The sequence below is a fragment of the Streptococcus oralis genome (genome assembly GCF_001579175.1).
Taxonomy (GTDB): domain Bacteria; phylum Bacillota; class Bacilli; order Lactobacillales; family Streptococcaceae; genus Streptococcus; species Streptococcus oralis_O.
In genome coordinates, this window is sequence record NZ_KQ970763.1 from 1 (window position 1) to 40,544 (window position 40,544).

At 41.2% G+C, this 40,544-nt stretch carries 41 protein-coding genes, 2 tRNA genes and 1 pseudogene; 2 read left to right on the forward strand and 42 right to left on the reverse strand.

Translation table 11 applies throughout. From position 1 onward, the window contains the following. Positions 1-110: 110 nt before the first annotated feature. The 6 genes from SORDD24_RS10260 to pbp2a all read right to left on the reverse strand — a co-directional run bounded on the left by SORDD24_RS10260 (position 111) and on the right by pbp2a (position 4,021). Positions 111-182, reverse strand: a tRNA-Glu gene (locus SORDD24_RS10260). A 64-nt stretch (positions 183-246) separates the two neighbouring features. Then, positions 247-720: a hypothetical protein gene (locus SORDD24_RS10265; protein WP_061410123.1), complete on the reverse strand. Its 474-nt coding sequence runs from the start codon at positions 718-720 to the stop codon at positions 247-249. A 120-nt stretch (positions 721-840) separates the two neighbouring features. Next, positions 841-1,377: a transcription termination/antitermination protein NusG gene (gene nusG / locus SORDD24_RS10270; RefSeq protein WP_000376732.1), complete on the reverse strand. Its 537-nt coding sequence runs from the start codon at positions 1,375-1,377 to the stop codon at positions 841-843. 57 nt (positions 1,378-1,434) lie between these two features. Continuing rightward, the gene (gene secE / locus SORDD24_RS10275) at positions 1,435-1,611 is read right to left on the reverse strand and encodes a preprotein translocase subunit SecE (RefSeq protein ID WP_000505776.1); all 177 of its coding nucleotides are present in this window, start codon (positions 1,609-1,611) and stop codon (positions 1,435-1,437) included. Positions 1,612-1,620: 9 nt separating this feature from the next. Then, a complete protein-coding gene (gene rpmG / locus SORDD24_RS10280) occupies positions 1,621-1,773 on the reverse strand; it encodes a 50S ribosomal protein L33 (protein WP_001809375.1) in 153 nt (50 codons plus the stop codon). A gap of 52 nt (positions 1,774-1,825) precedes the next feature. After that, positions 1,826-4,021: a penicillin-binding protein PBP2A gene (pbp2a, locus tag SORDD24_RS10285; protein WP_061410125.1), complete on the reverse strand. Its 2,196-nt coding sequence runs from the start codon at positions 4,019-4,021 to the stop codon at positions 1,826-1,828. Between the two features lie 86 nt (positions 4,022-4,107). Here pbp2a and SORDD24_RS10290 point away from each other — a divergent pair, with 86 nt between their 5' ends. Continuing rightward, the gene (locus tag SORDD24_RS10290) at positions 4,108-4,983 is read left to right on the forward strand and encodes an RluA family pseudouridine synthase (RefSeq protein ID WP_081103590.1); all 876 of its coding nucleotides are present in this window, start codon (positions 4,108-4,110) and stop codon (positions 4,981-4,983) included. A gap of 78 nt (positions 4,984-5,061) precedes the next feature. Here SORDD24_RS10290 and gap read toward each other — a convergent pair whose 3' ends face one another. From gap to tgt, 30 genes and pseudogenes are all read right to left on the reverse strand, one after another. After that, positions 5,062-6,069, reverse strand: coding sequence for a type I glyceraldehyde-3-phosphate dehydrogenase (gap, locus tag SORDD24_RS10295; RefSeq protein WP_000260681.1), 1,008 nt, complete (start codon positions 6,067-6,069; stop codon positions 5,062-5,064). 177 nt (positions 6,070-6,246) lie between these two features. Beyond that, positions 6,247-7,548, reverse strand: coding sequence for an ABC transporter permease (locus tag SORDD24_RS10300; protein WP_196757298.1), 1,302 nt, complete (start codon positions 7,546-7,548; stop codon positions 6,247-6,249). Next, positions 7,517-8,200, reverse strand: a complete 684-nt coding sequence (locus tag SORDD24_RS10305) for an ABC transporter ATP-binding protein (RefSeq protein WP_061410128.1) — start codon at positions 8,198-8,200, stop codon at positions 7,517-7,519. The genes SORDD24_RS10300 and SORDD24_RS10305 overlap by 32 nt, the downstream gene beginning before the upstream one ends. Before the next feature lie 384 nt (positions 8,201-8,584). Then, positions 8,585-9,388 carry a hypothetical protein gene (locus tag SORDD24_RS10310; RefSeq protein ID WP_061410130.1) on the reverse strand — a complete coding sequence of 268 codons (804 nt, stop codon included), beginning with the start codon at positions 9,386-9,388 and terminating at the stop codon, positions 8,585-8,587. A gap of 11 nt (positions 9,389-9,399) precedes the next feature. Further along, positions 9,400-9,984 (reverse strand): ABC transporter ATP-binding protein, encoded by a 585-nt coding sequence (locus SORDD24_RS11065; protein WP_196757299.1) that lies wholly within the window; start codon positions 9,982-9,984, stop codon positions 9,400-9,402. Between the two features lie 490 nt (positions 9,985-10,474). After that, entirely contained in the window at positions 10,475-10,765 is a 291-nt protein-coding gene (locus SORDD24_RS10320; RefSeq protein ID WP_061410132.1) for a hypothetical protein, read from the reverse strand. Positions 10,766-10,918: 153 nt separating this feature from the next. Further along, a complete protein-coding gene (locus SORDD24_RS10325) occupies positions 10,919-11,839 on the reverse strand; it encodes a helix-turn-helix domain-containing protein (RefSeq protein ID WP_061410134.1) in 921 nt (306 codons plus the stop codon). 124 nt (positions 11,840-11,963) lie between these two features. Further along, positions 11,964-14,615 carry a bifunctional acetaldehyde-CoA/alcohol dehydrogenase gene (gene adhE / locus SORDD24_RS10330; protein WP_061410136.1) on the reverse strand — a complete coding sequence of 884 codons (2,652 nt, stop codon included), beginning with the start codon at positions 14,613-14,615 and terminating at the stop codon, positions 11,964-11,966. Between the two features lie 296 nt (positions 14,616-14,911). Further along, positions 14,912-15,325: an MORN repeat-containing protein gene (locus SORDD24_RS10335; protein ID WP_061410138.1), complete on the reverse strand. Its 414-nt coding sequence runs from the start codon at positions 15,323-15,325 to the stop codon at positions 14,912-14,914. After that, positions 15,312-15,755, reverse strand: coding sequence for a low molecular weight protein-tyrosine-phosphatase (locus SORDD24_RS10340; RefSeq protein ID WP_061410140.1), 444 nt, complete (start codon positions 15,753-15,755; stop codon positions 15,312-15,314). The genes SORDD24_RS10335 and SORDD24_RS10340 overlap by 14 nt, the downstream gene beginning before the upstream one ends. A gap of 48 nt (positions 15,756-15,803) precedes the next feature. Continuing rightward, the gene (gene yajC / locus SORDD24_RS10345; protein WP_025168480.1) at positions 15,804-16,124 is read right to left on the reverse strand and encodes a preprotein translocase subunit YajC; all 321 of its coding nucleotides are present in this window, start codon (positions 16,122-16,124) and stop codon (positions 15,804-15,806) included. Positions 16,125-16,252: 128 nt separating this feature from the next. Beyond that, complete coding sequence (gene tkt / locus SORDD24_RS10350; protein WP_061410143.1) at positions 16,253-18,229, reverse strand: transketolase; 1,977 nt, start codon at positions 18,227-18,229, stop codon at positions 16,253-16,255. A gap of 118 nt (positions 18,230-18,347) precedes the next feature. Continuing rightward, a pseudogene (locus SORDD24_RS10355) lies at positions 18,348-18,971 on the reverse strand (HI_0552 family protein). Positions 18,972-19,022: 51 nt separating this feature from the next. Further along, positions 19,023-20,009, reverse strand: coding sequence for an RNA-binding cell elongation regulator Jag/EloR (gene jag, locus SORDD24_RS10360; protein WP_061410145.1), 987 nt, complete (start codon positions 20,007-20,009; stop codon positions 19,023-19,025). A gap of 14 nt (positions 20,010-20,023) precedes the next feature. Next, positions 20,024-20,851 carry a YidC/Oxa1 family membrane protein insertase gene (locus SORDD24_RS10365; RefSeq protein ID WP_196757300.1) on the reverse strand — a complete coding sequence of 276 codons (828 nt, stop codon included), beginning with the start codon at positions 20,849-20,851 and terminating at the stop codon, positions 20,024-20,026. After that, a complete protein-coding gene (rnpA, locus tag SORDD24_RS10370; protein WP_061410150.1) occupies positions 20,826-21,197 on the reverse strand; it encodes a ribonuclease P protein component in 372 nt (123 codons plus the stop codon). Before rnpA ends, SORDD24_RS10365 begins: the two co-directional genes overlap by 26 nt. 160 nt (positions 21,198-21,357) lie before the next feature. Next, a complete protein-coding gene (locus tag SORDD24_RS10375; RefSeq protein WP_000167798.1) occupies positions 21,358-22,548 on the reverse strand; it encodes an acetate kinase in 1,191 nt (396 codons plus the stop codon). Positions 22,549-22,598: 50 nt separating this feature from the next. After that, positions 22,599-23,552 (reverse strand): class I SAM-dependent methyltransferase, encoded by a 954-nt coding sequence (locus SORDD24_RS10380; RefSeq protein ID WP_061410152.1) that lies wholly within the window; start codon positions 23,550-23,552, stop codon positions 22,599-22,601. Positions 23,553-23,610: 58 nt separating this feature from the next. After that, complete coding sequence (locus SORDD24_RS10385; RefSeq protein WP_061410154.1) at positions 23,611-24,201, reverse strand: class I SAM-dependent methyltransferase; 591 nt, start codon at positions 24,199-24,201, stop codon at positions 23,611-23,613. Positions 24,202-24,233: 32 nt separating this feature from the next. Beyond that, the gene (comGG, locus tag SORDD24_RS10390) at positions 24,234-24,647 is read right to left on the reverse strand and encodes a competence type IV pilus minor pilin ComGG (protein ID WP_061410156.1); all 414 of its coding nucleotides are present in this window, start codon (positions 24,645-24,647) and stop codon (positions 24,234-24,236) included. Then, positions 24,625-25,086: a competence type IV pilus minor pilin ComGF gene (gene comGF / locus SORDD24_RS10395; protein ID WP_061410158.1), complete on the reverse strand. Its 462-nt coding sequence runs from the start codon at positions 25,084-25,086 to the stop codon at positions 24,625-24,627. The genes comGG and comGF overlap by 23 nt, the downstream gene beginning before the upstream one ends. Further along, positions 25,049-25,351 (reverse strand): competence type IV pilus minor pilin ComGE, encoded by a 303-nt coding sequence (gene comGE / locus SORDD24_RS10400; RefSeq protein WP_196757301.1) that lies wholly within the window; start codon positions 25,349-25,351, stop codon positions 25,049-25,051. The genes comGF and comGE overlap by 38 nt, the downstream gene beginning before the upstream one ends. After that, the gene (gene comGD, locus SORDD24_RS10405; protein WP_061410160.1) at positions 25,314-25,748 is read right to left on the reverse strand and encodes a competence type IV pilus minor pilin ComGD; all 435 of its coding nucleotides are present in this window, start codon (positions 25,746-25,748) and stop codon (positions 25,314-25,316) included. Before comGD ends, comGE begins: the two co-directional genes overlap by 38 nt. Then, complete coding sequence (gene comGC, locus SORDD24_RS10410; RefSeq protein ID WP_061410162.1) at positions 25,711-26,034, reverse strand: competence type IV pilus major pilin ComGC; 324 nt, start codon at positions 26,032-26,034, stop codon at positions 25,711-25,713. The genes comGD and comGC overlap by 38 nt, the downstream gene beginning before the upstream one ends. Position 26,035: 1 nt before the next feature. Then, positions 26,036-27,052 carry a competence type IV pilus assembly protein ComGB gene (gene comGB / locus SORDD24_RS10415; RefSeq protein WP_196757302.1) on the reverse strand — a complete coding sequence of 339 codons (1,017 nt, stop codon included), beginning with the start codon at positions 27,050-27,052 and terminating at the stop codon, positions 26,036-26,038. Beyond that, entirely contained in the window at positions 27,000-27,941 is a 942-nt protein-coding gene (gene comGA, locus SORDD24_RS10420) for a competence type IV pilus ATPase ComGA (protein WP_061410164.1), read from the reverse strand. Before comGA ends, comGB begins: the two co-directional genes overlap by 53 nt. Positions 27,942-28,005: 64 nt before the next feature. Beyond that, on the reverse strand, positions 28,006-28,371 hold the full coding sequence (locus SORDD24_RS10425) for a DUF1033 family protein (protein WP_061410165.1): 366 nt from the start codon (positions 28,369-28,371) through the stop codon (positions 28,006-28,008). Positions 28,372-28,522: 151 nt separating this feature from the next. After that, positions 28,523-29,674, reverse strand: a complete 1,152-nt coding sequence (gene nagA, locus SORDD24_RS10430; protein ID WP_061410167.1) for an N-acetylglucosamine-6-phosphate deacetylase — start codon at positions 29,672-29,674, stop codon at positions 28,523-28,525. 140 nt (positions 29,675-29,814) lie between these two features. Continuing rightward, entirely contained in the window at positions 29,815-31,632 is a 1,818-nt protein-coding gene (locus SORDD24_RS10435; protein ID WP_061410169.1) for an acyltransferase family protein, read from the reverse strand. A gap of 101 nt (positions 31,633-31,733) precedes the next feature. Then, positions 31,734-32,876, reverse strand: a complete 1,143-nt coding sequence (gene tgt / locus SORDD24_RS10440) for a tRNA guanosine(34) transglycosylase Tgt (RefSeq protein ID WP_001285249.1) — start codon at positions 32,874-32,876, stop codon at positions 31,734-31,736. Positions 32,877-32,992: 116 nt separating this feature from the next. Here tgt and SORDD24_RS10445 point away from each other — a divergent pair, with 116 nt between their 5' ends. Next, on the forward strand, positions 32,993-33,850 hold the full coding sequence (locus SORDD24_RS10445) for a DUF975 family protein (RefSeq protein WP_061410171.1): 858 nt from the start codon (positions 32,993-32,995) through the stop codon (positions 33,848-33,850). A 178-nt stretch (positions 33,851-34,028) separates the two neighbouring features. Here the strand turns inward: SORDD24_RS10445 and SORDD24_RS10450 are convergent, their stop codons facing one another. The 6 genes from SORDD24_RS10450 to SORDD24_RS10475 form a co-directional block, all read right to left on the reverse strand. Then, positions 34,029-35,240, reverse strand: a complete 1,212-nt coding sequence (locus SORDD24_RS10450; RefSeq protein ID WP_061410173.1) for a LysM peptidoglycan-binding domain-containing protein — start codon at positions 35,238-35,240, stop codon at positions 34,029-34,031. Between the two features lie 165 nt (positions 35,241-35,405). Then, a complete protein-coding gene (locus SORDD24_RS10455) occupies positions 35,406-36,026 on the reverse strand; it encodes an HAD family hydrolase (RefSeq protein WP_061410175.1) in 621 nt (206 codons plus the stop codon). A 3-nt stretch (positions 36,027-36,029) separates the two neighbouring features. Then, entirely contained in the window at positions 36,030-37,310 is a 1,281-nt protein-coding gene (locus SORDD24_RS10460) for an MATE family efflux transporter (protein WP_061410176.1), read from the reverse strand. Positions 37,311-37,370: 60 nt separating this feature from the next. After that, on the reverse strand, positions 37,371-38,855 hold the full coding sequence (thrC, locus tag SORDD24_RS10465; RefSeq protein WP_061410177.1) for a threonine synthase: 1,485 nt from the start codon (positions 38,853-38,855) through the stop codon (positions 37,371-37,373). Between the two features lie 75 nt (positions 38,856-38,930). Continuing rightward, positions 38,931-40,208 carry a glutamate-cysteine ligase family protein gene (locus tag SORDD24_RS10470; RefSeq protein WP_061410178.1) on the reverse strand — a complete coding sequence of 426 codons (1,278 nt, stop codon included), beginning with the start codon at positions 40,206-40,208 and terminating at the stop codon, positions 38,931-38,933. Between the two features lie 180 nt (positions 40,209-40,388). Next, positions 40,389-40,472 (reverse strand) — tRNA-Leu (locus SORDD24_RS10475). Between the last annotated feature and the right edge of the window lie 72 nt (positions 40,473-40,544).

The window sequence follows — 40,544 nt, forward strand, 5'->3', positions numbered from 1 at the left end:
CTTTGTCACTCATTCTCTCAAGCGACAACTATATTAGTATATCACAGCCATCTGTCTCTGTCAACAGATTTTTAAAACTTTTTTCAAGTTTTTTTAACCGCAATACACCATAGTCCGTACGGGATTCGAACCCGTGTTACCGCCGTGAAAAGGCGGTGTCTTAACCCCTTGACCAACGGACCTTGAGTTTTTCAACTCTTTCTATTATACCGACTTTTTTACCTTTGTCAAGGACTTTTTTCATCTTTACCGAAATTCTGAAAAGATAGGGGAAAGTTCTCTTAGTAGAGCTTTACGTCCTCTAAAGACTTCTCCTCCCATGAGACGGTCTATTAACTCTTGTTTTTCCATACTCTGCTTTGATTTGTAATTCTTTAGAAGTTCGTGAAAGAGATAATAATCGTCCAGCCTGAGTCCTTTTTCTCCTAGACGATGGCTAATCTCACTCACCTCTTCATAGGGTTCTTTGTCGAAACGGCGCTTGTGACTTTCCTGTTTACGGATGTAATCTAGGATACGATTTCTAAACTTTGTTTTAAAACAGACATATAGTTGATGACGCTCGCCCTCTAGTAACTCTGGGTTGAGATTCACCAGCTCATACAGACATAACATGCCTTCTTGGTCCCAGTCCTCTTTCTCCCACAGATGCAAATGATAATCTTTGCGACACTTATGGACGATTCCCTTGCTTTCTTCATATAAGTCTTTTAGATTCATAGACCTCTCCTTTCTGCATTTAGTTTAGCAAAATGCGCGAGCTCCTGGGTCTACTTCCTCTATTTTATACTTCTTCCTCCCTCAACAGCACATAAAAAGAGAGGCAAAGCCTCTCTGGGGTTATAATTCTGCAATTTGGTTGAGATTCACTTCTGCAATCGTATCATTACCAAACATAGAGATAATCATCTTCACTTTGTTGTTATCAATTTCAGTAATTTTACCTGTGTAGTCTGCAAAAGCACCATCAATGATGCGGACTGTCTGGCCAACTTCAACGTCAATATCAAACTCTTGAACAGTTTGTCCCATTGAAACCAGAATATCACGGATTTCTTGTTCCAATAGTGGAGTTGGTTTTGATCTGTTACCGTGTGAGCCGACGAATCCTGTTACGTTAGGTGTGTTTCGAACGACGAACCATGCTTCATCGGTCATGACCATTTCTACAAGGACATAACCTGGAAAGCGATTCTCTTCAACTTCCTTTTTCTTTCCATTTTTCTCAACTTGCACGGTTTGTGTTGGAATCTCAACGCGAAGAATATTATCCAACATGTTATATGTTTGCGCACGTTGCAATAGATTTTCTTTTACCTTATTTTCATAGCCAGAATAAGTTTGTAGGACAAACCATCCCTTGTCAAAACTATCCATGATATTTCCTTTCATACATATATAGAAGAAATCTAGCAGAAGTTTTCCACTTTTCTTCTAAAAAATGTTAATAAATCGAATCAAACCTGAAACAATCAACTGGTCAAAAATGTAAATGATGACCACAAAGAAGGCTGTATATTCCATAATAGAGCGAAAATCTCTCCAGCTTTCTTTGCGAGTTGGCCAAGTTGTTTCTTTAAGAAGTTTAAAAATATCCTTAATAAAACCCATCGTTCTCTCCTATCTCGTTTCTCTATGTGTCGTATATTTTCCACAATGTTTACAAAATTTATTTACTTCTAGTCGTGTTGGCTTGGGGTTCCCACTAATTTTGATTGAGTAATTTCTTGAACCGCAAACTGCACATGCTAGGCTTGCTTTTTTTAGTGCCATAACGCCTCCATCTTATCTATTATAACAAGAAACCTAGGCTTTGACAAGCCTATTAGCGAAATAGATTGAGGATTGAGTCCCATATTGTCTGGGCTTTTTCTTTTATCTTGGCTTCTGAAATTGCCCGGCCTGCTTCATCTACAAGATTTTGGGCACGACTACGAATATCTCCTAGCGGATCTTCCGTCTGATTTGTTTCATTTTCAACGACTCGCTGCTTAGTATTTTCTGGTTCAATACCATTTTGCTTATAGGCATTCTCAACCGTAAAGGTGCTGCCAGGAGTGTAAGGCAAGATGGTGTTGGCCATGCTTCTAAAGACATGGGCAGCGCCATTAGAGGTCGAACCTGCTAGATAATGGTTCTCATCTGTTGTTGGGAAGCCGAGCCAGTGGCTAATTACCACATCTGGAGTATAACCAATCACCCACTGGTCACTGGTATATTCCGGATTGAAAACAGCCTCAGTAGTACCTGTCTTCCCTGCCATGACATAATCTGCTGGCGATGAACTAATCCCTGTCCCATTAGTAAATGTTCCTAGCATCATACTAGTCATTTTATCGGCTACCGACTTATCAATCACTCGTTTTTGAGAGTTCTTATGACTCTTAATGACTTGTCCACTGGCATTTTCGATACGAGTGATAAAATGCGCCTCGGGCATCAGACCTTCGTTAGCAAAGGCTGCATAGGCTTGTGCCATTTGGAGAGGATTTGTCTCTACTCCTCCACCTAGGGCAACTCCGAGAACGCGGTCAACTTTCTCCATATTCAGACCAAATCTCGTTCCAGCTTCAAAAGCCTTATTGATCCCCAAATCATTTACAGTCGCAACCGCTGGTAGGTTGAGTGATTCTGCCAAGGCTTGATACATAGGTACTTCAGGAGAAGTCTTAATGCCCGCATAGTTGTCTACTTGATAACTGTCATACTGCATGGTGTGGTTGTCCAGTTGCTTGTTCAGAGCCCATCCAGCTTCCACGGCTGGAGTGTAAACGACCAAAGGCTTAATCGTCGAGCCTGGGCTGCGTTTAGACTGAGTTGCATAGTTAAAATTACGGAAGCCTGATTTGTCATCACCAGCTACGCGACCAACAACTCCACGCACTCCACCCGTTTTAGGCTCTAGAGCAACACTACCTGATTCAGCATGCGTTCCGTCTTCTGCCGTTGGAAATAGCGCAGTGTTTTCGTAAATAACCTGCATGTTTGCTTGATAGTTTTGGTCAAGTTCTGTATAGATTCGATAACCGTTGTTGACAATCTCTTCTTCTGTTAGATTGTACTTAGAGACTGCCTCGTTGACAACCGCGTCAAAATAGGATGGATAACGATAATCAGAAATCTTACCTTCATACTTATCTTGGAGTTGAGAAGCCATATCTACTCCAGCTGCTTCCGTTTCTTGATTTTTATCAATATAGCCTGCCGCAACCATATTTTGTAATACAGTATCCCTGCGGTTAGTTGAATCTTCAATGGAATTCAAAGGATTATACAACTCTGGCCCCTTGAGCATCCCAGCTAGAGTTGCCGCTTGATCAAGGCTTAATTCTACAGCCGATACACCGAAATATTTCTTACTCGCATCCTCTACACCCCAGACGCCATTCCCAAAGTAAGCGTTATTGAGGTACATAGTAAGGATTTGCTCCTTACTGTATTTTTTTGTCAATTCTAAAGCTAGGAAAAACTCCTTGGCCTTCCGTTCAACGGTTTGGTCCTGAGACAGATAGGCGTTTTTCGCCAACTGTTGGGTGATGGTAGAACCGCCTCCAGAACGACCTGCTGTGACAATAGCTAGGAAGAAGCGACCATAGTTAATCCCGTCATTTTTATAGAAGGAACGGTCCTCTGTCGCGACGACGGCATTCTGCAAGTCTTTACTAATATCTGTCAGCTCAACATAAGTTCCCTTTTGACCGGATAGGGCGCCTGCCTCTTTTTCTTCGCGGTCAAAAATCAGAGTTCTTGTTTTCAAGGCATTCTGCAAGTCATTGACATTAGTGGACTTGGCTATGGCAAACAGATAGGTGCCCACCAACAATCCTGTACTCAATCCGATGATAAGAACAATTTTTGTTAAATGATAGCGACGCCAAAATTTCCGAATCGGACCTACATGGCCTAATTTTTTTCTATCGCTCCGTGAACGACGCATACTAGTAGAATCAGACTCTGCTGATTCACTCGTTTCTTTTTTAAAAAGAGAAAGGAACTTCTCAAATAATTTATCTAATTTCATGCGTTTATTTTATCATCTTCACCATAGGAACTCAAGAATTTAGCTATTCCCTATCCAAATAGACCTTTTTTTGTTACAATATCTGTATGCAATTCACATTTACATTACCATCATCCCTGCCTCAAATGACGGTCAAGCAATTCCTAGAGGAACAACTCCTCATTCCTAGAAAGATCCGCCATTTTCTAAGAATCAAGAAGAGCATCTTGATCAATCAAAAACAAGTTCACTGGAACGAGATGGTCAAGCCAGGGGATATTTGCCAATTGACTTTTGACGAGGAGGACTATCCCACAAAGGAAATTCTTTGGGGCAAGCCAGACCTCGTTCAAGAGATTTACCAAGACCAACATCTCATTGTTGTCAACAAACCCGAAGGCATGAAAACTCACGGCAATCAACCAGATGAAATCGCCCTTCTCAACCACGTCTCTGCCTACGTTGGTCAAACTTGCTATGTTGTTCATCGTCTGGATATGGAAACAAGCGGTTTAGTGCTTTTCGCTAAAAATCCTTTTATCCTTCCCATTCTCAATCGTTTGTTGGAGAAAAAGGAAATCGCTCGTGAGTACTGGGCACTCGTAGAGGGGCAAGTAGGGAGTAAAGAACTTATCTTCCGAGATAAAATTGGTCGTGATCGACACGATCGCAGAAAACGAGTGGTAGATTCCAAAAATGGGCAATATGCTGAAACACAGTTAAGTCGATTAAAACAATTTCCTAATAAGACTTCTCTTGTTCGTTGCAAGCTAAAGACAGGTCGAACCCATCAAATCCGTGTTCACCTCTCTCACCATAAACACCCTATCCTAGGCGACCCTCTCTATAATAGTCAATCAAAGACAAGCCGGCTCATGCTCCATGCCTTCCGACTATCCCTTACCCATCCACTCACCTTAGAAAAGTTGAGCTTCACTTCCCTTTCTGATACATTTGAGAGAGAATTAAAAAAGAATGGATGACCGCTAAATCATCCATTTTGTTTTATCTAAAAATAGAAAAAGCAAGACCTATTAGTCTTGCTTTTATCGACTCATGAATTATTTAGCGATTTTTGCAAAGTATTCAAGAGTACGTACAAGTTGTGCAGTGTATGACATTTCGTTGTCGTACCATGATACAACTTTAACCAATTGTTTGCCGTCAACATCAAGAACTTTAGTTTGAGTTGCGTCGAACAATGAACCGTAAGCCATACCTACGATATCTGAAGATACGATTGGATCTTCAGTGTATCCGTATGATTCGTTAGCTGCTGCTTTCATAGCTGCGTTTACTTCATCAACAGTAACGTTCTTTTCAAGAACTGCTACCAATTCAGTAACTGATCCAGTTGGAGTTGGAACGCGTTGTGCAGATCCGTCCAATTTACCGTTCAATTCTGGGATTACAAGACCGATAGCTTTAGCAGCACCAGTTGAGTTAGGAACGATGTTTGCAGCACCAGCACGAGCACGGCGAAGGTCACCACCACGGTGTGGTCCGTCAAGGATCATTTGGTCACCAGTGTAAGCGTGGATAGTAGTCATCAATCCTTCAACAACACCGAAGTTGTCTTGAAGAGCTTTAGCCATTGGAGCCAAGCAGTTTGTAGTACATGAAGCACCTGAGATAACTGTTTCAGTACCGTCAAGAACGTCGTGGTTAGTGTTAAATACAACTGTTTTAACGTCGTTTCCACCAGGAGCAGTGATAACAACTTTCTTAGCTCCACCTTTAAGGTGTTTTTCAGCTGCATCTTTCTTAGCAAAGAAACCAGTTGCTTCAAGAACGATTTCTACACCGTCAGTAGCCCAGTCGATTTGTTCTGGATCACGTTCAGCAGAAACTTTAACGAATTTACCGTTAACTTCGAATCCACCTTCTTTAACTTCTACAGTACCGTCGAAACGACCTTGAGTTGTGTCGTATTTCAACAAGTGAGCAAGCATAACTGGATCTGTAAGGTCGTTGATGCGAGTAACTTCAACACCTTCTACGTTTTGGATACGGCGGAAAGCAAGACGACCGATACGGCCGAAACCGTTAATACCAACTTTAACTACCATTAGTGATTTCCTCCTTATGAAAATCATGAAATTTTTATTGTGAAAAGAGTAACTTGAATCACTACAAATCACCTTTCAACGAACCTATTATATAACTATTTGAGCTTAATTGCAAGTGCTGACCTTGATTTTCTATGTCAGTTTCTTTTTAATAGGATGCCTCTGTAATTTCTTTCTCTACTCATAGCGTAAGGATTCCACTGGATCCATTTTGCTAATCTTACGTGCTGGGAAGAAGGCAGAAATATAGCCAAGAAACAAAGCAAAAATGAAGGTCCCTAAAATAGAGAGAAGATTTAATTCAAAAACTTTAGAGATTGATGGATAGAAATGGTGAACAATAACATTCGCTAGACTGCCTATCCCTTGAGCAATGATGAAAGCTATAAACAAGGCAATTCCTACAATCCAAAGAGCTTCGTAGATAAAGATTCCTTTCACATCTCTATTTTGATAGCCAACAGCCTTCATGACACCGATTTCCTTAGAACGTTGCATAATATTGATATAAATGATGATGCCTATCATAACTGCTGCCACCACAATCGCTTGTGAAGAAAGCACAATCAGTAGTCCTTGGATGACACGAATAAAGGTAATCACAATATCAAGAACAGCCTGTTGAGAGAGAACTGTATACTTCTTATTTTTCTGCAATTCTTCTGTTACTGTTTTCGTACGAGATGGGTCTTTAAGCTCCAAAATAAAATAGGATACGGCCTTTGTGAATTCAGCTTCTTTTAAAATCGTTTCCATCTGCTTGGGAGCCATAAAACTATTACTATCTTCTGTATCATCTTCGTCATTGATGACACGCACAATATGAGTCTGAAAACCTGCCAACTTGCTACCTTCAGCAGCATTTTCTACAATGCTTGCCGAGACTGGTTTGCCAATCACATCACTAGCTGTCAGATTGTTCCCGGTTTGTTCATTCCAATTTTTGAGCAAACTCATCGGAATCGTCAATCCCTCCTCGTTAACATCCGTATAAAGAGAGCCTGCTAGCACTTTTTCTTTTTCATTGCTACTAACAGAAATACTTGTATCTTCATATAAACTCACAACCTGAGCATAAGAAGGCAGGGCTTGGCTAAAATCCACTTCGTGTCCGTCTATGCTGATCTTTGACATGGTCATACCAAAAGGACTCTCTAGATATTTAATATTTTCTTTCCCAATCGTATCTGTGATGTAGTTCTTATCATCTTGGTTTAGAAAACCTCTGCCAGCAACACTGGAATTCAGTGCAATCTGAACTTGGGAAGGAAGCTTGCCACCGTTGGTATTTTCATCAATCATTGAAATCAAGGCATTTCCTAGACCAAAAGAAATCAACACGCCTACAAAACCAATCGAGGTTGCTACTGCAATCAACAAGTTACGCCACTTTCTTTCTAAAAAGTTACTTAAAGAAAGTTTGAATTTGTTTTTAAAGGACAATCCTTTATTTTTTGACTTCTTCAACGACTTCACCATCCTTCATTTTGATAATCACATCTGCGTATTCAGTAACCTCTGGGTTATGAGTAACAATCAGTACTGTTTTCCCAGCTTGGGCCAAACTTTTGAACACTTCCAAAACCATCTCCTGAGATTGAGAATCGAGTGATCCAGTCGGCTCATCAGCTACAATCATATCTGGTTGGTTTACCAGAGCACGTGCAATGGCTACACGTTGCTTTTGCCCACCAGAAAGCTGTTTTACATTCTTAGCCATAAAAGGCTCCATCCCTAGACTATGAAGTTGCTCCTGAGCGATCCTTGTCATTTCTTTATCCGATAAATCTTTGACATAGAGAGGCAACTTGACATTATCCAGAACCGATTGATGGGGGATGAGATTGAAGTTTTGAAAGACAAACCCAATGTTGTCTTTGCGAAATTGAGTCAATTCAATCTCCGATAGTTCTCTGAGAGACTCCCCTTTAAAATCTAAAACTCCCTCGTACTCCCTATCAAGACCACTGATGATATTCAGTAGACTGGTTTTGCCACAGCCTGACGGACCATAAATCGCTGTAATTTTTCCTTCAGAAATCTGCAGGTTAATATTTCTTAGAGCCTGTTCTTTATGTTTGCCGTCCAAAGCGTAAAATTTTGAAATATTTTTCATGGATAAAATGGACATTATAATCTCCTTTAATCACTTGTGTTATCGTGTACCGATACAAACTAAAATAAACAATACCAATATAAATTATATTTAAGAAAATCTGAGTCAAAAAACCGAATATTCTTATTTGGTTAACCAAAAGACAGACTAGGATTGGTAGAAAACGAATAATATACATTGTCACCCTCATCTTTAAAGGGAGCGAAAAAGCTTCTAGCTCTTTCGCATCTCGAAAATGATATTCTCGAAATAGTAATACCTCTATCATTTGTATTCCTTGGCATAAAAAGTATGCTAGAAAGACTCCGAAAAGAAATAGGAAAATATCTATAAAACCGTACCCCAGATAATTTAAAAAGAAATATAGTGAGGTCGCAGGAACTAAGATACTAATAACATTTAAAGACCAAATTCTTTTTTTATAAATTTATTAAGATTGATTCCCACAGCCTTCAGATAAGGGAAATCCTTATTTAAAGTAAGAAAATAAAAATTTATCCCTTTATTGCTAAAAAATACTGTCCCTGAGAATAAAGCTGTATTCAATATCATCACTTTATTCGTGGTATCAATTCCTAAAAAATCTGGTAAAACCAACCACATGAACATAAACATAAAAGTTGAAAACACAGGTATAGTAATCGCTTTAAACATTGTCAAGCCATCAACAACAGATAATAAATAGGACATACTGAACGATTTTTTAAATCTTGGTCTAACATACCTGATTTTCGGTATAAAAAATATATTATTAAGTAAAAAAACAAGTAGGCACGCAAATATTCCTAAAGAAATATTATAGAAAAAAATAATTACTAAGATGGGCAAAACTAGAATTAAATTCTTAAAGAATACTATTTTCCAAAATTCTCTCCCTGTTATATTGAAAAATATCCTCATTGTACTTTCTGTTTTAGTTTTTAAAACATAAATATTTTCATAAAGTATTCCTAATAACAGAATTGCAGGAACCAATATTGTTGCTAATTCAAAGTATGATAAGATTCCCCAAATTTGATTTTCTTTTAATATATTATAAATTTCTGATTTAGCAATCAAAAAAATAAAAACCAAGGCAATAGAAGATAAAAAATATTTGTAAGTCAATTGAATTAGCGATAATTCCTTGACATTATTCGAATCGTTCCAGTATCCTTGCCGTGATAGGAACAACAGAGTAATAGAATAATAAAACTTTTCCATACAATTTCCCTCTACAAAGAAATAATCTGATCAACTGTCGGTAAAATTTCCTGTCTCTCGTGGCTTACAATAATAAAGTGTTTACCTAGATTTATCTTTTGCTCAATCAAATGAATAAGATTTTCAACCGAAATTTGATCTAATCCCGATAAAGGCTCGTCCATAACATACAAATCAGAATCCAATAAAAATGCTGCTATAAGCATTACTTTTTTCTTTTCTCCTAATGACAATGATTGAATTGTTTGCGTCATCAATTTCTCATTCAAATAAAATTGTTCTCGTAATTCTCTTAACCGTTTTTCAAACAAATTTGTTTCAATAAAAAATTGTTTCTGTAAAAATTCGAATAATAAATTAGGAGATAAACCGATGAAATAGTTGTCCGAAGAATCTGGAACATAGCTAACCTTTTCGTCAGAAATCACTGAGCCAGAATATGGTTGAACAATTCCTAGTAATACTTTTAATAATGTTGACTTCCCCGCACCATTTTTCCCAGTAATCAGTGTGAGACCTGAATTTGAAGTATCAAAAGAAATATTATCAAAAAGTATACGACTGTTTACCCGATACGAAATGTTTTCTACTTTCATTTTTTCTCCTTTTATATTATAATTAAAATAGTTGATAGTTATGTCTATAATCTTTTTGAGAATGCCCATTTTCAAACCGAGACATAACTATCAATTATTTTTTTATTCAATTATAATCATTCTAGTAATTTCTAATAGAAATTATTTATCATCTGTTATTAACTAAACCATTGTTTTACCCAGCCCCAAATTGCTCTTAAAATCCAGTCAATAATAATCCATTTAATAATTCTCCATACGAAACGCCACATAACAATTCCTCCTATTTACTAAACCACTGTGCAACCCAAGCCCACATAGCTGTCCACATTAAATTAATTAAAATCCATTTTACAATTTTCCATACCCAACGCCACATAACAATTCCTCCTATTTACTAAACCATTGTTTTACCCAGCCCCAGAGAGCTTCCCATAGTAAATTAATTAAAATCCATCTTACAATTCTCCATACCCAACGCCACATATATTTTTCTCCTTTTCTTTGATTCTTATTTTAATCTTCTAAAAAAATTAAAATTCCTAAATGTCCTGTTATTCTCTAACGTCATATCCAGTCCTACACTTACTTCTTGAACGAGAATAAGTGCATTTTTTTTAATGCCTACTAAAGGATAAATTTTTAACTTTTGGGGTTTTATTGTAATCAGATCCATTAAATAGCCATTAACTCTTATTTCTACTTGAATAAGATTTGATAATGTTTGTCGAATGAGCAGTACATCTCCTACTTCTGACATGCCAGTCAATAAAACATTGTTTATTCTTTCAAATTCTAGCATATCATTCCTCTAAACTCAAGTCCACCACCCACCCGTGATAAATAGAAAAATCAGTATTTTAATCATAGTAAATTCCTTTCTCTTTATTATGAATCCATTTTAACAAAAAAGCGACATTCCTCCAATGACAGAAATGTCACTCCTATAAAGCATTTAAAGATATCTTTCTAGGTCCTCAGCCCATTCATTGTCTAAACTAATGAGTAACTGCTCATTGCCAAACATTCTCGCCATCATTTTTGCTTCTTCATACTTTTGTTTGGCTGTTTCATAATCCATCTGAATATAATATTTCCACTCAAGCATCAAGACAATTGGTTGTTTTTGAAAATCTCGTGTTTTCTGTCCTATTTTATTTAAGGTCTCAACTGCTCTCTTAAAATAATGAAACAGCCCCATAATTTCTATACAAGCTAAAGAAGCTAACAAGGAATCTCTAAGCAAGTCCAAACAATCGAACTCTATCTTATCAACCTGAGAAATTAGTTTGTCATGAAAACAAAGAATGGTTTCATGCTCAGATTCTTTTATCTCGCCCACATTTAAACCATCCATTAACTGACAGTTGAAATACAGTCTCAATTTCAAAAAGTCCTCGGCTTTATATACATCTCTGGACAGTAAGTCTTGAAGACCGCCCTCAATCACACTACTTCCGTATAAGGAATTACTAGTCGCCCTCACCTCATCTATAGCTTGAAGACAATCCACTATCACTTTCTCATCACGTGGCAAATCATCATAAAAACATTCAAAAATCTCATCAAAATATTCTTCCTTTCGTTCCTGCAACTCTTTGTCTCCATAGTCAGGATGATGAAGAAGAAAGTATTTTAATTCTTGGTAACGCTTGGGTAATTCCTTATAGTCTGGCATCAAGACATAGGATGGAATGCCTAGCCTATCTGCAATGTATTCTAGTGTTTTTATCGTAGGACGAAATTCTCCTTTCTCGATGCGGACCAACTGACGAACGGACAACTCTGACTCATCCCCACAAAAAACTGGACGACTAAGACCTTTCTCCTCTCTAAGGATTCGTACCTTCTCTCCTAATTCATTCACTTGTCCCATGTCTTCCTCACAATGCCATAAAAATGTTTGATGTTCAAATAAATATATACGCTTATTATACCATTTTTCAAAAAAATGTACAAAAAAGAGACAGGATTTCTCCTGTCTCTAGGCTGATAAACGATTATTTACGACGTCCTGGACGTTCTGCATAACCATAGTAAGCATCTGCCATGATTTCTTCCATGTCAGCTACCATTGGCAAGCGAGGGTTAGCAGGTGAACATTGGTCTTCATAAGCAAGCAAGGCAATTTCATGCAAGCTGTCTTTCCAAGCTTTTTCATCAATTCCTTGATCCTTGAAGTTCATCTTGATACCTACTGCAACACCAAGTTCGTAAACAGCTTTAGCGTATGCTTCAACTGCTTCTTCTGGAGTTGAGTGAGGCAAGCCAAGCATTTTCGCGATGTCTTGGAATTTCTCATCAGCTTTCCAGTAGTTGTATTTAGGCCATGTAGTCGTCTTAGATGGACGAGTTCCGTTGTAACGGATAACATATGGAAGTAAGATTGCGTTTGTACGTCCGTGAACAGTATGGTGAACACCACCAATCTTGTGGGCCATTGAGTGGCTCATACCAAGAAAGGCATTGGCGAAGGCCATACCAGCCATTGTAGAAGCATTATGCATTTTCTCACGTGCTTCTGGGTCAGCTGTCTTAACAGATTTTTCCAACCATTCAAAGACAAGTTTGATTGTTTGAAGCGCAATACCGTCTGTGTAGTCGTTGGCAAAGTTTGAAGTGTAGGCTTCAGTAGCGTGAGTCAAGACGTCCATACCAGTGTCAGCTGCGATGAAGTCTGGAACTGATTCAACCAAAGCAGGGTCAACAATCGCAATCGTTGGTGTCAATGAGTAGTCAGCCAATGGGTATTTGCGGTTGTTTTTCTTATCAGAGATAACGGCAAATGGTGTTACTTCTGAACCTGTACCTGAAGTTGTTGGGATACCGATGTACTTCGCTTTCTTACCAAGTGATGGGAAGCGGAAGGCACGTTTACGGATATCCATGAATTTTTGAACCAAGTCACGGAAGTCGATTTCTGGTTGTTCGTAGAAGAGCCACATCACTTTCGCTGCGTCCATTGGAGAACCACCACCAAGAGCGATAATTGTATCTGGTTCAAATGCTTTCATCACTTCAGCACCACGTTCTACAGTTGTGATGTCTGGATCTGGTTCAACATCTGAGAAGACTTGAATAGTTACACGGTTGCTACGTGCGTTCAATTGATCAATAACACGTTGAACAAAGCCAAGTTTTTCGATAGATTTGTCTGTAACAATCAGAACGCGCTCAATATCTTCACATGTTTGAAGGTATTGGATAGAATTGCGTTCGAAGTAAATTTTTGAAGGAACTTTAAACCATTGCATATTATTTCTACGTTTCCCTACTTTCTTGATGTTTAGAAGGTTAATAGCGCTCACGTTATCACCAACTGAGTTGCGTCCGTATGAACCACATCCAAGTGTCAATGATGGGATAAAGGCATTGTAAACGTCACCGATACCACCGAAAGTAGATGGAGAGTTCCAGATAATACGCATAGCTTTGATTTCTGTACCAAAGCGTTTAGCAAGCTCTTCGTCTTTTGTATGGATAGCTGCTGAGTGACCAAGTCCGTTAAACTCAACCATTTGACGAGCTTTTGTAAGACCATCTTCTGTGTCTTCAGCTTTTAGGACAGCAATAACTGGTGACAATTTCTCACGAGTCAATGGTTCTTTTGGTCCTACTTCTGCACATTCTGCAGCCAAGATATTTGTTCCTTCTGGAACGCTGAATCCTGCTTGTTCTGCAATCCATGTAGCTGGTTTACCAACGATGTTGGCATTTAGTTTAGCACCAGCACAGTTTTTGCTGTTTGCTTTAACGCCGAAACAGAATTCTTCAAGAAGGGCTTTTTCTTTTTTGTTTACAAAATAAGTGTGGTATGATTTGAATTCTGCTACAAATTCGTCATATACTTCTTTATCAATGATAACCGCTTGCTCTGATGCACAGACCATACCATTATCAAAGGATTTAGACATCACAATGTCATGGGCAGCTTGACGAAGGTCAGCTGATTTCTCGATATAGGCAGGAACGTTTCCGGCACCTACCCCAAGAGCTGGTTTCCCACATGAGTAAGCAGCCTTAACCATGGCATTCCCACCAGTTGCAAGAATAGTCGCAATACCTTCGTGGTTCATAAGCGCTCCAGTTGCTTCCATAGATGGCTCTGTAATCCATTGAACACAGTTTTCAGGAGCTCCAGCTGCGATTGCCGCATCACGAACGATTTGTGCTGCGTGAGCAGAAGATTCTTGAGCTGATGGGTGGAAGGCAAACACGATTGGATTACGTGTTTTCAAAGCAATCAATGATTTGAAAATAGCTGTTGATGTTGGGTTCGTTGTTGGAGTGACACCACACACAACACCGACAGGTTCTGCAATCTTAGTCAATCCTGTAACGGGATCTTCTTCAATAACTCCGACAGTTTTAACTCCGCGCATGTTATTCACAACATGTTCACAGGCAAAAAGGTTTTTTGTAGCCTTATCTTCAAATACACCACGACCAGTTTCTTCAACTGCATGTTGTGCAAGGATACCATGTGCATCAAGAGCTGCAACTGAAGCTTTCGCTACGATATAGTCAACTTGTTCTTGGTTCAACTTGCGCATTTCATCAAGCGCAACCAAAGCTTTTTGTACTAGTCCGTCTACATGCTTTTCAGCAGCGAGTTGTTTTTGCTCAGGTGTTACAGTTTTTTTATCAGCCATATTTTCCTCCATAGCCTTAAAGGATTTAAATCCTTTGTTAATTTTTTCACAAGTTTATTATAACTCTTTTTTCAGACTTTGTAAACAGTTTCATGTAGATTTCACAAAGAAATTTTATTCATTTGTGAATTTATTATCAATATCGCGGTGCTACGGGATTTTACTCTAATGATTGTGAAATTAGAATAAAAATATTTTTATTTCACAAACTTTTTCTACATTGAGGATTCTTCTCTAACAAGTGTTCTGGTAAGCGCTTTCTTTTTCGTCTGTAAGAATACCTCCTAATCAGGAGGTTATTGTTTTTGTTGGAAAACGCCTTGTTTAAAGCTTCCTTCATAGACAACTTCTTGCTCGGTTGTCAATTTCCCTTGACCTTCGGCCTGGCCGTTTACAAAATCGCCTTCGTATTTCCAGCCAGATTTGGACTGGAAGGTTCCTTTACCATTGAAAGCCCCATTATTGAACTCTCCTGTGTATTGGTCCCCGTTTTCAAAAGTCATAGTCCCCTGACCATTCATCTTTCCTCTTACCAAGGTTCCATCATAAACAAGCGCACCATTGTCAAGTGTCAGTACTCCTTTTTTTGGTATGTTTAGTAGAAAAACTGACACGGCACAGATAGCGATTAGCAGAACGGTTGCAATCTCTATACGCGGGCGAGTTAGATATACTCGATATTTTTCGAAGATTTCTTTAAACTTTTCCATTGTCACTCTCATTTTCTAAACGGTCTAACCAGCTTTGGCATCCACTTGTGATGCGCGCATAGGTTTCCTCAAAATCTCCTGTGTACCATGGATCTGGAACACTTTCAGATGCAAAAGCATAAATCTTGTGCTCTTGTCCCTGAGGACACATTTGACGCAAATCTGAAACGTTTGAAGCATCCATACCGATAATATAATCAAACGACTCAAAGTCTTCTCTGCCAATCTGAAGCGATGTTTTGTCTTTGTCATAAGGAATCTGATACTGCTGGAAAATCCCTTGCGTTCCCTTATGAATCGGATTGCCATGTTCCCAAGACGAAGTTGCACGACTCTCAACTTGATAATCACTCGTCATGGACTTCATCACAAACTCTGCCATAGGACTGCGACAGATATTTCCTAAGCACACAAATACTATTTTTTTCATCCCTTTTCCTCTCATATCATAGAAAAACGGGAGTGATAGAATCCCGTTTTATTCTTCGATTGCTCCACTTTCGTCGATAACTGCTCCTTCTGGTGTCACAGCTTCTTTGAGTGGCAACACTGTCTTGATAGCAGCTAATTCAAAAGTCAAATAAACACCATCTACGTCCAGTACGATTGTTCGTTTCTCAGTATCTACTTCATCCACTGTTCCGTAGAGTCCACCGATTGTGATCACTTCATAGCCTTTTTGAAGCTTGTTCAAGCTTTCCATACGCTTTTGAGCTTGTTTCTTTTGAGAACGTTGCATAAAGAACATCAAGGCAAACATACCTACAAGCATGATCACAAATGTTAAATTTGGACTAATATTTTCCATAGTATTTTCTCCTTTGTATTTTACATAGGACTACTATATCAAATTTCAGCTACTTTTACAAGGTTGTACCTTGTTTTTATGGTTATAAAAAATCAGAGTTTTCACTCTGATTTTTGTGATTATTTCAAGTTTTGAACAACTTTGACTAGATTTTCAACAGTAAATCCATACTCTGCCAATACTTTTGGTGCTGGGGCAGATGCTCCAAAGGTATCAATACCGAGAACTGCACCATCAAGACCAACATATTTGTACCAGTTTTGGGTTGCTCCCATTTCGACTGCAACACGACGACGAACTGCATTTGGAAGGATTTCTTCTTTATAAGCTGCGTCTTGTGCGTCAAAGACATCTGTAGATGGCATGCTGACTACACGGACTTTTGCACCTTGACTAGCCAATTCTTTGGCAGCTGCGACAGCGAGATTCACCTCTGAACCTGTTGCAATCAAGATGGTATCAAAGTCTGCTGCACTTTCATAGACAACATAGGCACCTTTAGCAACCTTGCCAAAGTCTGTCCCTTCTTCAACAGTCAAGTTTTGACGTGTCAAGACAAGGGCAGTTGGTGTTTTTTCGCTTGTCACGGCAAGATACCAAGCTGCTTGAGTTTCACGCGCATCTGCTGGACGGAAAACATTGAGATTTGGCATAGCACGAAGACCTGCTAGGTGTTCAACTGGTTCGTGAGTTGGACCATCTTCACCAACCGCAATAGAGTCATGGGTGAAGACATAAGTCACAGGAAGTCCTTGTAAGGCTGACAAACGGACAGCTGCTTTCACATAGTCAGAGAAGACAAAGAAAGTACCACCGTATACACGAAGTCCACCATGAAGGGCCATCCCGTTCAAAATCGTTCCCATTGCAAATTCACGAACACCAAACTGAATGTTGCGGTTCAAGCGATTGGCATCATCTTGAAGTCCATCCGTTTTGATGTAAGTCATGTTTGAGTGAGCGAGGTCAGCTGATCCACCTAGGAAAGTTGGTAACTTGGCAGCTACAACATTCAAAGCATCTTGACTTGAATTACGAGTTGCTTGAGAGAAACCATTTTCTAAGGCTGGGAAGTCTGCTGGAGTTACCTCAACTGGGTCGCGTCCGTCGATAATGGCTTCTACTTCTGCAGCCAGTTCTGGATGAGCTTCTTTATAATCAGCAACTAGTTTTGTCCAAGCTTGATAAGCTGATGCGCCACGATCTGCAACATTTTCTTTGAAATCAGCATAAACTTGTTCTGGAATTTCAAATGGTTCATAGTCCCAACCGAGAGCTTGGCGAGTAGCCGCAGTTTCATCTGCTCCAAGAGGAGCACCGTGTACCGCATTAGTTCCTTGTTTATTTGGAGAACCGTATCCAATAACAGTCTTCACTTCAATCAAAGATGGTTTTCCTGAAGCTTTAGCTGTTTCGATAGCAGCATGGATTGCTTCCAAGTCTGTCCCATCTTCAACCAAGGCTGTATGCCAACCGTAGGCATTGTAACGGTCACGAACACTTTCAGTAAAGGAATCCTTTGTTTCACCATCCAAGTTGATGTCATTTGAATCATAAAGGACAACCAACTTGTCGAGTTTTTGCAAACCTGCGTATGAAGCCGCCTCACTTGAGACACCTTCCATCAAGTCTCCATCTCCACAAATTACATAAGTGTAGTGATCAAAGAGATTGTAGCCTTCGCGATTGTATTTTGCTGCTAGGAAACGTTCTGCTTGGGCAAAACCTGTGGCAGTCGAAATCCCTTGACCTAAAGGACCAGTAGTAGCATCAATTCCTGCTGTATGACCAAATTCTGGGTGACCTGGCGTTTTGGAACCCCATTGACGGAAGTTCTTGACCTCATCCATGCTAACATCTTCAAAACCAGAAAGGTGAAGAAGGGCATAAAGCAACATAGAGCCATGACCTGCTGAGAGGATAAAGCGATCACGGTTGATCCAGTTTGGTTGTGCTGGATTAATGCGAAGTTGTTTTGTAAAGAGGCTATAAGCCATCGGAGCTGCTCCCATAACCACCCCTGGGTGACCTGAGTTGGCTTTGTTGATAGCGTCAATTCCTAGGAAACGAATTGCATTAACAGATAGATTTGACATAGAATTTCCTTTCTCTTTGAGGTGATTAATGAATCACACATCCTATTTTACTATTATATGAAAAAATGCATAGAATAGCAATAAAACAACTTAATATAAAACAACTCACCTAATCCTTCTAGATCCTTGTCGCTTCATAGTAAGGCAGCAAGCAATCATAGACTTCTTCTAATTTTTCTAAGATCACTTCTAATGTTTGATTTTCAATAAAAGAAACATCTGCCTTAACCAAAACTTTACGGACTTCCTGACTTATCACCTTCTCGCGTAAAGTACGACGATTTTCTTCATTAGCCTCCATCTTATAATTTTCCCCATTTGAGTAGACTAAGTAATAAACACCTTCTACTGGTGGAATATCTAAAATCTTGGCTTGTTTGCTCAGCGTCTGCTCATCCTTCTTACGCTCGATGAAACTGACTTCCAAAGAAATTCCAAAGTCAGCAGGTGTTCCATACAAACGCAGCGCCATCATAGGCTCTGTCACCTGCCCCTCTCTCTGTATATAGGCCCAAAAATGTGGTCGCAAGCGCTGCGCTTGATTCATCCACTGACTAGTCTGTTGTAGTTGTCATTCTGGATGACTTGCTTGGAAGGTCTTGGCTAGATTTGTAAAAGCCTTACGAGCCTCCTGGCCCTTGTGGCGCAATTCCAGCATCTTCTCTCGTTCATCTCCAGCCTTATCTGGATTACGGTACTGGATCCCCGCGTAAGATAGATAATTTCTGATGGTTTCCATCATCTGTCTCTTCTCCTTTTTTCTAACAAAAAATCAGGTCAAGCCTGATTTTGTTTATTCTGTATCCACGACAACATAGCGATTTGGCTCATCACCCTCAGAATAGCTAGTCACCCCATCCATGCGTGAAATAATGCGATGGATGATCTTGCGTTCGCTATTTGACATTGGGTCTGTTTGCTGGCTACGACCTTCCTCTAAAACGCGAGTCGCTAATTTTTGAGCGTAGGTTTGTAACACTTCTGCACGGTGTTCAACATAATCATTGACATTAATCGTAATGTAGAAAGTTCTTGAATAGCGATTATAAAGATAATTTTGTGCCAAGAGTTGAAGGGCCTTCAAGACTTTTCCATGATAGCCGATAATACGACCTGGTTCGTTGGTGTCAATTTGAAGATTGATGGTACGACGATTGTAGTCGCTCGAAATCGTACCTTCAACATCCATATCATCCACAATGGTTTGAACGTAGCTAGCTACTTCTGTTGCCACTTGTTCGGTATCATAACTTGGCTCTACTTTTAAGCCCAAATCTTCCAACGATTGGCTCGCTACTTCTTGCGTTTCAGCTTCTTTTTCTGGAGCAGGCTTAACTTCCTCAGTAGCATCTTCTACTTGCAGTTCATTTAAAATTGAAATATGACCTGTTTCTTCCAAAATCGTGCTGGCATGTTTTTCATTTTTCAAGATTTCAGCCTTGACCTCTTCAGAGACACCTTGACCTTCTTCTTCAATTTTCTTGATGGCTTCAACCACATATCCCAAATCAACAGTCGCTTCGCTGACGGTTTTCACTGGCTCATTCTTTTCATTGACTTCTTTTGGAACACCTTTGACAGCCTGTTGATTGGCTTTAATCACTGTTGTTTCACTGATTGCTTCGATATCAACTTGAGCTGGCTTCTTACCAAACAAGCCCAAGAAACCTTTTTTCTCTTTTGAAACGACCTTGATGTGGGCCTTCATTCTTGAAATATTTAATTCTTTCAACCCTTTTTGGATTGCTTCTTCAACCGTTGAACCTGTAAATAATACCATTACCAGATTCCTCCTTATTTTTTCTTTTTCTGTGCTTTCTTCAAGGCTCTTCTCTTCTTGCCTTCTAAATCTCTTTCTGCTTGGACTACTGCTTCTCTTTCAGCAATAATCTTGAAAGGATTGTTCAAGAAATAGGTTTGCAAAACTTGATAAGCATTGGATACTGTCCAGTACAAGGCAACTCCACTAGGCGCAGAGATGGCAAAGATAAAGATCAGTACCGGCATCCCGTACATCATCCCTGTCATAGCTCCACTTCTTTCAGGCAAGGCCTTATTTGATAACCAACTGCTCAAGAAGGTAAAGACTGCCGCCAAAATCGGAAGGATAAAGCTTGTGTCTACTCCCCCTAGGTTCACCCATAAGAAGTGCCCTGTTTTTAAAAAATCCACTCGACTCAAGGCTTGGAACAAAGCCAAGAGGACCGGCATTTGTATTAGAATCGGCCAAATAGAGGACGAATGTTTGACCCCCAATTCCTTATAGACCTTCCGCATCTCCTGGTCTAGCTTGGTTCTACTTTCCATATCGCGACCCGGATATTGTTCTTGTAGAGCCTTGATGCGCGGTTGAGCCTCTTGCATTTTTCTAGAGGCAACCATCTGAGTCTGAAAGACTGGTAATAGAATCGTACGAATCAGGATTGTAAAGAGGATAATCCCCACTCCGATACTAATGTCAAAGGACAAAAAGCGGATAATTTCAGCAAAAAAATAGACAAATTTGCTCCAAAGATCTGTCGAATCTGCCGTTATATCGCTAGCTGTACTATTTGTTGCACAGGCCGTCATGATAAACAAGGACAAGCCCAACAAACTAGTCAACTGTAGTTTCTTTTTCACTCCCATTTCCTTCCTGATAAATCTTTGATAACTTTAATACGTGGAGTAGATTTTTCTCCATCTCTGCATATTCCAAGGTTTCCACCCCTTTTCGGGCAATCACGACAAAATCGACATGCTCTACCAAACTCTCTTTTACACTTTGTAGAATGTGTCGGATTCGTCTCTTAATTTGATTTCTGGTAACTGCATTCCCCAGCTTTTTGCTGACGGACAGTCCTACTCGAAAATGGTTTTGCTGGTTTTCCAATTGATAGACAACAAATTTTCGATTGGCAAAACTTGTTCCTTCCTTGAAAATTGCCTTAAAATCTTTCTCTCTTTTTACACGAAAGTTTTTCTTCAAAACTCAACTCCATCTATTAAATTACTACTATTATACCATATTTTTCCAAAAAGCCAATAACAGCAAGGTTTTAGAGATTTTCTCCATAAAAAAAGGTGGGAAACTACGTTTTCCAACCTTCTTTTCTTCTATTATTTGCTCAATAAAATGTTAAAACAGCTTATTTTTTCAAACGTTCCACATCACGCGCAATCACTAATTCTTCATCAGTTGGGATAACCAAGACACGAACAGATGCTGCATCTGTTGAGATATCTCCAGTTACGCCAAAGACGTTCTTCTCTGAATCTACATCACATCCAAACCAAGAGATGCCTGAAATAACATCACGACGGAAATTTACTGCATTTTCACCAACACCTGCTGTAAAGATGATTGCGTCTGCTCCGTTTAGGACAGCAAGGTATTGACCGATGTGTTTTTGGATACGGTCAACATAGATTTCATAAGCCAATTTCGCATCGTGGTTACCTTCTGCTACAGCTGCTTCGATATCACGCATATCACTTGACTTGCCTGAAACACCCATGAGTCCTGATTCACGATTGAGAATGCGACTGATATCTTCTGGCGTGTTGAAGTCCTCAGTATACTGCATCAAATAAGGGATGATAGCTGGGTCAATATCTCCTGTACGAGTTCCCATCATCACTCCACCAAGCGGTGTGAAGCCCATAGAAGTGTCAACCGAACGACCGCCCTTAACTGCCGTAATCGAAACACCATTACCGATGTGACAGGTAATCAATTTCAAATCTTCTAGAGGGCGTCCCAAAAGTTTTGCTGCTTCTCCAGCTACAAACTGATGACTTGTCCCGTGGGCTCCGTATTTACGAACCTTGTTCTCTGTGTAGTATTTAGTTGGTAGAGGATAGCGATAAGCCTTCTCTGGCATGGTTGTGTGGAATGAGGTATCAAACACAACAACGCTAGTAATATCCGGAAGCAATTCCTTGAATGCACGAATTCCTGCTGCGTTGGCTGGATTGTGGAGAGGAGCCAAAAGTCCCAACTCTTCGACTTTCTCTAAAACATCGCCCTCAACGACCGTTGATTCCTTGAAGTATTCACCACCAGCTACAACGCGGTGTCCAACACCTGTAATCTCATCATAAGATTTGATGATATCGAAACGAATCAAATCATCCAATAAAATTTTAACGGCTTGTGTGTGATCGTCAATATCAAGAATTTGTTTTTCAGAACGGTCGTCGAATTTTACAGTTGAGATCGAATCCTTCAAGCCGATACGTTCAATCAAGCCTTTCGCCAATACTGTTTCTTCTGGCATTTGGTATAGTTGCCATTTCAAACTCGAACTTCCAGCATTGATTGCAATTGTTTTTGTCATAACATGATACCCCTTTTTAAGCGTTTTCATCTATTATAACAAAATCTACCTTATATTTCAGTACCTTTGCTCCAATTTTGAAAATTTTCTTTAAAGGTCAACAATACTGACGGATCTTGCAGACTTGTTAGAGGATAGACAAAGGGTTCTGTTTCCTTGTCTCTTTTCTTTTGTAAGACAAAAATACTCTTGGCCTGACTGGCCGTTGAAAAAATATCCTCTGGTAAGGCGATGATAGCAGTCAGACTGACTTCGTCTTTGAGCCAAGCTTTTAACAAATCACTTTGGGGGCTGGTCAACAAATCACTCGGAGCCAGAAAAATAGCATAGCCATCTGACTTGAGGTACTTGAGACCTTGTTCCATCAGCAAATGGTGGGCATAGGTATGCTCTTGACTAGAAGCCACTTGATAGCGTGAAGCGATGGCATCATCTGGGTAATAGCCAACAGGCAAGTCGCTGATGACCACGTCGCTTTCTTTAAGCATTTGCGGACGAACGGCGTCTCCTTGGACAAAACCAGCTTGCAAACCAATCACATCTGCCATACTGGCTGCCAAATCAATCAGCAAGTCATCCACTTCGACTCCCAAGTAATCCACCTTTTTAGCAAGAGAAGTCAAGAAAGTAGCGCCCAGAATCCCCATGCCAGAACCCATTTCGAGGATGCTAATTTCCTCTTGATCAAACAACTCTTCCACAATAAGTACCAAGAGGAGGGCAATGGCATCCGGCGTAAACTGGTGATTAGCCTGCAAAGGCTCCGTTTGCCCTGCCTTCATCAAGAGAAACTGGTAGGTCTTGAGCCACTCTTCCTTGCGAAGGGCTAAGCGCTTAAGGGCTTGATTGTTCTCCTTGACCTGCTCTAGCTCGGTCTCGCCATCTAGGTAGATACTATTTTGCTCTACCAAGGCATCATAAAAGTTGGTCGCCAAATCACTTTGGATGACTTGGACATTCTCTAGTAAATACGTATAAGCTTGTTCAATTTTTTCAAAATCCATATTCCTATCTTATCAAAATTCCCCTATTTTTTCCATCTGAAGAGAAATAATCACTGCTTTAGTCAGCGAGTGATTTTTGGGCTACAGTTAAAAAGAGCTCTGCGTAATTTCCTAGGAAAAGACCTTCAGCACTATGAAGAATCTGACTGTCAATGCTCGAAAAACCAAACTGGTCGAGTTTGGTTTCCAGTTCAGCCAATTCAAATCCGTGGTGGTTGGTATCTGTCTTGACAAAATCAGCAATGAGGACTTGTCCCTTCACCCTAAGGTGTTGGTGAAACATGGCAAGGGTCGCGTCTAGATCAGGCATATGATGAAGAACCCGACTGACAACAATCAGATCAAATTGCTGGTCCAAAGGATTCACCAGTAAATCCTGCTCCAAGAGTTGAAGATTCCTGATTTCTTGGTCCTCTGCTTTCAAACGGGCTTCCCCCAGCATTTTCTCTGAAATGTCTACTAGGGTAACCGACTTGGCCTGCTTGGCCAGGGGCAAGGCTAATAGACCCGTCCCACCACCGAAGTCCAATATTTCCTTGTCTGATAGAAGAGCAATCTGTTTTTCAACTGCTTGACAAACCAAATTTGCAAGAAAGATATTTTTGGGCGAATCAAAGGTTTCTGCTTTGTGATTAAAATCGTGTTTCATGCTTTTAGTGTAACACAAAGAAGTTGAATTGCCTAGGAATTGGCTTTCTTTTCAGGTTTTTCTTCTGTTTTTTGTTGATTTTGTTTTGGATTTGAATCAGTCGCTAGCTGTTGCTTTTTATCCGTTTTCTTTTCCTTGGCTTTCATCGAAGGAAAGAGAAATTCATAGTTGCCCTTATTCATACGAACACTTGTTGCAAAACCTGTTTTGGTATTTTGATAAGTGACTTTTCCTAGGTTAAAGACTCGTTCCCCACTTTCTTGCTCAGCCTTATCTTTACTTCGCTTGGCCATGGCAAAAGCTGCCAACTTTTCTTTGTTTAGGGTATAGTCTTTGTGATGGGCAACTTGCCGATTCAAATAAAACTGCAACAAAAGGCTAAAAATGGCTGCCATGGTGACTGCATATAAAAGAACGCCTGCCTTAACTTTTTGTTTTTTCCACACGATAGATGAACTCCCTTTCTAAGCCCTTTTGAAATTGGAAACGAAAGCGAACCAATTGATTTTCCTCTGTAATTTGAGCTGATTTGAGTCCATAAACCATTGGCTGGTAACCCCGTCCACTGCTATCCGTTTTTCGAAAATCATCCGATTTGAATGTGCCCATAGCGATAGCCTTGCCGTCTTGCTTCATATAGAGGCGATTGTCTTCCACCTTCTCAAACTGCGAACGCTCTAACTCAGCCTCTAGCTGGTCCACAAACAAGAGCCACTCCTTTTGCTCGCTTTGCTGCTGGTAACGAACTTCTGAAATGAGGAGCTGACTCATAGCCTGAAAGAGGAGCAAGCCTCCGCTAATGACGATAAGGGCAATCAGAGATTCTAAAAGAGTGAAAGCTCTTACCTTACTGCTCTTTAAGATCGAGCAACTTCTCTGAACCATGGTAGACCTCCAATCCTTTTTCGCTAGCAAACACCTGAATCTCCACTCCATTGACCTTCACTTGATTTTGCCCTGTTTGCAGGGCCATCTTAGCTACACGCAAGACTTCCTCTTTTTGCAAGATCTCTGCCTCTTCTTGTCTATTTTTCTGGATTTGTCCCAAAAGAAGGGTTGCAATACTGGCAAATACGGCCAGAGCCACTACTGCTTCTAGTAAAATCACTGCCCTAATTTTTTGTCTCTTTAATGCGTTTAATTTTTCCATTTCCTAGATATAATCGATAGCTGATTGCTCCTTTGCTGGTCTGAAATTCAACCTTAGCCAGAGATCTATTCCCACCAGCTCGGTCAAAGTGAATCGTCTGTCCTGATGGTGCTTGAATTCCTTTGGGAACTGTCAACTTTTGACTGCCATTGCTAATCGTCTGTCCGTCTATGCTCAAATTTGTCTTTTGTTGACTAGCTACACTACGCTTTTGCGTTTCACGGTAGAGTTCTTCAAACTCCATAAAGAAAATCTGCTCCTCCACCGCTGCAAAACTGGACTGAACAGAACCGGACAAGCCCAAGGCAAGGATACTCACAAGTCCCAAAACCAAGAGGCTTTCAAACATGGTAAAGGCCTTAATCTGCAACAGTTTGACTTGTTTTTTGTTTTGCATGGTAGTCTTTATAAGCTTTGGCTTGCTCAGCTGTGATACGACCGTCCGCTTGTAATTTGCTAAGACTAGCATCTTCATTCTTGTCCAGACGATAAAGCTCTGCCTGGCTTTCCACGACCTTGACAACAGCAGCTTTTCCTTTGTCATCTACGGCATCCTTTTGCTTGGTCAAATTGGGCACAAAGAGCAAGAGGAGTACGCTGATGATTAAAAGGACGACTAACATTTCTACCAGAGTGAAGGCTTGAACCTTGGCTTTTTTTAAATTTGTCTTGATTTTTTTCATTTTAGAAATTTACCTCCATATTTTGATACATGGGCATGAGCATTGCCGCATAAAGTAAAACGATAATCAGGGCCACAAAGATAAAAACCAGTGGCTGCACCAAATTCATGGTGCGGTTGACTCGAGTAAAAAAGGCTTCCCAAGTCTTTTCTGCATAGATTTCCAACTCACTCCCCAGCTTGGACTTGACTTCCCCATACTCGATGATGAGACTCAACTCCTTTTTAAAGAAAGGATAGGTTGCTATGGTTTGAGAAAATTCACGACCATTTTGCAGGGCTTGAGCCAGATCTTGACCGATTTCTTTAAAGAGCTGAGAGCCTTGTTCCTGCATGATTTGAAAAATCTGCGCCAGCTCCATCCCCTGCGAAATCATATTGCCCCATTCACGCGCGTAATAGGCCGTCAGATAGGTCTGAACAAAGATTCCCAGAAAGGGCAGGCGTGCTAAGATAGAAAAGACGCGCATCTTGGAACTTCTTTTATAGAAAGTGAGGGATAAAAGGGCGAGTATGGAAACAAACCCTACCATTCCCAGAAAAATTTGTGGCAGATTACCGATGATTTGGGTAGCAATATTGCTACTATCTAGTTGAGGGAGCAAATAGTTCCTCAACCCCAGCATGATTAGCAGGAGAAATCCCAGCAAAATCAAGGGATAAGTCGCCACTTCGATTAATTTTTTCTTGACCTTGGCCAGATTGTCCAGATATTCTTCTATCTTCCCCAGACTCAGGTGGAGATTTCCATGAACTTCAGCCAGGGATAGCTGGGTCACAATAGCACTTGAAAAACCCAAGCTGTTCATCATTTCTGAGAAAGATTTTCCCTTGGATAAGCCTTGGTGCATCTGGGCCACATAGTCCTTTTCCAGCAGGGCACTTCTGCCCAAAAAAGAAATAATTTCCACCAAATGAAAGCCACTGGAGAAGAGATTATGAAACAGGGTGATAATTTTCTTCTGCTTAGCGGTAGCTAATTTTTTCCGTTTCAGCCTGAAGACTTGTGATATGTCCATCTTTAAGAAGCTGGTCAATCTGTTCATTCCAGCTAGTTGGCTGGTGTTCTTGATAGTCTTTGTTTGCAAAGTCAACGATTCCTCCTCCCCCGATTAATCTCTGATAGCAGACGCCTTGCAGAACAACTGCTAGTTCCTCCTCCGTCACACCCAACTCCAGAAGGCGCTCATAAACACCTCGGATACTTTTGGCATGAATGGTTGAAAAGACCGTCGCCCCTGTCAGACTGGCTCTAACCACTGCACGCGCCGTCTCACTGTCCCGAATTTCACCGATAATCAAGAGGTCTGGGCGATGTCGGAGAGACAGTTTGATCAGATTTTCATAGGTCAGTCCAATCGCCTCATTCAACTGCAACTGGAGCATGTCGTCCTGCTTGATTTCGACAGGATCTTCGATAGACATAACTTGCTGTCCCTTAAAGAGGGACTTAGCTAATTCGTGCATCAAGGTCGTCTTGCCACTGCCGACTGGACCGGCAAAAAGGTAGAGCCCCCTTTGCCTGTACTGCTCTCCTAACTCCGCTAGATTCTGAAACCAAAAGCGCAACTCCCTTTCCTCGTCGTGCAACAAACGAATGACCAAACTCTCATGTCCCCGATAATCTCCTACGGTTGACAAGCGCAGAGAAGACACCTTCTCTCCATGCTGGTAGTCACAAGAGCCCAGCTGACTGCGGCGTTTTTCTCCTACATTCATACCCGCCACAAACTTGAAATGACTAATCACTGCAGCTAAAACCTCAAAATCATAGGAGTCAATTAGACACCTCTCATCACCAATTCGCATATGAAGTTCATAAGTAGCCTCCTTGGGAATGAAATAGATATCCTGAGCCTTCTTTTCTTTCGCAGTCGCAATAATTTTCTGTGCAATTTCTTGTACCATAGCTCCCTCCTTATCTAGACTATTCGCAAAAAAAATAAAAAAACAACTTTTAAAAGTTGCTTTTTTATCTCAATTTTATACGGCAAGAACGGTGCTTTTCTTGACCTGTTTGTTTTTCATAACCTGGGCGTAGTTTTTCATCGGGTATGATGCCTTCGTCTTCGAGAAGGAGGAGGGAGTGATATTGTTGCAAATACTCATCACACTCATCACACCAACGCTGGTCCGCAGGATCCCAAAAAATGGTCATAAGGTCACTCCGACTCTTATAGAAGGGAGTTTTGCTTTCTAACTCAAACCAGCAAGTTTTGTAATATTTTAGAGCATCATAGTACTTGTCAAACCGTTGACTCATGATGACATCTTCTTCCCAACCTTCCATGAACCACCAAGGCTCAAAGTCCCCATACATTTCTATAACACGATACATTTTCACTACTTCCTTTGTACCGTATATTATAACGAATTTTTCAAAACAAGGAAAGAATTTTGCTTAAGTGCCCTATCAGAGAAACTTATTAAAACCTATTTTGAGACTATCATAAAAATAGGAGTCCCTTGCCGACTCCTATTTTATCATCTTATGCTTGATAACGTTTCACACCATCTAGATAGGTAGCTACCAATTCCAAATCTTTATCTAGCACGATAAAGTCAGCATCGTAGCCTTCACGGATTTGGCCACAAACATCATCAATGTGAACAGATTTTGCTGGGTTGAAGCTGGCCATCATGACTGCTTCATGTGGAGAGGCAATGTTCCAGTCAACCACATTCTTCAAACCGTCTTTGAGCTTGAGAATAGAACCCGCCAAGTTTCCAGTAGATTTGAGACGAGCAGTTCCATTTGCAACGACAACTGGGAATTCTCCCAACATGTAGTCACCGTCTTCCAATCCACCAGCTGTCATACAGTCTGTGATAAGAGCAATATTTTCTGTTCCTTTTTGTTTGATAAGGATTTCGCAGGCTTTCGGATCCACGTGGTGACCGTCACAGATCAACTCTGCATAGGTATGAGGTAATTGATACATGGCTCCAACCATACCGAGTTCACGGTGAGTCAAACCACGCATCCCATTGTAGGCATGTACCCAAACACTAGCCCCAGCATCGACTGCCTTTTTAGCTTCGTCAAATGTTGCATCTGAGTGACCAAGAGCAACCGTCACACCTTCGCCCGTAACCGTACGAACAAAGTCTTCTACACCTTCACGTTCTGGCGCAAGGGCGATTTTATTGAGCAAGCCATTTGCTGCTTTTTGCCAAGCACGAAACTCATCCATACGAGGATCTTTCATGTAGGCAGGGTTTTGAGCTCCCTTGTATTTCTCTGTGAAATACGGACCTTCAAAATAGATACCACGAATCTTGGCTCCAGTTGCTTCCTGGTAACGGGCACCGATATTTTCTGTTACTGCGAGCAATTGCTCATAAGAAGAAGTCAAAGTAGTTGGCAAGAAGCTCGTTACTCCCATGCTGAGGAGCCCTTCACTCATGGTATGAAGCGTTCCTTCGATGTTATTATCCATGACATCCACACCGCCAAATCCATGAATGTGGGTATCCACAAGTCCTGGAGCAATGCTGTAGCCTGTATAGTCAATGACGTCAGCGCCTTCAGAAATCTCTTCTACATGCTTTCCAAACTTACCATCCACAAGTTCCAAGTAGCCGCCACGACGAACTCCGTGTGGATAGAAAAACTGATCCGCTTTAATATAATTAGGCATAATGATAACCTCCTTGATAGATTGTTTCTAGAATTTATTATGTCAATTACATTATAAACCTTTCTTTTTCATTTGTAAATGGTATAGACCTATTTTCTGGAGATATTTTAAAAGAGCTGGATTTCTCCAACTCTTTGATCTTATTTTGATTTCACAGGTAGTTCTTGAGCAGCCTTAACAGCAGCTGCAATCGTCTCTGCGTAAAGTTTAGCACCTTCTTCAATCATGTTGCTATCATTTCCAAAGTGAACTTGGTCGGTTCCAGCCCAGATTTCAGGGTGTTCCTTAGCAACTTTATTCCAGTCAGCGATGCTCACGTAAGGATTCTTTTCAGCTAATTCCCGCGCATAAGCCGCATACTGCTCCACTGATGTGTAAGTGTCCTTACTCTTATCTCCCTCATAAGGTGTCACCAGTATCAGATGGTGTCCTTTCGGTAGATTGTTCACGATGCTGTCCAAGTCATTCTTATAGCCTTCAGGATTATTGACTCCCGTTGCAATGACAACTGTTTTTAGCAACGCCTTGTTCTGACTGTTATTGAGCATAATATCGTTGGCTTGCTTGGTCGTTCGACTAACCTGGGCATTGATATTTGCTTCAGGAAGTGCCTCTTGTAAGGCTGTATTGGCACGCAAGGCTACCGAATCTCCTATTAGGCTTGTTCCATCAGAAATTCCTAGACGACTCAGTTCAGCTTGTTCAGCAAGAGTCTTTGTTTGTCCTATATTGGTCTGGGCTTGTTTGAAACCATTGACCATCAAGTCTGTCTCAAAGGCTCCAACTTGGGGAGATACAATAGTAATCACCAAAGCAATCGCTCCAAGGATTCCCACACTAGAAGCACTGATAGATTTGATATGAGGCAATTTGCTGATTTTCCTAATGAAGGGATTGGTCCTACCGGCAATCAATGGCTCAATAATATAGAAGGATAGGATAGCAAAGAAATAAGAAAAGATGATCGTCAGAATAACAGCAGGCAGATTACTCATCAACTGAGAAAAGATAATATAGAAAGGCCAGTGGAAAAGATAAACCGCATAGCTGGTATCCGCTAGAAAGATGATTATCCTAGGTTCTTGTATCTCTGGAGTCTTCTCATGCAAGACACGCGCAGCGAAAATCATGACCACGGCTGCTAAGCTGGCAAGTAAGAAACCAAACAAGTAAGCGAACAGGTAGGTAAACTTAACAAAGAAGGTCAAGAGTACTAATACCAAAAGCCCCGCGGCAAACACCAGTAGATTCTGACGAAGATTCCACATTCGATCAAATTGTTTGACCAAATCAGTCGTCTGACGAACTCCCACAACTGTCGCAAGGATACTTCCTAAAAAGAAAGGGTAGACATGGGTTAGACTTGAAAAGTAGACAGACGAATAAGAACTAGCCATGAGACTACCAATAAACATAGAGAAGAAGCTAAGGATGAATGCTCCCGCAGACAGGAGAAAGACGGTTCCTCTCAACTGACTACTAGATTTTGATCGTTTAGACAAGAACCAGACAGCCAAACCCCAAAGGATGTAGTAGTGAACCTCAACAGCCAAACTCCAGTTATGAACAAAAAGGTGGGGAATGAACTGAGATTCATAGCTGCCCCCCGTAAGCATTTCATAGAAGTTGGTCACAAAGCCGAAAACTCCAGCAATCTGACCGCCAATACCTGCAACATAGTCTTGACGAACTAAGAGAGTAAAGGGCATGGTCACCAAAACCATCAAAACCACAGGTGGTACGATACGGTAAAACCGTCTCTTAAAAAAGCCCAGCAAATCAATCTGGCTTTTCTTACCAAACTCTTCCAAGAGGAGAGAGGTAATCAAGAATCCTGAAAATGTGAAAAAGACATCTACCCCGAAAAAGCCTCCAGGAAAGATGGTCTGAAAGAAGTGGTACAAGAGTACCAGTAGTAAACCTGTAATCCTAATCAAGGAAAACCATTTAATGCGCATACGAGTTAATTCTCCCTTTCGTTATACACTTTATTCTATCAAAAAAAGAAGAAAAATCCTACGAGAAAACGCAGGATTTTTTAGCTTCTATAAATTCCATTTTAGAAATTGCGGCCCGACTTATTGTAGCCATATTTTTCTACAAAATACTCGCGGAATTCCAAGAGATTGTCGTCCATGATGGCTTGTCGAACCTGCTTCATGAGGTTGAGCAAGAAGTAGAGATTATGGTAGCTAGTCAAGCGGATGCCAAAGGTTTCGTCAGCCTTGAGCAAGTGACGAAGGTAGGCTCGTGTGTAGTTCTTGCATGTGTAGCAATCACACTCAGGATCCAGTGGCGTAAAGTCTTCAGCGAATTGGGCATTCTTGACAACCAAACGACCTTGGCTAGTCATACAAGTTCCGTTACGAGCGATACGAGTCGGCAAGACACAGTCAAACATATCCACACCACGAATAACCCCATCAATCAAGCTATCTGGCGCTCCCACACCCATCAAATAGCGAGGTTTATTTTCTGGGAGAAGTTGGGTTGTGAAATCCAAGACCGCATTCATCTCTTCGTGAGTCTCCCCAACTGCTAAACCACCGATAGAGTAGCCCGGGAAATCCATACTCACAAGGTCGTGAGCAGATTGGCGACGAAGGTCTTCAAATCCCGCTCCCTGCACGATTCCAAATAGCCCCTGATCCTGTGGACGACGGTGGGCTTTTAGACCACGCTCTGCCCAACGGCTGGTTCGTTCGATGGATTTCTTCACATAGTCATACGGCTGGTAAAACTGAGGACACTCGTCAAAGGACATCATGATGTCTGAGCCCAGATTGTTCTGAATTGAGATAGCTTTTTCTGGCGACAGGAACATCTTAGACCCATTGAGGTGGTTCTTAAAGGTCACGCCTTCTTCGGTGATGTTACGGCTATCAGCGAGTGAATAGACCTGGAAACCACCGCTATCTGTCAAGATAGGCTGATCCCAGTTCATGAACTTGTGGAGACCACCGGCGCGTGCAATGAGTTCATCACCCGGACGAAGCCAAAGGTGATAAGTATTAGACAAAATAATCCCTGAGCCCATCTCTTTGAGCTCCTCAGGCGACTGAGTCTTAACGGTCGCTTGGGTACCAACTGGCATAAACATAGGTGTTGGGAAGGTTCCGTGTGGGGTGATAATCTCCCCCAAACGAGCTCCCGTGTGCTTTTCTTTCTTAATCAAACGGTATTTGATTGGTGAATCTGACATTTCTTACCTCCGAAGCTGGGAAAAACAGTCCCAGTTCATACTTTGCGCCCAAAGGCATACTGTATGATTTTATCAAAAAAAGCTGGAACTGTCACGAACTATGGTATAATGAGAGAATGAAATACCCAAAAATTGATTTAAAAACTATTCGTCTGCAGGCTAGGCAATTTCAGGCTGAAAATCCCCGCCTCCTTCTGGTCTATCTCCTTCCTAGTATGCTGGTCATCTTGTCAGGCTTTCTCAACCCCTTGGCTCGTCTCCAAGAAAGTGTTTTAGAGCAATCCTTTTTCAGCATGCTGACACAAGTTCTCCAAGCCTATCTCTTCCCGCTAGTGGTTTCTTTTATGAGCGCTATTTTTCTAGCAGGTGCTGCTTTTGCGACACTCCGACTCCTCAAGGATCCTGATACGGAACTCTCAGCAAAATCAAGCCTGGCCCTTTTTACTGAAGAGCGCTTCTCGCAAACTTTCCTGACCCTCCTCCTCAAACGCTTCTACCTCTTTTTATGGAGTATCCCAAACCTAGTAAGCGTTTATTTTCTTTTTTATAGCAATCTCTTGGCTCGGAGATTTGTCGCCCTACATCCTGAATTTCCAAAACTAGACCTCTCATCCGTTGAAACGGAGCAATTCCTTATGACCTTTGGTCTCTACTTTTTCGCGAGCCTCATCTTGATGATTGTAGGAAATGCCCTCTATATCCCGCAACATTACGCCTACTCGCAGGTAGAATTCCTCCTCTGCGACACTCTAGATTTAGGGCAGGCTAAACCCAGTCAAATCCTGAAAACAAGCCGTTTCTTGATGAATGGTTACAAATTCCAGCGCTTTGTCCTCGACCTACAACTACTCCCTTGGTACTTCCTCAATTGGATCACTTTTGGAATTGCTAGTTTTTCAATCCTTCCCTATATCCAAAACAATCACATCTTCTTTTACAGAGCCCTACTAGCCCGTAAACGTCGAAATGGATAAGAATCTACAAAACCCAGTGTCCTGAAAGACGCTGGGTTTCTTATTTAAAAAGCAACATACTCAGCAGAGTCAAAATAGCGGGTCCACCTTGCTTCAGAATAATCTTCTTATTATCCTGAAGGAAGACACACAAAAAAGAAGCGGGAACTCAATCAGTTCCCAACTTCCATTTTAATGATTAGTTCATTGAAACGTGAACGTGATCATAGTGGTTTTCGGTTACGCTACCACGGTCTGGCATTGGATTCCAAGTGTAGGCTGGTCCATATTTACTATCGTATGGAGCGTAGAAACGTTGTTTCCAGATGATATAGTTAATGCCACGGCTAGCCATATTTTTGACTGCATATTCTACAATTTGATCCCCGAGTGCTGAACTCACTGGAACCATAAAGTCGATGGCCAAACCTTTTCCATGGTCCCCACTGTCACCAGGACGGTAACCACTAAAGGATGTGATGCCAAACAAGTTGGCTACTTCTTCTTTAAAGGCTGCCGTTTGTGGTTGAAGACCAGCATTCTCAGACTTAGCTACAGCAAGTCCTGCATAGTCAGGAGCCGCTGGAGCCGAATACGTTCTTGAAGGAGTTTGGCTTTGCTCTGCTTGATAAGTTGAAGTTGCAGTGTCAGAAGTTGCTGTTGATGCTGCTGTTTCTTCTGCTGCACTTGTTCCTGTTGTATCAGCAGGCGTTTCAGTTGCCGGCGCAGCTGCTACTGGTGCTTCTGCTGGAGTTGTTGCTGCCGTTTCTTCGGTAGCTGGAGTCGCTGCTTGTGGAGCTTCTTCAACTGGACTAGTTGTTTCTGCTACTGGTGCTTCCGCTGGAGTCGTTTCAGCTGTTTCTTCAGCTACAGATGTTTCTGTAGATGGTGTCTCTTCAGCAACTGTCGCTGTCTCAGAAACTTCTGAACTTGGCGCTACTTCTGCTGGTTTTTCCGTCTCGGTTGCAGTTGGAGCTTCCTCAATTGGTTGAGAAAGGTCTTCTACTTGAACCGTTTGTTCATCGACGGTTACTTGGTTGGTCGTCAAATCAGCTGTCGCAGTCGTCACTTCTTCACTAGCATCTGCTTGAGGAGTCTGGATTTTAACTTCCGTCACCTCTTCTGCCTCATTGACAGTTGTAGTGAGGACAGTATCTGGGAAAATCAAGTCCATATTGGTGATCTTGTTCAAATTAGCAAGAACTGTCACATCTACTCCCAAAGCTTCTGCAATCGTGCTCAGGGTATCACCATACTGAACTGTATAGCTGTTTTTGTTCTCGTTTTTCGTCACGTCATTTTGGATTTGCTCAACGGTACGTGCTGTCCATGCAATTTCTTCCGCTTGAGTTGCCAATGCTGGCGCAAAAGACAAGGCTACTGTTGAGGCTAAAATAATTCTTTTCTTCATTCTTTCACATTCCTTTCAAATGAGTACCTGTCTATCATAACACAAAAAAAGCAGAAAAAAAGCCCTCTCGGGCCTATTTAACAGAACTGACCATTCCTTGTAACAAACTCGATCAGTTGAAATAGTTTGTTAGGTTTCTGTCACAGAACTGACACACTCTTCTCGTTACTTATCCTCAAAAATATAAGGAATATCTGCTAGTGCTTGAATCTTCTGATTCCCTTCATAAGATGACTCTAAAAAGTTAATGCTTTGAAGACCACTATTCTGGGCAAATTCCACATCCAAAGTCCGATCCCCTATATAATAGGTAGTCCTAGGATCCAACTCATATTTGTCTAACAGATATGTCGCCGCTTCTGGACTAGGCTTGCGTGCAAAACCACTCTGACTGGTTAGAATCTCTGTGAAATAGAACTCCAACCCCAAGTCTCTTAAAATAGTAAGAGCATTGTCTCCCTTATGAGTATAAACAAACTGCTGAATCCCTGCTTGTTCTGCCCAAGCCAACACTTCACGCGCACCTGGCATCAAAACTACCTGGGCATTCTTCTCAGCTAGACTCTGGGCACGCACCTGATTGAGCACTTTCGCATCCAGCTTTCGCTCTTCTGCCACCTGCTCCAGCAAATCCTGCACAGAGTACCTGAGGATAAACTCTCTCACGCTCTCCTTATCATAAGGAATAGAAAACTGACCAAAGGTTTCCTCAATCCCTGACAAAATCGCTTCGTAAGAGTCCAATAAGGTTCCGTCTAAATCCCAAATAAAGGCTATTTTTTGCATCTCCTATCCTTTCAAACTCATATAACGCTGGTAACGGTAGCGTAGAAATAACCATCGAAAACCATTATCCAAGAGAGTCCCTGCCCAAATACCAGGTAAGCCCCAACCAAGAACAATACCCATCAGATAAGCTGTCCCGATTCGGATACACCACATACCGATACTTGTCGCATAAAAGGGGAGACGAGCATTCCCCAAACCCTGCCAAACTGCCGTATATATAACTGTCCCTGTCGCCATGGGGGTTCCTAGTAGAGAGAACAGTGCCACCAAAACACTCGCCTCGACTGCTACAGGGTCCGTCGTATAGAGATGAGTCAGTGGTGTCCCCAAGGCATAGATACTGAAAGTTAAGGGCAACATGAGAAGCAGAGAAAGCCAAAAGGTTTGTTTGCTCAAACTAGCGACTCTTTCCCAATTATTCTCTCCAACTGCTCGAGCCACCTGCATGACTGTTGCCGTAGCGACGCCAAAGGCAGGCATATAGTTAAACTGGGTCAAGACTTCTCCGACTGCATTCCCCGCTACTGCCTCCGTCCCAAAAGAAACAACCAAGGCAATGATTACTACATCTCCAGCTCGCATCATGAGACGTTCTCCTGCCGCTGGCAAAGCCAAAGTCAATAGTTCCTTATCTAAACCAAAAGTCGGTTTCTCAAAAGGCAGCTTTAATTGCGACCACAGAATCACAAGACCGACTAATCGAGACAAGATAGTCCCCCAAGCAACACCCGCTATGCCCATATCAAGGACAAAAATAGCTAGACTTGAAAAAAGAATATTTAAGGCATTTGACAAGAGACTAACATAGAGGGGGAGACGCGGATTATGAGTTGCACGAATCAAGGCCCCAAAACTGGTCATCAAACCCAAAAGAACAATCGAACCACCCACTAAAGAAAGGTAGAGTCCTCCACTTTCAGCCACAGCCTCCTCAGTCCCCAAAAGTCCAATCATCTCTTGCCCAGCAAAGATAGACAAGGCCCCTAAAAGCAAACTCAGTAGCAAGGTAATCTTCAGCGCTTCAGTCACATGATAAGCTAGCTTGGACTGATCTTTCTGCCCCATGCTTTTTGAAATAACACTGGAAATAGCAGCCCCCAGAGCGATGAAAATCGCCTGGTAAATGGTGATAATATTGCCAGCCACTGAAACACCCGAAATAGCGATCAAGCCCAAGTGAGCGACCAAGTAACTATCCACCATGCCCATGAGCATCTGCAAAAAGTTTTCGCCCATAGCGGGTAAGGCAATGTTGAGAATGTCTTTATTTTTCCTAAACATTCTGTCCTCCTGATGAAAAGAAACTCAGTTGGTTTCCCAACCGAGTTTACTTCCTCTGTCTTAAAGTCCTAGATAAGCCTCAACCGCTGCTTGCATGTCAGCAGCTGCCACTGTTGTTTTATGACGAACTGGAGCCGTTTCTAGGCCATCAACTGCTGGTGGCACTGCCACTCCTGAGATTTCATGTAATTGAGCCAAGGCTTCAAAGTCTGTCAAGCCTGATTTTCCTGTTACAGCTTCTACGGCAACTACTGGGAATTTATAAGGACTAGCTGTTGAAGCAATCACGGTCTTAGTCACATCACCTGTCGCCGCTTGGTATTTTTTATATACGGCCGAAGCAACTGCTGTATGAGGGTCCTCAATATAAGCATCTGCCTCATAAACACGCTTGATTTCTGCTGCTGTTTCCGCTTCAGTCGCATACTCAGCTGCAAAGAGGTTCAAGATAGCAGAATCAAAATCAGTCAACTCATATTGTCCTTGTGTACTCAAGGCGTTCATGAGTTCAGCTGTCTTAACCGCATCATTCCCCAAAAGATGGAAAATCAAACGCTCCAAGTTTGAAGATACTAAGATATCCATAGATGGACTAGTTGTGACCTTAAACTCACGTTTCTTATCGTAAACACGTGTTTTAAAGAAGTCTGTCAAGACATTGTTGTCATTTGAAGCACAGATCAATTTGCCAACTGGCAGACCAATTTGTTTAGCATAAAAGGCAGCCAAGATATTTCCAAAGTTTCCTGTTGGTACTGTGAAGTTGACCTTATCACCAGCCACAATCTCACCAGTCTTGACCAACTGAGCATAGGCATAAACATAATAAACAATCTGTGGTACCAAACGACCAATGTTCATAGAGTTAGCTGATGAAAATTGCAGTTTATTGGCAGCCAATTTTTCACGAAGAGCCACATCATTAAACATATGCTTCACGTTTGTTTGCGCATCGTCAAAGTTTCCATCAATAGCGATAACATGAGTATTGCCGCCAGTCTGAGTAGTCATTTGCAACTCTTGTACCTTGCTGACACCATCCTTTGGATAAAAGACGATAATCTCAGTACCAGGTACATCCGCAAACCCTGCCATAGCCGCTTTTCCAGTATCACCAGATGTCGCTGTCAAAATGACAATCTTGTTCTCTAAACCATGCTTTTTAGCGGCCGTCGTCATAAAGTATGGCAAGATAGACAAGGCCATATCCTTAAAGGCAATCGTTGAACCATGGAACAATTCCAAGTTGTATTGCCCATCCAATTTCACCAATGGCGCAATAGCTGGAGTATCAAACTTGCTATCGTAGGCATTGTTGATACAGTAATCCAACTCCTCTGCTGTAAAGTCATCCAAAAATGCTGACAGGACAAGCTTAGCTACTTCTTGGTAAGAAGCATCTTTTAATTTGTCAAAGTCCAAATCGACCTTTGGATAAGTAACTGGGGTAAAGAGACCACCGTCCGTCGCCAAACCTTGCAAAATAGCTTGGCTGGCAGTTACTGTATTTTTCGCATCACGCGTTGATTGATAAACTAATGTCATGAATCTCTATCCTTTATCTATAGTCTCTTCCATTATATCATGATTTTTCAGAAAATTCTCCCTTTATCAGAGAAATTATAGGCCCAATTCTTCTTTCAAAGGCTGTAAGTAGGTCATTTCTTGCTTACCTCTCTTCTCCAGACCTTCCTCAGCTAGAAGGAGTAAGCCTTTTGAAAACTCGACAATTGCAGTTTCTTCCTCAACTGTGAGCATTTTCTTAGAAAATTGTCGCCTCAATGACTTATAATCACGACCAAATGTGGTTAAAAATGGTGCAGATTGCAAGTAAGCTTCTAACTTGTTTAAATTAACCAACAAACCCAAATGAAAAGCCGTCGCAGCAAAAGTACGATTCAAGGGTTGCGTACAGACACTACGAAACTCAATAGTACCTCGAGTTGTCAAATCTTGGTACTGGTAACTACGATGAGTTTGGAAATCCTCCTCCTGAGGATGAATCAACACCTCATCCCCATTAAGGGCGAAGGCGTGAATTTCCGGAGTCCCTAAGTAATCTTTTGCTCGAATTGGGTAAAAATAATAGGTTTCGCCATCACGTTCCGCAGTAAAGATTGCAGAATGATCTAGGTAATCAAAAAAATCATTCTCATCTTTGAAGAGTCTGGCATTGACGCCTACATTTTCAGGATAAATCCCGTGCATAGATTCTTCCCAAAAAATATCTCTCGAAATTTTGGTATCCCAATCTGCCCCTGAAAACTCAGAATTGGCAAACAAATAAGCTTTTGCAGCTTCGATCTGAGTAAATGCGTTGATAACACGCAAATAGTTAGACTTTGAAACATCCAATTGAACTTGGCTTCCACAGATAAAAGCACCATATTCCGGGTAATCGTGTAAATCCGCCCCTAGAAAAGTTCTACTCAACTTCAAATAGTTCATTAACATCTGATAGCGTGCATAAGCAACCGGTTGATTCTCATTCTTCTCCCAGTATGGATGGATTCCAGAACCAATAATGGCATGATTTGCCTCACCCAACTTTTTCTGAATCAGAATCATGTAATCTCGAAAACGCACTTCAACCTCTTGGATGGATTCCGCCCTACCAAAGGCAAACTCGATAGTTATATAGGAGACTTCGAATAAGATAGTATCTTGGCTAACTGGATCAAGTAACTGAATTGGATTTCCAAAATCATCTACTTTTTCGATCGTAAAACCCAGAACTGATGGTAAATACCGAAAGAGATCCTTAACAACTTCACCATCTGTAGCTTTACCCTCTAAATTTACAATAGGATATTCTAACTCAATACCAATAAATAAATCAGGATTCTCTTTTATATTCTTTAAGTAACGTTTCTTTAGTAATTCAACAGACCGAGACATTAATCACCAAACTCTTTCATAATCAAAATAAATTGTGAATAAGTAATATTATACCAAAAATACACTAAAAATGACTAGAATAAGAAAAAAATGATTCTTCAGTTATCTGTACTTAAAGAAAAATATCAAAATCTTCACTAAATCAAAAAACAAGGTCCGAAAACCTTGTCTTTCATACTATACCGGCGGCCGGGGTCGAACCGGCACGTCCTTGCGGACACTGGATTTTGAGTCCAGCGCGTCTGCCAATTCCGCCACGCCGGCAAATAGTAACTGGGGTAGCTGGATTCGAACCAACGCATGAGGGAGTCAAAGTCCCTTGCCTTACCGCTTGGC

Coding starts and splice junctions, on each gene's coding strand:
- SORDD24_RS10265 (WP_061410123.1), bottom strand. CDS start 720: ATGAATCTAAAAGACTTATATGAAGAAAGCAAGGGAATCGTCCATAAG.
- nusG (WP_000376732.1), bottom strand. CDS start 1,377: ATGGATAGTTTTGACAAGGGATGGTTTGTCCTACAAACTTATTCTGGC.
- secE (WP_000505776.1), bottom strand. CDS start 1,611: ATGGGTTTTATTAAGGATATTTTTAAACTTCTTAAAGAAACAACTTGG.
- rpmG (WP_001809375.1), bottom strand. CDS start 1,773: ATGGCACTAAAAAAAGCAAGCCTAGCATGTGCAGTTTGCGGTTCAAGA.
- pbp2a (WP_061410125.1), bottom strand. CDS start 4,021: ATGAAATTAGATAAATTATTTGAGAAGTTCCTTTCTCTTTTTAAAAAA.
- SORDD24_RS10290 (WP_081103590.1), top strand. CDS start 4,108: ATGCAATTCACATTTACATTACCATCATCCCTGCCTCAAATGACGGTC.
- gap (WP_000260681.1), bottom strand. CDS start 6,069: ATGGTAGTTAAAGTTGGTATTAACGGTTTCGGCCGTATCGGTCGTCTT.
- SORDD24_RS10300 (WP_196757298.1), bottom strand. CDS start 7,548: ATGGTGAAGTCGTTGAAGAAGTCAAAAAATAAAGGATTGTCCTTTAAA.
- SORDD24_RS10305 (WP_061410128.1), bottom strand. CDS start 8,200: ATGTCCATTTTATCCATGAAAAATATTTCAAAATTTTACGCTTTGGAC.
- SORDD24_RS10310 (WP_061410130.1), bottom strand. CDS start 9,388: ATGGAAAAGTTTTATTATTCTATTACTCTGTTGTTCCTATCACGGCAA.
- SORDD24_RS11065 (WP_196757299.1), bottom strand. CDS start 9,984: ATGAAAGTAGAAAACATTTCGTATCGGGTAAACAGTCGTATACTTTTT.
- SORDD24_RS10320 (WP_061410132.1), bottom strand. CDS start 10,765: ATGCTAGAATTTGAAAGAATAAACAATGTTTTATTGACTGGCATGTCA.
- SORDD24_RS10325 (WP_061410134.1), bottom strand. CDS start 11,839: ATGGGACAAGTGAATGAATTAGGAGAGAAGGTACGAATCCTTAGAGAG.
- adhE (WP_061410136.1), bottom strand. CDS start 14,615: ATGGCTGATAAAAAAACTGTAACACCTGAGCAAAAACAACTCGCTGCT.
- SORDD24_RS10335 (WP_061410138.1), bottom strand. CDS start 15,325: ATGGAAAAGTTTAAAGAAATCTTCGAAAAATATCGAGTATATCTAACT.
- SORDD24_RS10340 (WP_061410140.1), bottom strand. CDS start 15,755: ATGAAAAAAATAGTATTTGTGTGCTTAGGAAATATCTGTCGCAGTCCT.
- tkt (WP_061410143.1), bottom strand. CDS start 18,229: ATGTCAAATCTATCTGTTAATGCAATTCGTTTCCTAGGAATTGACGCT.
- jag (WP_061410145.1), bottom strand. CDS start 20,009: ATGGTATTATTTACAGGTTCAACGGTTGAAGAAGCAATCCAAAAAGGG.
- SORDD24_RS10375 (WP_000167798.1), bottom strand. CDS start 22,548: ATGACAAAAACAATTGCAATCAATGCTGGAAGTTCGAGTTTGAAATGG.
- SORDD24_RS10380 (WP_061410152.1), bottom strand. CDS start 23,552: ATGGATTTTGAAAAAATTGAACAAGCTTATACGTATTTACTAGAGAAT.
- SORDD24_RS10385 (WP_061410154.1), bottom strand. CDS start 24,201: ATGAAACACGATTTTAATCACAAAGCAGAAACCTTTGATTCGCCCAAA.
- comGF (WP_061410158.1), bottom strand. CDS start 25,086: ATGGTTCAGAGAAGTTGCTCGATCTTAAAGAGCAGTAAGGTAAGAGCT.
- comGE (WP_196757301.1), bottom strand. CDS start 25,351: ATGGAAAAATTAAACGCATTAAAGAGACAAAAAATTAGGGCAGTGATT.
- comGD (WP_061410160.1), bottom strand. CDS start 25,748: ATGCAAAACAAAAAACAAGTCAAACTGTTGCAGATTAAGGCCTTTACC.
- comGC (WP_061410162.1), bottom strand. CDS start 26,034: ATGAAAAAAATCAAGACAAATTTAAAAAAAGCCAAGGTTCAAGCCTTC.
- comGB (WP_196757302.1), bottom strand. CDS start 27,052: ATGGACATATCACAAGTCTTCAGGCTGAAACGGAAAAAATTAGCTACC.
- comGA (WP_061410164.1), bottom strand. CDS start 27,941: ATGGTACAAGAAATTGCACAGAAAATTATTGCGACTGCGAAAGAAAAG.
- SORDD24_RS10425 (WP_061410165.1), bottom strand. CDS start 28,371: ATGTATCGTGTTATAGAAATGTATGGGGACTTTGAGCCTTGGTGGTTC.
- nagA (WP_061410167.1), bottom strand. CDS start 29,674: ATGCCTAATTATATTAAAGCGGATCAGTTTTTCTATCCACACGGAGTT.
- SORDD24_RS10435 (WP_061410169.1), bottom strand. CDS start 31,632: ATGCGCATTAAATGGTTTTCCTTGATTAGGATTACAGGTTTACTACTG.
- tgt (WP_001285249.1), bottom strand. CDS start 32,876: ATGTCAGATTCACCAATCAAATACCGTTTGATTAAGAAAGAAAAGCAC.
- SORDD24_RS10445 (WP_061410171.1), top strand. CDS start 32,993: ATGAAATACCCAAAAATTGATTTAAAAACTATTCGTCTGCAGGCTAGG.
- SORDD24_RS10450 (WP_061410173.1), bottom strand. CDS start 35,240: ATGAAGAAAAGAATTATTTTAGCCTCAACAGTAGCCTTGTCTTTTGCG.
- SORDD24_RS10455 (WP_061410175.1), bottom strand. CDS start 36,026: ATGCAAAAAATAGCCTTTATTTGGGATTTAGACGGAACCTTATTGGAC.
- SORDD24_RS10460 (WP_061410176.1), bottom strand. CDS start 37,310: ATGTTTAGGAAAAATAAAGACATTCTCAACATTGCCTTACCCGCTATG.
- thrC (WP_061410177.1), bottom strand. CDS start 38,855: ATGACATTAGTTTATCAATCAACGCGTGATGCGAAAAATACAGTAACT.
- SORDD24_RS10470 (WP_061410178.1), bottom strand. CDS start 40,208: ATGTCTCGGTCTGTTGAATTACTAAAGAAACGTTACTTAAAGAATATA.